The sequence below is a fragment of the Providencia rustigianii DSM 4541 genome (genome assembly GCF_000156395.1).
GTDB classification, from domain to species: Bacteria; Pseudomonadota; Gammaproteobacteria; order Enterobacterales; family Enterobacteriaceae; genus Providencia; species Providencia rustigianii.
This window is the reverse complement of sequence record NZ_GG703819.1, coordinates 821935-879605: the sequence shown is the minus strand read 5'-3', so window position 1 is coordinate 879605 and position 57671 is coordinate 821935. Positions and strand designations below refer to the sequence as shown.

At 40.5% G+C, this 57671-nt stretch carries 44 protein-coding genes, 3 tRNA genes and 2 pseudogenes (1 of these 49 running past the window's edge); 14 read left to right on the top strand and 35 right to left on the bottom strand.

Annotated elements, in window-relative coordinates:
- Positions 1-457: the 5' portion of a phosphotransferase RcsD gene (rcsD, locus tag PROVRUST_RS13940; RefSeq protein WP_006815506.1), read on the bottom strand. 2243 nt of this gene lie to the left of the window's left edge; the window shows 457 of its 2700 coding nt (coding positions 1-457); it begins with the start codon at positions 455-457; the stop codon falls past the left edge of the window.
- 215 nt (positions 458-672) lie between these two features.
- Here rcsD and PROVRUST_RS13935 point away from each other — a divergent pair.
- Positions 673-760, top strand: a tRNA-Ser gene (locus PROVRUST_RS13935).
- 5 nt (positions 761-765) lie between these two features.
- Positions 766-841: transfer RNA gene (locus PROVRUST_RS13930), tRNA-Thr, on the top strand.
- 822 nt (positions 842-1663) lie between these two features.
- On the opposite strand, the gene PROVRUST_RS13925 is transcribed toward PROVRUST_RS13930, so the two are convergent.
- From PROVRUST_RS13925 to PROVRUST_RS13915, 3 genes are all read right to left on the bottom strand, one after another.
- Positions 1664-3172 carry a phosphoethanolamine transferase gene (locus PROVRUST_RS13925; RefSeq protein ID WP_006815505.1) on the bottom strand — a complete coding sequence of 503 codons (1509 nt, stop codon included), beginning with the start codon at positions 3170-3172 and terminating at the stop codon, positions 1664-1666.
- A gap of 448 nt (positions 3173-3620) precedes the next feature.
- On the bottom strand, positions 3621-4931 hold the full coding sequence (gene gltP / locus PROVRUST_RS13920; protein ID WP_006815504.1) for a glutamate/aspartate:proton symporter GltP: 1311 nt from the start codon (positions 4929-4931) through the stop codon (positions 3621-3623).
- Between the two features lie 365 nt (positions 4932-5296).
- A complete protein-coding gene (locus tag PROVRUST_RS13915; protein WP_006815503.1) occupies positions 5297-5959 on the bottom strand; it encodes a GntR family transcriptional regulator in 663 nt (220 codons plus the stop codon).
- 392 nt (positions 5960-6351) lie between these two features.
- Between PROVRUST_RS13915 and PROVRUST_RS13910 the strand changes: the two genes are divergently transcribed.
- The 5 genes from PROVRUST_RS13910 to PROVRUST_RS13890 are packed head-to-tail and all read left to right on the top strand — an operon-like array spanning position 6352 to position 12541.
- Positions 6352-7590 carry an NRAMP family divalent metal transporter gene (locus PROVRUST_RS13910; protein WP_039855343.1) on the top strand — a complete coding sequence of 413 codons (1239 nt, stop codon included), beginning with the start codon at positions 6352-6354 and terminating at the stop codon, positions 7588-7590.
- Positions 7591-7616: 26 nt separating this feature from the next.
- On the top strand, positions 7617-8396 hold the full coding sequence (locus PROVRUST_RS13905) for a LamB/YcsF family protein (RefSeq protein WP_039855341.1): 780 nt from the start codon (positions 7617-7619) through the stop codon (positions 8394-8396).
- Positions 8393-9199, top strand: a complete 807-nt coding sequence (locus PROVRUST_RS13900; RefSeq protein WP_006815500.1) for a putative hydro-lyase — start codon at positions 8393-8395, stop codon at positions 9197-9199. Before PROVRUST_RS13905 ends, PROVRUST_RS13900 begins: the two co-directional genes overlap by 4 nt.
- 8 nt (positions 9200-9207) lie before the next feature.
- Complete coding sequence (locus PROVRUST_RS13895; RefSeq protein ID WP_006815499.1) at positions 9208-10812, top strand: 5-oxoprolinase subunit B/C family protein; 1605 nt, start codon at positions 9208-9210, stop codon at positions 10810-10812.
- Positions 10799-12541: an acetyl/propionyl/methylcrotonyl-CoA carboxylase subunit alpha gene (locus PROVRUST_RS13890; RefSeq protein ID WP_006815498.1), complete on the top strand. Its 1743-nt coding sequence runs from the start codon at positions 10799-10801 to the stop codon at positions 12539-12541. The genes PROVRUST_RS13895 and PROVRUST_RS13890 overlap by 14 nt, the downstream gene beginning before the upstream one ends.
- Before the next feature lie 38 nt (positions 12542-12579).
- Here PROVRUST_RS13890 and PROVRUST_RS13885 read toward each other — a convergent pair whose 3' ends face one another.
- Positions 12580-12849, bottom strand: a complete 270-nt coding sequence (locus PROVRUST_RS13885) for a hypothetical protein (RefSeq protein ID WP_006815497.1) — start codon at positions 12847-12849, stop codon at positions 12580-12582.
- A 414-nt stretch (positions 12850-13263) separates the two neighbouring features.
- On the opposite strand from PROVRUST_RS13885, the gene PROVRUST_RS13880 reads away from it, so the two are divergent.
- Entirely contained in the window at positions 13264-13806 is a 543-nt protein-coding gene (locus PROVRUST_RS13880; RefSeq protein WP_006815496.1) for a DUF924 family protein, read from the top strand.
- A 65-nt stretch (positions 13807-13871) separates the two neighbouring features.
- Here the strand turns inward: PROVRUST_RS13880 and PROVRUST_RS13875 are convergent, their stop codons facing one another.
- The 5 genes and pseudogenes from PROVRUST_RS13875 to PROVRUST_RS13855 form a co-directional block, all read right to left on the bottom strand.
- A complete protein-coding gene (locus PROVRUST_RS13875; protein WP_039855488.1) occupies positions 13872-14471 on the bottom strand; it encodes a TorD/DmsD family molecular chaperone in 600 nt (199 codons plus the stop codon).
- Between the two features lie 94 nt (positions 14472-14565).
- Positions 14566-15342, bottom strand: coding sequence for a dimethyl sulfoxide reductase anchor subunit family protein (locus PROVRUST_RS13870; protein ID WP_006815494.1), 777 nt, complete (start codon positions 15340-15342; stop codon positions 14566-14568).
- A gap of 1 nt (position 15343) precedes the next feature.
- Entirely contained in the window at positions 15344-15961 is a 618-nt protein-coding gene (locus PROVRUST_RS13865; RefSeq protein ID WP_006815493.1) for a DMSO/selenate family reductase complex B subunit, read from the bottom strand.
- Between the two features lie 11 nt (positions 15962-15972).
- Positions 15973-18401, bottom strand: a pseudogene (locus tag PROVRUST_RS13860) (DMSO/selenate family reductase complex A subunit).
- A 308-nt stretch (positions 18402-18709) separates the two neighbouring features.
- Entirely contained in the window at positions 18710-19960 is a 1251-nt protein-coding gene (locus PROVRUST_RS13855) for a mechanosensitive ion channel family protein (protein ID WP_039855338.1), read from the bottom strand.
- A 179-nt stretch (positions 19961-20139) separates the two neighbouring features.
- Between PROVRUST_RS13855 and PROVRUST_RS13850 the strand changes: the two genes are divergently transcribed.
- Positions 20140-20652: an anti-virulence regulator CigR family protein gene (locus PROVRUST_RS13850; protein ID WP_006815489.1), complete on the top strand. Its 513-nt coding sequence runs from the start codon at positions 20140-20142 to the stop codon at positions 20650-20652.
- 321 nt (positions 20653-20973) lie between these two features.
- On the opposite strand, the gene PROVRUST_RS13845 is transcribed toward PROVRUST_RS13850, so the two are convergent.
- The 3 genes and pseudogenes from PROVRUST_RS13845 to PROVRUST_RS13835 form a co-directional block, all read right to left on the bottom strand.
- The gene (locus PROVRUST_RS13845; protein ID WP_006815488.1) at positions 20974-21549 is read right to left on the bottom strand and encodes a cysteine hydrolase family protein; all 576 of its coding nucleotides are present in this window, start codon (positions 21547-21549) and stop codon (positions 20974-20976) included.
- A 93-nt stretch (positions 21550-21642) separates the two neighbouring features.
- A complete protein-coding gene (locus tag PROVRUST_RS13840) occupies positions 21643-23010 on the bottom strand; it encodes a sensor histidine kinase (RefSeq protein ID WP_006815487.1) in 1368 nt (455 codons plus the stop codon).
- A gap of 55 nt (positions 23011-23065) precedes the next feature.
- Positions 23066-23674 (bottom strand): annotated as a pseudogene (locus tag PROVRUST_RS13835) (response regulator); the annotation flags it as partial.
- Positions 23675-23836: 162 nt separating this feature from the next.
- Here PROVRUST_RS13835 and PROVRUST_RS13830 point away from each other — a divergent pair.
- Positions 23837-24076, top strand: a complete 240-nt coding sequence (locus tag PROVRUST_RS13830; RefSeq protein ID WP_006815485.1) for a hypothetical protein — start codon at positions 23837-23839, stop codon at positions 24074-24076.
- Positions 24077-24208: 132 nt separating this feature from the next.
- Here PROVRUST_RS13830 and PROVRUST_RS13825 read toward each other — a convergent pair whose 3' ends face one another.
- The 20 genes from PROVRUST_RS13825 to PROVRUST_RS13730 form a co-directional block, all read right to left on the bottom strand.
- Entirely contained in the window at positions 24209-24469 is a 261-nt protein-coding gene (locus PROVRUST_RS13825) for a DinI-like family protein (protein ID WP_006815484.1), read from the bottom strand.
- Between the two features lie 112 nt (positions 24470-24581).
- The gene (locus tag PROVRUST_RS13820; protein ID WP_039855335.1) at positions 24582-25259 is read right to left on the bottom strand and encodes a DUF1345 domain-containing protein; all 678 of its coding nucleotides are present in this window, start codon (positions 25257-25259) and stop codon (positions 24582-24584) included.
- Between the two features lie 99 nt (positions 25260-25358).
- Positions 25359-26705: a VasL domain-containing protein gene (locus tag PROVRUST_RS13815; RefSeq protein WP_006815482.1), complete on the bottom strand. Its 1347-nt coding sequence runs from the start codon at positions 26703-26705 to the stop codon at positions 25359-25361.
- 167 nt (positions 26706-26872) lie between these two features.
- On the bottom strand, positions 26873-30250 hold the full coding sequence (locus PROVRUST_RS13810) for an ImcF-related family protein (RefSeq protein ID WP_006815481.1): 3378 nt from the start codon (positions 30248-30250) through the stop codon (positions 26873-26875).
- 59 nt (positions 30251-30309) lie between these two features.
- Positions 30310-31446: a hypothetical protein gene (locus PROVRUST_RS13805; RefSeq protein WP_006815480.1), complete on the bottom strand. Its 1137-nt coding sequence runs from the start codon at positions 31444-31446 to the stop codon at positions 30310-30312.
- A gap of 69 nt (positions 31447-31515) precedes the next feature.
- Positions 31516-31782, bottom strand: a complete 267-nt coding sequence (locus PROVRUST_RS13800) for a PAAR domain-containing protein (RefSeq protein ID WP_006815478.1) — start codon at positions 31780-31782, stop codon at positions 31516-31518.
- Between the two features lie 105 nt (positions 31783-31887).
- A complete protein-coding gene (locus PROVRUST_RS13795) occupies positions 31888-32835 on the bottom strand; it encodes a DUF6708 domain-containing protein (protein ID WP_006815477.1) in 948 nt (315 codons plus the stop codon).
- A 2-nt stretch (positions 32836-32837) separates the two neighbouring features.
- Entirely contained in the window at positions 32838-35483 is a 2646-nt protein-coding gene (locus PROVRUST_RS13790) for a T6SS effector BTH_I2691 family protein (RefSeq protein WP_006815476.1), read from the bottom strand.
- Between the two features lie 2 nt (positions 35484-35485).
- Positions 35486-36349: a DUF4123 domain-containing protein gene (locus PROVRUST_RS13785; protein WP_006815475.1), complete on the bottom strand. Its 864-nt coding sequence runs from the start codon at positions 36347-36349 to the stop codon at positions 35486-35488.
- A gap of 9 nt (positions 36350-36358) precedes the next feature.
- A complete protein-coding gene (locus PROVRUST_RS13780) occupies positions 36359-38755 on the bottom strand; it encodes a type VI secretion system Vgr family protein (protein ID WP_006815474.1) in 2397 nt (798 codons plus the stop codon).
- Positions 38752-41415, bottom strand: coding sequence for a type VI secretion system ATPase TssH (gene tssH / locus PROVRUST_RS13775; protein WP_006815473.1), 2664 nt, complete (start codon positions 41413-41415; stop codon positions 38752-38754). Before tssH ends, PROVRUST_RS13780 begins: the two co-directional genes overlap by 4 nt.
- Positions 41416-41631: 216 nt before the next feature.
- Positions 41632-42123 carry an Hcp family type VI secretion system effector gene (locus tag PROVRUST_RS13770; RefSeq protein WP_006815472.1) on the bottom strand — a complete coding sequence of 164 codons (492 nt, stop codon included), beginning with the start codon at positions 42121-42123 and terminating at the stop codon, positions 41632-41634.
- 2 nt (positions 42124-42125) lie between these two features.
- Positions 42126-43865 carry an OmpA family protein gene (locus PROVRUST_RS13765; protein WP_039855333.1) on the bottom strand — a complete coding sequence of 580 codons (1740 nt, stop codon included), beginning with the start codon at positions 43863-43865 and terminating at the stop codon, positions 42126-42128.
- Between the two features lie 2 nt (positions 43866-43867).
- Entirely contained in the window at positions 43868-44524 is a 657-nt protein-coding gene (gene tssL, locus PROVRUST_RS13760; RefSeq protein ID WP_006815470.1) for a type VI secretion system protein TssL, short form, read from the bottom strand.
- Positions 44521-45858: a type VI secretion system baseplate subunit TssK gene (gene tssK, locus PROVRUST_RS13755; RefSeq protein WP_006815469.1), complete on the bottom strand. Its 1338-nt coding sequence runs from the start codon at positions 45856-45858 to the stop codon at positions 44521-44523. The genes tssL and tssK overlap by 4 nt, the downstream gene beginning before the upstream one ends.
- Positions 45859-45880: 22 nt before the next feature.
- On the bottom strand, positions 45881-47425 hold the full coding sequence (gene tssC / locus PROVRUST_RS13750) for a type VI secretion system contractile sheath large subunit (RefSeq protein ID WP_006815468.1): 1545 nt from the start codon (positions 47423-47425) through the stop codon (positions 45881-45883).
- A 19-nt stretch (positions 47426-47444) separates the two neighbouring features.
- A complete protein-coding gene (gene tssB / locus PROVRUST_RS13745) occupies positions 47445-47942 on the bottom strand; it encodes a type VI secretion system contractile sheath small subunit (protein WP_006815467.1) in 498 nt (165 codons plus the stop codon).
- A 677-nt stretch (positions 47943-48619) separates the two neighbouring features.
- Positions 48620-48696: transfer RNA gene (locus PROVRUST_RS13740), tRNA-Pro, on the bottom strand.
- Positions 48697-48791: 95 nt separating this feature from the next.
- Positions 48792-50507, bottom strand: a complete 1716-nt coding sequence (yejM, locus tag PROVRUST_RS13735; protein WP_039855330.1) for an LPS biosynthesis-modulating metalloenzyme YejM — start codon at positions 50505-50507, stop codon at positions 48792-48794.
- A gap of 20 nt (positions 50508-50527) precedes the next feature.
- Complete coding sequence (locus PROVRUST_RS13730) at positions 50528-50755, bottom strand: YejL family protein (protein WP_039855328.1); 228 nt, start codon at positions 50753-50755, stop codon at positions 50528-50530.
- A 238-nt stretch (positions 50756-50993) separates the two neighbouring features.
- On the opposite strand from PROVRUST_RS13730, the gene yejK reads away from it, so the two are divergent.
- On the top strand, positions 50994-51995 hold the full coding sequence (gene yejK, locus PROVRUST_RS13725) for a nucleoid-associated protein YejK (RefSeq protein WP_006815463.1): 1002 nt from the start codon (positions 50994-50996) through the stop codon (positions 51993-51995).
- A 103-nt stretch (positions 51996-52098) separates the two neighbouring features.
- Here the strand turns inward: yejK and rplY are convergent, their stop codons facing one another.
- Together rplY and radD are read right to left on the bottom strand one after the other, a co-directional pair.
- Positions 52099-52380, bottom strand: coding sequence for a 50S ribosomal protein L25 (gene rplY / locus PROVRUST_RS13720; protein WP_006815462.1), 282 nt, complete (start codon positions 52378-52380; stop codon positions 52099-52101).
- A 197-nt stretch (positions 52381-52577) separates the two neighbouring features.
- Positions 52578-54353 (bottom strand): DNA repair helicase RadD, encoded by a 1776-nt coding sequence (gene radD / locus PROVRUST_RS13715; protein WP_006815461.1) that lies wholly within the window; start codon positions 54351-54353, stop codon positions 52578-52580.
- A 222-nt stretch (positions 54354-54575) separates the two neighbouring features.
- Between radD and rsuA the strand changes: the two genes are divergently transcribed.
- The 3 genes from rsuA to PROVRUST_RS13700 all read left to right on the top strand — a co-directional run bounded on the left by rsuA (position 54576) and on the right by PROVRUST_RS13700 (position 57555).
- A complete protein-coding gene (rsuA, locus tag PROVRUST_RS13710; protein WP_006815460.1) occupies positions 54576-55280 on the top strand; it encodes a 16S rRNA pseudouridine(516) synthase RsuA in 705 nt (234 codons plus the stop codon).
- Between the two features lie 25 nt (positions 55281-55305).
- The gene (locus tag PROVRUST_RS13705) at positions 55306-56490 is read left to right on the top strand and encodes a Bcr/CflA family multidrug efflux MFS transporter (protein ID WP_039855326.1); all 1185 of its coding nucleotides are present in this window, start codon (positions 55306-55308) and stop codon (positions 56488-56490) included.
- Between the two features lie 723 nt (positions 56491-57213).
- Entirely contained in the window at positions 57214-57555 is a 342-nt protein-coding gene (locus PROVRUST_RS13700) for a YejG family protein (protein WP_006815457.1), read from the top strand.
- Positions 57556-57671 lie beyond the last annotated feature (116 nt).

Genomic DNA, 57671 nt, shown 5'->3' with positions numbered 1-57671 from the left:
TCGTGACCAGCACTAATGTATTATCTTGACCATTTAAATAATACATGGAGTTAAACTCGTTACGAGCTCCCCACACAATTTCCATATAGTTAGCAAGCTTAGATGCTAACACTTTACTACTCGGCTTATTGATTCCAAAAACCACTGAGTCAATAGTTTGATTGGCGCTACTTAGCCAATACATGTCATTACGGACTTCAGTCACAGTGATGTCGTTCATTGAGTCGGGGGCACTTTTATCATTTGCTAATTTATATATCTGACTGGCTTGATAACGGTAGTCTTCTATTTGATAAGCAAGACGGTTCGCCAGCGTATTGACCGCAGTTTGATGACCTTGCATCCACGCATGATAAAAGTTGTACAAAGATAAGAATAAAGTGGCGACCAGCAGAATAACAAACGCAATAAAGATGCGAGAAAGCGTATTTGATTTTAATAGTGATTGTTTGTACATACAGTCCTTCGCAGTCCCACGGGCAAATTGAATTAATTAGATTAAAAATCATACACCTAGACAGCGGGCAAATACTGATTTCTCCTCGATATTAGCATTTTTTTAGGGAAATAGAGAACAATTGAGTGAAGATTAGTCAAATGAACAAAAAAATGCAATTTTTTTACTTTCAGGGGTAGACAAGCCCCTGCGATTCCTCCATAATCGCGCCCCATGGAGAGATGGCCGAGCGGTCGAAGGCAGCGGTCTTGAAAACCGCCGATGGGTAACCATCCTAGAGTTCGAATCTCTATCTCTCCGCCAAATTAGCCGGCTTAGCTCAGTTGGTAGAGCAACTGACTTGTAATCAGTAGGTCACCAGTTCGACTCCGGTAGCCGGCACCAAATAAGAACCCGTTACATCGAAAGATGCAACGGGTTTTTTCTTTTTACTCATGCTTAGAAAAATAATGAAATTAATCATATCACTACTTTGTTTATCTATTATTACAGGATGCTCATTCACGCCTACATATGAGCCAAATAAGTCTGCATGGCCAAAGACACATAAAGATTCTCGCTCATCTGAACAAAAAAGAGTGGATAGGGAAGCGGTTCATGAGCAACAACGAGCAGTTATGAGAGGGGAAAAACCTGATTACGGGGTGTATGATAGGTACTAATTGTTATTGCAAAGTATATGAGCCAATGAGAATTAGCGTAGTGCAGGATAATAATGGTGCTTTATATAAAATATAAAGCAGAACAGAGATAATTTAATTTAGGATAATTTATCTTTAAAATTTCCTTTATTTGGTTTTTATAGCTCAATATTGAATTTTTAATACTAAAAAATACATTTATCAATCATTAGACAAAAGAATTCTATATCTACTTGTATCGAGTAGATTACGATTACCTATAGTTTATTTTCCTTTATTATTGAAGCCAGTTTTGCAGCATAAAGTATGACATTGAAAATAAAAAGATAACCATTAAATGTTGAATAACTTTGAGAAACAATAGAAAACGTCTGACCTGATTCATTGCAACTAACCTAAATATATGGAATGCAAAAGTTGAGTAATATTGAGATTAGCAGGGAAATAGTATTTTGCTAAAAAAATACATAATATTTTTTTAAATAAACTTATAGCAAGTAAAAATACTTATTTTTAGTCAATAAAAACCAGCAATATACCCCAATGAATAAATTGCTGATTTCTTCTATTGAATATCATCATGATCAAGCTGATCAAAGTTCATTGTATTTTTATCAAAATTAATAACTGTATTTTGATTATCACATTCTTGATTGGAAATCATTTTGCATGAAGTATTGATATGCTTTTCAGATATACCCGTCCACTCAGCAAAGAGATTCAAGAAGCTAAAAGCACTTCGTCGAGCAGAAATAACTTCCTGTTGAGTTGCATCAGAAGAGGTTATAAAGAATGGGATTTCAAAGTTTTGACGCTTTTTATCTCCATGAATGAGGTCTTCTTGGTTATCAATAAATGATAAGCCATGATCGGAAAAATAGAGCATTGACCATGAGGTGTTTTGTTTTACAAGGATTTTTTGTAATTGTGAAAGCAGTAAATCAGTATTCTTTATTGTCTGTACATAGCAAGATAGTTTATCGCTCTTATAAAATTGGTCATAGGCATTAAAACTGCGCTCACAGAATGGGGAATGGCTTCCAATTAAGTGTACAACGATCAATTTATGTTTACCGGGCTGATTAAGAGATTCGATAAATTTAGGGATAACCGGTGCATCTTGGGACATAACATTATCATCTATTAGCTGGCTTCCCCCTACGAAATGGTTTTCAGTGGCACGTTTGGCAATCGAAGCTACTGGGCCATCATGTCTACCAAAAATTCCTTGTCTTGATATCCAGTATGTTTTAAAACCGGCTTTATTTGCTAAGGTTATTAGATTATTAGGCATTTTTGGATACATTGATAACGTATGGGATAACGATAAATTTGTTGATCCTGCTGCAGAGATAAAATTATTAAAAATATAGCCGGGAGCATTATCCATGAATGGTGTATTTTCAAGAGGAAAACCGTAGCTATGCATAAAATCTCTACGTGCACTCTCACCAATAACAACAACATAAATATTGTATTTTGGATTTACTGTTGGAGATACGAAGGTATCGTCCCCTTCAACAGATTTTTTTTCTTGATTTAAATAATCTAAATAGAAAAGACTTTCAGTGAAAAAACGAAACTCGGGGAGCCCTGAGGTTAAAAGTAGCCTCCAGCTTCCACTCGACATAGCTTTGATGGGCGAAATTGCTGTAATAATAATGAAAAATGTTAGAAATGCGTATTGGCTTTTTTTACCTATTTCAAATTTAAGCCGAGAGACAAAGACACCAAAGGCAAATAACAAAATCGATAGGGCATAATATTTTAAATTTATGTTTGTTAAGAAACCTTTCGCTTCTTCACTGTCAGTATAATAAAAAGAGGAAAAAATATTATAATCAGGATAGCCGTACAATAAACCTACGGGTAAGTAAAATGAAGCTATCACTGTGTAGAACAAAATAATAATTCTATAGGTTATCGTAAAGCGACTAATGACAACAAGTAGCCCAGTCATCGCGAGAACATAGAAAATTTTGAAGTGATACCCCATTGCATAATGAATGGCAGTAAAAAATAAAAATAAAATTAACGTATTAAATGATGTTTTGTTCTTGACTAATTTAAGCATATTATTATCTATGATGGAGCTATGGTTGAATTTTAGCCATTTTATAAAGAATCCTCAGACCTCAGACAGAGAATCTTGCCATTAGAGCGTCTAATCTTGCTGTTTTTATCGTACTAAAAATCATCAAACGATAAGAGAAATAGCATAGAGTTTGCAGAGATTTTTTTGCGCTGATGAATGGTAAATGAAAAAAAACAAATAGTAAAAACTATTTTTATTCAATATCTTTTTGATTATCAAAATACACTAAAATTGATATTTTAATGATTACTAATTCATAATCACTTTCTATTTTTAGTATCGAAGTACTTTAATATTGAAGATGATTACTTTAGAAAATTAACTCTTTTAATGAATATAATTTAAAATCACCTTTCTATGATTAAGAAAGGTGATTTTAAGATTTAATGATAGGTAAGCTGTCTATTAATAGTCAAAGGTTAAATATTTATCCTAAACTCTTTTCATATTCACGTGCCTTTGTCACATCATAGTTATGCTCCCATTTAGCGACAACCAATGCGGCTAATGCGTTACCGACAACATTGAGTGCAGTACGAGCCATATCTAGAATACGGTCCACGCCCGCAATAAAGGCTAAACCTTCCAATGGAATCCCAACCGAACCTAACGTGGCGAGAAGAACAACAAAAGATACGCCTGGTACACCAGCTATTCCTTTTGAAGTAATCATTAGGGTAAATACCAGAATAAGTTCTTGGCCAATAGAAAGCTCTATGCCGTATAGTTGAGCTATAAAAATGGCAGCGATACTTTGATAGAGAGTGGAGCCATCAAGGTTAAAGGAATAACCAATTGGGATTACAAAGCTGGTAACTGATTTAGGAGCTCCATACTTTTCCATCTTATCCATGATCCGCGGTAAAACTGTTTCGGAGCTGGCTGTGGAATAGGCTAATAATAATTCATCCTTCAGTATTCTCATCAGTGTGAAAATATTGATTTTACAATAACGCGCGACCAGTCCCAGCACAACAACAGCAAAGAAGATAATTGCACAGTGAACCAAAATAACTAATTTAAGTAGTGGGATTAATGAGCTAAAGCCAAAATTTGCGACAGTAACCGAAATTAATGCGAATACCCCAACAGGCGCATACAGCATAATCATATTTGTCACACGGAACATGGTTTCTGAGAAAGTTTGTAGAACATTCAGCAGAGGTTGTTTTTTTTCTAAAGGTAGAGAAGATAGCCCCAAACCGAATAATACCGCGAAGAAAATAACAGGAAGCATATCGCCACTTGCCATTGCTGCAAATATATTGCTAGGAACCAGAGATAATAGCGTGTTTACAATGCCAGATGGATGACTTGCAACTTCTTGAGTGGTTTTTTCATATTGCGAAATATCAACTTGTGTCAGTTGAGACATATCAATACCGACACCAGGTTCAAAGATATTAGCAAAAGAGATCCCCACAATAATAGCTATTGTCGTTATGATCTCAAAGTAAACAATGGTTTTAAAACCCAATGTTCCCAATTGCTTGGTATTACCCACACCTGCAATCCCGACAATTAATGTTGATATAACAATCGGGACAACAATCATTTTGATTAATTGAATAAAAATTTTACCTGCGGGAGATAAAATATTTAGGATTAGCCAATCTTTATATTCTGCACTTTCATGCAGCAAAGCACCGACAATAACCCCTAAAATGAGAGCGATTAGAATCTGCCATCCTAGGCCAAATTTAAATGTTTTTTTTGGAACGATGTTGTTTAGTGTCATGATTAATTCTCAAATATATTAATAATATTTAACATTGTATTTTTTGTTATGGGCATTTTTATAACTAATATTCGGAAAAACCACAATCATTTATTCGATAAAATGGAGTTATTTACAAAGGTTATTGATAATAAAATGTAAAAAATGTTATTGAATATCGTTGTGTTATTTCATTTTGTTTCTATGTGTAAGTTATTATGTATCAGTGACGATAATAAAATAAGATGTTAATTACTCAGGAGGATGGTTAAATATAATTTATTAAAGAAAGTGAAAATAGACAGGATTTTATATATTAAGAATAAAATATTTATCGAAATAAATGGAAGAATTCAGATAACAGAGAGGATAAATTAGAGTGGGGTTTATAACCGTGATTGGCTTCTTTTGTATGCAGCTAATAATGTACGCTCAGATAAATCAAGATATTCACGTAAGGTATTTGCCGCATCTTGGTTTTTCCCTGCATCTAATAACGCTAAAATAGCTTGGTTTTTATCAATATAAGGAGCGTAAAGAATTTTTGGATCATTTAAATGACCGAAAGCTAACCGTAATTCAGCGGCAATATTATGATATAGCTTAATAAGACGTTCACTGTCAGACAGCTCAACGATAGCAGTATGAAAATTCATATTTGCTGTACCCACACCAATCCAATTTTCTACTTTTTCATGTTCGCGTGCTTCGCTGACGGATTGCTTCATTTTTTGCACTGCGGGATGCAGGGCATAGGCATGGGTTAGTGCATCACATTCAATTAATCGGCGAACTTGGTAAATGTCGATAATCGCGGCCATATCAGGTACTGACACATAAACGCCCTTATTTGGTGCATAAGTCAGTAATCCTTCCTGAGTCAGAACGCGAAAAACCTCCCGCAGGGTATTGCGTGAAATATCTAATTCTTCACTCAACATCGCCTCAGATAAACGCTGTCCTGGTGTTAATTCACCGATCGTAATTTTATGACGAATAGTTTCTGCAATGGTGACTGACAGTGTTTGAGCCATAGGCTGTTTCTTCATAAAGACAAGCTTAATTGAGTGGATGAGAGTGATAGGCAGATATCTTCACATATTCAGTTAATCGCAGCAAGATTCCTTTTATGCACTTATTTTGGGCATGGATCTAAAAATGGAATCAGTCATCGCACAAGTTTGGGTCTGTATTGGAATATTAAATGTTAATAATTGAGGTTACTTGTTAAAAAAGTGATCAAGCTTTGATTTTTTAATCATCAATAACGATTTTCATTGATTGTTTATTCATCATTTCATATTAATTGTTGAACAATCCAATGCAGATCAATAAACAATCTTCACTATTAGTAGAACAATGGCACGAAAATTGCCTCTATAAATCAGCACAACACACATAAATTCATAACTACAAAAACAATTCATAGAGGAGTATGCGTATGGCAGCTCAAGAAAATACGACTACCGCAGAATATGTAAAAAAACGTCGTTCATCCTTAATTGGCGCTATTTTTCTTATGGCGACATCAGCAATTGGACCGGGATTTATCACTCAAACAGCAACCTTTACCGTCACTCTCGGGGCTGCATTTGCTTTTGGTATTTTGGCATCAATCATCATTGACTTCGTAGTACAGCAAAATATTTGGCGCGTCGTGACGTTAACAAAAATGCACTCATCGGATATCGCCAATGCCACTATTCCGGGAAGCGGTTATGTGCTCGCGGTATTAGTCATATTCGGCGGTTTAATATTTAACATCGGTAATATTGCTGGCGCAGGGTTAGGGCTAAATGCGTTAGTTGGTCTGGATCCTAAATGGGGTGGATTACTCAGTGCATTACTTGCCATCTATATTTTCTCATCCCGAAAGGCCAGTACATTTATTGATCGGCTAATTATCGTACTTGGCTTAGTGATGATTGGCTTAACGTTGTTTGTCATGTTTGCATCAAACCCGCCAGTGGGTGAAGCGTTGCGTCAAAGCGTCCTGCCAGATACTGTTGATTTTGCGATGATCACAACGATTGTTGGTGGTACGGTGGGGGGATATATTTGTTATGCGGGTGCCCACCGTTTATTAGATAAAGGTGAAGTGGGTGTTGAAAATATTCAAGCAGTAGCGAGCGCGGCAACTAAAGGGATCGTGGTGGTTGGGATCATGCGCTACGTACTGTTTTTAGCCATTCTCGGTGTCGTTGCAAGTGGCGTAACTATTGATATTTCAGGAAAATCGGCCAACCCTGCATCCCAAGCCTTCCAAGCGGCAGCGGGTAATTATGGTTTACGTATCTTCGGTTTAATTTTATGGGCGGCAGCACTCACCAGTGTGATTGGCGCAGCTTATACCTCAATGAGCTTCTTAAAAGCGTTCAAATCCAGCATTACAGAAAGACAGCGTAACATTTCAACGATCATCTTTATCGCGGTTTCTCTGGCGATTTATCTCTTAATGGGGACGGCACCTGCGGCATTATTAGTCTTTGCGGGTGGTTTTAATGGCCTGATCCTACCGATTGGTTTGAGTATCTTTGTGTATATCGCATGGAAAAGAGCGGACTTGATGTCAGGCTACCATTACCCGCGTTGGTTATTGTGGTCTGGGGTAGTGACTTGCGCTTTAACATGGTACATGGGAGCGATGTCCGTTACGGCAATTTTCAACTACTTAAAATAAAATCGATAAGAGGCGAAGGGATCATAATGAATAAGCAAATCGACCTAAATAGCGATCTTGGGGAAAGTTTTGGGCAGTGGGAGATGGGAAATGATGAAGCGATGCTAAGCATCGTAAGTAGTGCAAACATCGCGTGTGGATTTCATGCCGGTTCTCCCGAAGGCATCATGAAAACCTTAGCTTCTGCCAAAAAAAATGGCGTCACTGTAGGGGCGCATGTGGGATATCCCGATTTAGTAGGCTTTGGTCGTCGCAATATGGATATTGCCTCTGAGGAGCTAATAGCTGATGTGATTTACCAAATTGGTGCCTTGCAAGGTTTGGCCAAAGCGGTGGGAGCGAAAGTCGAATATGTGAAACCTCATGGTGCACTGTATAACACCATCGCTCATGACCAACGCCAAGCAATGGCAGTAATTGATGGAATACTAGCCATTGATGGCGATTTAACCTTGGTAGCATTAGCCGGATCCCCGCTTGTAGGTTGGGCAAAGGGGAGAGGGCTAAATGTCGTCGCGGAAGCTTTTGCTGATAGAGCCTATAACAACGATGGCACACTGGTCTCTAGAAAGCTGACGGGAGCAGTCCTCCATGACCCGGAACTCGTGGCAGAACGTATGCTACAACTGGTGAATGAAGGCGGGGTTATCTCAATTGATGGTCAATTTACACCGATTGATGCCGACTCCATTTGTGTTCATGGAGATAGCCCCGGTGCGCTAGAGATGGCGAAGAAAGTACGTGAAATCTTTGAGCAACAAGGTATTAAGGTCTGTGCATTTACAGGGAAGAGGTGCGGGTCATGAGCCAATTAATGAAAGCCTCTAAATCTGCAATTCAAGCAGCAAAAGCAGCGCGAGACGCCATCCGTCAAGGCTATGATAAGCCGACCGCGGGTATGGCACCGGGAATGACCCAAGCCAATATGATTGCATTACCACGAGATTGGGCTTTTGACTTTTTACTCTATGCCCAACGTAATCCAAAAAGTTGCCCAGTATTGGATGTTTGTGAAGCTGGCAGTTGGCAGACGATATTGGCAGAAGGCGCAGATTTACGTACCGATATTCCACGCTATCGTGTGTGGGAGCACGGGAAATTAGTGAATGAAATCACTGATGCTACCGAAATTTATCAGCAACATCCGGACTTAGTGACATTTTTAATTGGTTGTAGCTTCACGTTCGAAACACCGATGTTAGAAGCTGGGATTGAAATTCGTCACATCATGGATCACTCCAATGTACCGATGTATAAAACCAATCGATTATGCCGTCCAGCAGGACGGTTAGAAGGTGAATTGGTGGTGTCAATGCGACCTATTCCTGCAAATAGAGTGGCTGACGCGGTAAGTATTTCGGGACGTTTTCCTGCGGTACATGGTGCACCGGTACATATTGGTGCTCCGGAGTTGCTGGGTATTCACGATATTATGCGCCCTGATTTTGGGGATGCGGTTCGCATCGAAGAAGGTGAAATTCCCGTATTTTGGGCTTGTGGTGTCACGCCTCAAGCCGCAGTGATGAAATCGGGGGTACCTTTCGCATTGAGCCATGCTCCGGGGTATATGTTTATCACCGATATTCCTGATGCGGCTTATCATGTATAGAGGTGCCTATGCGTTTTTTACCCGTTAATTTAAAAGCTTTTATGGTTGAATTACCCAGTCTTGAACAGACCATGGCACTCACTGATTCTTTGACTAATATGCCGATTAATGGAATTGATGAAATCACGCCAGCGGCACGTACCATTCTTGTGCGTTATAACCCGAACATTATTAATGTTGAGGTACTAATTCAACAAATTTCCCAACGCAATGTTGAAGCCTTGGAATACAAAGCGGGCAAATTAGTGACTATTCCGGTGCATTATAATGGTGAAGATTTAGCGGAAGTGGCGGGATATCTGGGCATTACAGTTGATGAAGTGATCCGGCGCCATACAGAAAATGAATATCAAGTTGCCTTTAGTGGGTTTGCACCAGGATTTGGTTATATGGTATCCAAACAGGCGCAGTTACATGTACCTCGTCGTCAATCTCCTCGTGTACGCATACCAGCGGGTTCAGTCGCACTTGCGGGTGAGTTCAGTAGCGTCTATCCACAAGCTAGCCCCGGTGGATGGCAATTGATCGGCATTACGGATCTCGCCGTTTGGGATATTAATCGCTCAGAGCCCGCTTTACTACAAGCAGGATATCGTGTTCATTTTGTGGATCAGGCCAAAAGTGCCATCAGTTATAGCCTACCAAGTCAGCCAGAAAAAAAACGAGCAGATAACGCACAAACTTATGATTTAACTGTGCTCGCGACAGGGTTACAGGTACTTTTTCAAGATTTAGGGCGTATTGGGCAATCGGCATTAGGTATTTCTGAAGCAGGGGCGATGGATAAATCCGCCTTGTATAGTGCGAATCGTTTGGTCGGTAATCACTCGGATTCTACCGTATTAGAAATCACGTTAGGGGGATTCAAAGCCCGAGCGAATAAAGATTTATTAGTCGCCGTGACGGGAGCCGAATGTTCAATAGAAATCACAACCGATGAAGGAAAGCGCTATTTCGTCGCAAATTATCAATCTGTTCATCTGGCAAAAGGGGATGTCATCCACATTGGGCGACCGACCAAAGGGGTACGTAGCTATTTTGCTGTGCGCGGTGGTTTCCATGTGGCTCCTATCTTGGGAAGTTGCTCATTTGATACTCTCGCTCAAGTGGGTCCAGCTCCTTTAATGGTAGGGCAGTCATTATCAGTCGAAAAAAATAGCTGCACACAGGCTATTTCACTCAATGAAACTCCTGCATTTGATTATCCAACGGCGGATGATGTGGTCGTGCTGGATATTATTTTAGGGCCGAGAACAGATTGGTTTAGTCAACCAGCGCTCGCTCTACTTAAGCAACAAATATGGCAAGTGACTGCGGCATCGAACCGTATCGGATTACGCCTCTCAGGGGAAATTCCCTTAGAGCGTGAAAAATTACAAGAATTACCCAGTGAAGGAACCTGTATTGGTGCAATTCAAGTGCCCGCGAATGGACAACCGGTTCTATTTTTGAATGACCATCCTCTAACAGGTGGCTATCCAGTGATTGGGTCAGTGTGCGAATACCATTTAGATTTAGCGGGACAAATCCCCGTCAATGGCAAAATTCGCTTTAATCCACTGAATGAATTTAATGAATTTGAAGGGAGTCGTGAGGCTTATGAAAACGAATAAAAATAATCCAGTACATAAGGTTCTAATTGCTAACCGTGGTGAAATTGCGGTACGTATTATTCGTGCTTGTCGTGACTATGGTTTTGCTTCTGTCGCGGTGTATGCGGACAGTGATATTGATGCATTGCATGTCACGATGGCTAATGAAGCTTTTGGTCTTGGCGGTAATACTCCAGCACAAAGCTACTTAAATATTGAGAAACTAATCGAGATCGCCAAAAAATCAGGGGCGACAATGGTGCATCCGGGGTACGGTTTTCTTTCAGAACGCTCAGAGTTTGCTCGTGCGGTACAACAAGCCGGCCTGATTTGGATTGGACCTAGCCCTGAAAGTATCGATACCTTAGGTGATAAAGTACAAGCTCGCCACATTGCACTCCAAGTGGGCGCTCCGTTAGTCGTTGGAACTAAAAATCCTGTCAAAGAAGCCAGTGAAGTCGTTGAATTTGCTCACCAGCATGGTCTACCTATCGCGATTAAAGCCGCATTCGGTGGGGGAGGTCGTGGTTTAAAAGTGGCATGGCAGATGCACGAAGTCGAAGAGTTATACCATTCCGCGGTACGCGAGGCGACAGCTGCATTTGGTCGCGGTGAATGTTTTATTGAACAATTTTTGCATAATCCTCGTCATATTGAAGCCCAAGTGATTGCGGATACACACGGTAATGTAGTGGTGGTAGGAACGCGAGATTGTTCTTTACAACGCCGTAATCAAAAGTTAGTCGAAGAGTCACCGGCACCGTTTTTATCTGATGCATTAGAACAGCAAATTATACGCGCATCGACGGATATATGCCGTCAAGCAGGGTATGTTGGCGCAGGAACAGTCGAATTTTTATTGAGCCAAGAAGGAATGTTGTCTTTCTTAGAAGTTAACACTCGCTTACAAGTTGAACATCCTGTCACTGAAGAAACCGCGGGAATTGATCTGGTTATTGAGCAGCTACGAATAGCTGAAGGATTGCCACTCAGTATTTTGGAAACACCAGTACCCAGAGGCCATGCATTTGAGTTTAGAATCAATGCCGAAGATGCAGGCAATGGCTTTTTACCGACACCGGGCACTATTATTCGCTTTGATGCCCCGTCAGGTCCGGGAGTGCGCCTTGATAGTGGTGTCGTTGCGGGAACCACCATTCCGGGTACATTTGATTCGTTGATGGCTAAATTGATTGTGGTCGGGTCAACCCGTGAGCAAGCGATTGTACGAGCACGCAGAGCGCTTGCTGAGTTCAACATTGAAGGGGTGGCGTCTGTATTACCATTTCATCGTGCAGTCATTGATCACCATGATTTCTGTGAACAGTTCAAGGTACACACACGTTGGATTGAGACCGAATTTAATGTGGAAATTCCACCCGCGAAAAAACAGCTTCCTCAAGTCAATCAAGATTTAACACGTACGTTTATAGAAATTGATGGTAAGCGTTGTGAATTGGGATTACCTGCACAATTATTTTCTGGTATGGCAGTCACTCAAAATATCGCTGTTCAAGAGGCACATATTGCCGATAACAGTCCTTATAATGTGAATGCTCCCATTTCTGGAATATTATTCAATTGGTTAGTACCTCAAGGTGATAAAGTGCTTGAAGGCGATGTTATCGGCGTAATGGAAGCGATGAAAATGGAGGTTCAAGTGATAGCCCACCGCTCAGGACAGCTACAATATGCGGCCAATCAAGGGGATTTTATCAGTGCGGATTGTAAGATTGCGGAGATTATTTAGTCTCAAATCATCACGAGGTGGCTATATGCCACCTCATTTTAACGCGCCTCACGTTCAGGCAAATTACGCAGTGGTGGGGCTGGTGCGGGTACGACATTTTTTTCTTCTTTGGCAATTTCATCGCTATCGCGGTAAACCTCGCCACAAAGGAAAAATAGATTAGGGCGCTTAGATTCTAAGTAAGCTTTCCTACTCATACACTGTTCTTGGGTATAAATGGTTTCGGTAACAGGTAATGCATCGCATGAGTCGGAACCACAAGGGCTGACCCATAATGCCCAACCAATAAGTACCATATGTCCTGCCATTTACATTGCCTTCTCAATTAATCACGAATGAAGCCGACCCAAGATGACTCATTAACACCGTTTTTATAGGGTGAAAAGCGTCTTTTATTCGAAAAATATAAGTCAAATTCTAACATCGGATTTATTAAAAGTATGTATTCGGATGATAGATAAATGACATTTCACATTAATTAGCAAGTGGTTACTGATTAATTCACTAATTAGATAATCATAAACAGATTAGTTTTATTTATAGCGGGTTATTGGCGAAAAGAGGGGAATTATTTTTAACAGTCCGATTAATTTAGGCTTGGCTCGCAAAAGAACCAAATAGTTGTCTGTAAATGTGTGTTTTAAGATCCCCATCCTGTCAATCTAAATGATTTTTATCTACGATTAGCGAAATAACGCAATAATAATAGAGATAGGTACATTATGAATGCCATGGAAGAAGTGCTTTCATTTTGGTTCGAGGAATCGACCCCAAAACAATGGTTTGAGAAAAGCGAAAAATTTGACATAACCATCGCTAAGCGTTTTAAAACACTCAGTGAACAAGCATCACAAGGGGAGCTGGCATACTGGCGTTCATCGATTCGAGGGCGTCTGGCTGAAATTATTATTCTTGACCAATTTTCCCGTAACTTATGGCGAAACACGCCACGAGCCTTTGCTCAAGATGGTATGGCGCTAGTTCTTGCCCAAGAGGCTATCAAGCAACCTGATTACAATATGCTGACGCTATCACAGCGCAAATTTATTTTGATGCCATTTATGCACTCAGAATCCAGCTTTATTCACTTACAAGCCGTAGAGTTATTCCGCATGCTAGGGGATGATAATACGTTGGATTATGAAATGCGTCATAAGGCAATTATTGATAAGTTTGGTCGATACCCTCATCGAAATGGCATTTTGAACCGACCGTCAACAGCAGAGGAAGTGGTTTTTTTACAGCAACCTAACTCTTCATTTTAATTGAGACTGACCATAAACATGAGTTTGTAGTTTTGTACTACAAACTCATGTTTTCAGCCTGAACGTTAGCGGAACAGCTCCGCAGGGGTCGGTTGTAATTCCAGTTGCTGCTGCAAGTGGGATAAATACTGTTCAGTAATTTGGGCTATTTGTGGGTAAAAAGGATGTTCAGTTTGACTCTGTTGTACCAATGCTAAATAGCGGTACGCCCAGGGTAATAAATGTTTTTCCAATAGTTCAATAATGGCCGCATTTTCCCCTTGTTCCGCCAATGCGGATATCGCCATGAGCATTAAACCAAATTGGTCTTCTGGCTCACGGATCCCTGTATTGGTGACTAACCCTTGCCCCATAAGAAAATGGCGATAAGCGCTGGTGGAATCTCCCATGACAATATTATCATGGGATAAATACACCGAACCCCAAGGTGGTGCTGGCATAGTACCTTGCCCCTCAAAGAGCACTGAAAAATCATAAAGAAGCGTCTCTGGAGAATACTGAGCGAGTTGATCACAGATTGCCGCTATTTGTTCATTATCATCCCATGTATGTAATGTGGGGATCTGAGGAAGCACAGGTTGTAGGGTTTGAAAAGTTTGGCTTTCAGGGGAGTAATAAAACATTGCCCCTAAAATACGAAAAAGTGTTGTATCGAGAGCTTGCATCATTATACCTATCAGATGAACGTCAGCAGAGTTAAACACAAAGCGCCTGAATTCAGGCGCTTTGGTCATCAATCATAACACGGTATAAAGCACCTTACATGGTGATTTGCCACAGGTTATAGAACGCGATACGACCGGATAATTCAGCTAACAATACCGCGGCTGCACATGTTGCTAACGGGATTTTAGGCGCACGTTGCTTGAGAGCAAAACCGACGAAAGCCGCTAATGCAATCACTAAAACCACGACTTGGAAGCCCCAGAAACCAGTTTGTTCAGCACTCAATGCTGGACCTGTTTCGGATAAAAATGCTTGATATCCTGCACGGCTAGCAAAAATAGCTAAGGTTCCGAGTAGGAAAGCCGCAATACCTAGACCACGAGCACCAATGGCAATAGCCAATGCTCCACCGCCCACAAACATCGTTGCCCACATTTGTAGCGTCGTATATTCCGTATTCCAGTTAGCAATAGTGGCAATATTATAGACTTGCGGTATTGACCAAACAAAAGCTAAGCCCGAAATGACAGTGGCAATGTTAGCCAGCTCGCGCAGAACGGATTGTTTCACAAAATGAGTAAAGAATACCGTTGCAGCAGCACATCCCACAAATACACCACTTAAAAATGCTTCATTACTCATCGGTGAGCGACCGACACCCAGTAGCATATTAAAGAAGCGCAGTGGTTGCCCAACGTGTAGCGCTCCAATACCTAAGCCAATCAGCACAATGATGAAACCGATAATATTCGCAACTCTGAGTTGCTTGTCATCGATGGAACCCATCTTGCGTGCTAAATAAGCGAGTAAGAATAAACCGACAGCGGATTGCCCTAAGACGGTAAAGAAAACCAGTGGTAACTCATGCATATTAGACCTCCGCAGGGTTTTTCAGTTCGCCACTTTTATCACCGGATGGCTTTGCATCTTTGTGTGGCTTGATGACGATATTAGGGTTAGTCAGGCTAGGATCTGGCATTGGTGCAATACCGCATTCTGTGCCGTGTAACTCACGCAGAACTGTAATGTCATCGAAGTCTAAAGCACGTTGTGGGCAAGACTCTACACAAACAGGTTTCATGCCTTTTGCGACACGTTCATAACAACCGTCGCATTTGCTCATCAGCTTTTTCTTTTCATCAAACTGTGGGGCGCCATACGGGCAACGCAATTCACAGTAACGGCAACCGACACAGATAGATTGGTCAACGACCACTAAACCATCTTCAGCACGTTTATGCATCGCACCTGTTGGGCAACCTTCTACACATGTTGGGTTAGAACAGTGATTACAAGAGATAGACAAATAGTAGTTAAAAACATTCTGCTGCCAGATGCCATCTTGTTTTTGCCAACTACCACCACCAAACTCATAAACACGGCGGAATTTTGGGCCTAAATCTAAATCTTTTTCGTCCTTACAACTGACCTGACAAGTTTTACAGCCAGTGCATTTTGTGGAGTCAAAATAAAATCCATACTGTTTCATCAATTAACTCCTTAAGCGCGTTTGACTTCAACAAGGTTAGTATGTTGCGGTGTACCTTTCGCCAGAGGGGAAGGGACATGTGAGGTCAGAGTGTTGATACAACCACCAACATCTAAGCCTTCGCTGTTCAACGCGCGCCATGCACCTTGAGGAACAGCAATCACACCTGGCAATACGCGCTCTGTCACTTTCACTTTAATTTGTAGACGCCCACGATCATTGAAGATTTCAGCAAGGTCGCCATTTTTCAAGCCACGTTGTTGAGCATCAATTGGGTTCAACCAGAATTGATGTGGGATCGCCTCACGTAGCATTGCCACGTTGTAATAAGTGGAGTGAACGTGGCCTTTATCGTGGAAGCCGGTCATTAATAAAGTATGTTTTTGTTGCGCATTTTGCGCCTCAACACCTTCTTTGTTCACACAATATTCAGGAATTGCAGGGATACGCTGACCTTCTGGGAGTTCCCAGTTTTTAACGCGTTCAACCAGTTGTTCAGAATAGATCTCAATTTTTCCTGATGGTGTTTTCAATGGATTAGTCGCAGGGTCATCACGGAAATTTTTCAATGCTACATTTTCTGCGCTATTGAGGAATTTACGGTCAATAATACCCGCGCCATCGGTTTCACTAAATTCAGGCAGATGAGGCATTTTCTCTCGAGTCTTGTTATAGCAGAACTCAATCCATTCAGCGTAAGTGCGACCTTCAGTAAATTGGTCTTTGACACCCATTTTTTCAGCAATTTCAGCTAATACATCATAATTAGGGCGGTTTTCCCATAATGGGTCGATAGCATTTTGCAGACGAACCAGATAGTGATAAGCCCCACTTGCGTAAGAGTTATTGATTAAGTCATTAGTCTCAACGGTAGTCCATCGGGTAACAATAGATCGGCGTATTTTGCTGACGGGGTATCGTGGTTATCCCAAACGAGGATAAATTCACATTTAGATTCATCCGCAAGAATTTCATGGGTTTTATTTAAGTCACCGTGTTGGTTACCAATTACGTTACTGGAGTAGCACCACATAAATTTAATGTCGTTATTCAGCTTATCGACACCCTTAATGCCTCCATTTTCTGCAGTGAGTTCTTTACCGCGAACAATGGCTTCTGACCACATATAGGTTGGGATCAGGGCTTTAACTGGGTTTGGCAAACCAAATCCAGCTACAGGATAAGCAAAGCTGTTACCCCATAAACCAGTATTGGTACCTGAGCGACCGATATTGCCAGACATAATCGGGAGCATCATGATAGAACGGCAAGCTTGCTCACCATTTTCGGTACGTTGTAAGCCCCAGCCTTGTGAGATCCAAGCGTGCTGTGCATTACCAATTTCACGAGCCAACTGAGTGATACGAGCGACGGAAATTCCGGTTAATTTACTTGCCCATTCTGGTGTTTTTGCAATACCGTCAGGACCGTTACCTAAAATGTAATCTTTGTAAGATGCATTACGCGGTGCGGATGCTGGCAGTGTTGATTCATCCCAGCCTACACAATAGTTTTTCAGGAATTCTTCGTCAGTTAAGCCTTCTTGGATCATCACATAACCCAGAGCAGCAACTAATGCAGCATCGGTACCTGGATAGATAGGGATCCATTCGGCACCAAGGGTGGTTACGCTATCGGTACGACGAGGATCAATGATAATAACTTTGGCTTTGCTCTTTTCAAGGGCATTGAGGGTTTCATAGAATTGTCCCCCTCCAGACATACGAGTTTCCGCTAAGTTATGACCAAACATCACAACTAAATCGGAATTTTGAATCTCAGATAAGTAAGATTCTTCAACGCTACCATATACATATGGTGTAATTTCCATTAGCTGAGCATAAGAATATGTTCCATAGTCACCTAAGAATCCACCCGTTAAACTCAGTAGACGTTTACACGCTGCACGACCATGTAAGTTTGCGCCTGTAGAACCTGAACCATATTGGTAGTAAATTGCATCATTACCATATTTATCAATAGTATATTTCAACTTTTCAGCAATGATAGTCGTTGCTTCATCCCAACTGATTTTTTTGAACTTACCTTCACCACGCTTACCAACACGTACCATTGGGTATTTTAAGCGATCGGGATTGTATGTTTTCCAGCGAACCGAACGGCCACGTAGACAAGGGCGAATTTGGTGTTCGCCAAGGGTTGAGTCGTCATACATCGTTTCATTCGAGATACGGCTGATGACGCCATCTTTTACGTGAACTTTAAGTGGACAGCGGCTACCACAGTTAACTAAGCATGCGCTATAACTGATTTTTTCGCTGACTTCATCTGGCATGATGGTTGGTGTTTTTGCTTGAGCAGCAAAAGGCAGAGTGATTGAGCCTGCGACCGCTGCTGCACCAGCGACGGTTGCGGAGGTTTGTATAAACTCCCTCCTGCTCAGTTCTGCGAATTTAGGTGTTATTTTATTTTTATGCATCGACATTGCCTATATGTAAAAAACGTATTAGGTGTATGCCTATATGTTAGAAAAAATAGCCCATTGCTAACATGATATACATCAACAATAACCATGATAAAAGCATGGTAAATGTTTTTATTTATTTAATTTTTAAGGACTTTTTCTGATTAGGAGATAGTTTTAGTTCTGTTTTGGTTATCAATCGTTATATTATTTTATATATAACCATAAAGTGGTATAGGGAGTATAAGAGGGGTTTCCCCCTCTAAAGGTCATGGAACAGCATTAGAATTATTAAGCAGGATTTATAAGTTGCATCTAATTAGCTATTTAACTGTTGAATGGCCTATTAATCGAACATCATTTCCGGTAGGTGACTGATGAACGTGTAAATTGAACTGAGGCAATATAGAGAATATATGATCAAAAATATCCGATTGAATGCGCTCATATTCTAGCCATACGGTAGTATTGGTAAAGGCGTAAATCTCGATTGGAATACCATTGGAATCAGATTCTAGCTGCCTAACCATGATCGTCATTCCTTTATGGATATTAGGATGAGAACGTAAGTAGGCTTCTATATAAGCGCGAAATGTACCAATATTGGTCAAACGTCGCTGATTTAATGGAACCGCTTTATCTTCGGGTAATGAATTATTATATGATTGAATTTCAGAGATTTTTTTATCTATATAAGGTTCAAGCAAGTTTGCTTTCTCTAGATAGGCAATTTCATCTGATTGCAAAAAATGGATACTGTTGGCGTCTATACGCAGGCTTCGTTTGATTCTACGCCCACCAGATTCCGTCATCCCTTTCCAGTTTTTAAAAGAGTCAGAAATTAGAGCGTAGGTTGGGATTGTCGTCACGGTATTGTCCCAATTTCGGACTTTCACCGTAGTCAATCCAATGTCAATCACTGCTCCATCAGCACCATATTTCGGCATTTCTAGCCAATCGCCGATGTTGACCATATTGTTTGCTGATAATTGGATACCAGCAACGAGTCCCATAATTGGGTCTTTAAATACTAACATCATGACCGCAGTCATTGCCCCTAAGCCACTCAGAATGATCAGTGGTGATTTACCAATGAGTAGCGCAATGATCATTATTGAGATCAGTAGGGTGGCGATTAATTTGATACTTTGGAAAATCCCTCTCAAGGGCAGGTGAGCTGTTTTCGCTGCGCGTTGTAGTACTTCCAGTACGATATCTAGGATCGAATAAATGGCAAGCAAACCAAATAACAAGCACCACGCTTGGGAAGCTACATTAAGAACAATTTGTGGCGTCGAGCCTGATTGTAGCCACAGTGTCGATTGAATATTAACCACAACACCTTGAATAATAAAGGCAATACGATTGAATAAATTATGTTGTGTTAGTTGATGCTGCCAGCCGGATCCCAGTTTTTTCCCTCTTTTTTCAAGGGTAGGTAAAAGTATTTTATGTAGAATCAGGTGTAAGACGAGGGCAACAATGAGAATCAACCCAAGAACCATCAGTAGTGAAGCGAGGTTGGCATAGTCTTGATTAAACTGGTGTACCCAGTTGAGCAGTTGCTGCTGCATAGGTTCTCCTTTTTGGTTCAGAACATCCATAAATGACAATCTAGTATAGGGAAATATGTGTCAGATTTGTGAAAAATCATGAATATTTACATAAGATTACGGAAAATGGCGGTTAATCTGATTGATGCTCTATAATTTGAGGAATACTCTCAGACGATCATGATTACGAGGAAATACTGATGAAAAAGCCTACAAGAAATAGGTGCCTACCACTTGTTCTTATTTTGGTATTCATGGGGATATCCCCACTTGCGTTCTCCGATCCGAATGGTAACAACGGGCATGGAAACGGTAACAAACATAATAAAGAATTTAAAGGCAACAACGGCCAAAAGAATAAAGACGATGACCATTATAAAATGAAGCAATGGAATAATGATAATTCGAGTATTCAAGGAACTTTGCGTATTGCTCCAAATATCAGTTTTAGTGTGAGTTTTGGGGAGGTGAGGCCACTAGCTATTGAATATGGTCTTACAGGCTATAAAGGATTGCCGCCGGGTATTGCAAAACAAGTAAGAAGAGGAAAACCATTACCGCCAGGAATTGCGAAAAAAATATTGCCATCGAAATTCATACATCAATTACCAGCCTATGCAGGCTATGAATGGAAAATGAGTGGAAAGGATTTAATTTTGGTTGCAATTGGCACAGCGGTTATTGCTGAAATTATTGAGAATGTTTTTGAATAAAAAAACGGCCTTTAATAAGGCCGTTAGCAAAATTTTGCAAATACTAGAATGAGGTAAATAAAAGTTTGATTGACTATGATTTAACGCAAATTACATAAAACGTTTAGATAACAATTCAACAACTTCTTGCAGGTTAACGAAAAATTCTTTGATGCTGTTCATATTAGCTCCGAATGTTAATGTGTGATCTTGATCACGTAGGAGCATTCTAATTTTTTATTGACCAAAGTCAATAATCGATTAAAAAATATTTTAAACATTAAACTTATTTGTAGCCTAATGAGTGTAAAAAGTTATTTACAACCTTAGGTATATTGCGGACTATTTTGTTTGCATAAATTCTTTAGTTGATGAAATTATTGATAAACTAGTGAGTTCTAACATACTTTGGTCATGTAATTCAGGGGTTGCGGCTGCACAGAGATCTTCTAATACATGACAAAAATAGCCGAGGTCGTGGGCTTGTCTTACACTACTCTGAATTGCCATCACAGAACTCACTCCACCAAAATAGAGATGGGTGATGTCATTATCATGTAGCCATTGATGAAGCTTATTCCCAGCAAAAGCAGAAACACCTTTTTTAATCATCACTCGGTCATGCATATGAACTTCTAGCTCATCAACCCAGCTGCAACCGTGCCCACTTAATTTAAGGGCGCCGACTTGTTTCGCGTGTTGAAATAGGGGGGAGCCAGTGGGAATATCTTGATAGTTATCGCTAAAACCGACTTTGACCCAAATGACGGGAATACCTTGATTACGTGCATAACTCGCTGCTTGGTTTGCTTTTTCTATAATTTTTCGCGAGTTAGTTTGTAGATAGCTACTGTTGGATAATCCATTTTTACCAACAATATCGTTAATAAGATCGATGATAATTAGCGCTTTTGACATTATTGCCCCTTCAATGGCTAAGTAAATAAACGTAAAGTGGCATTGTAGTGGTTATTCGTAGGGAGGGATGTTAACTCAATAGCATTATTCTATTTAAGGTACATCAATGATAAAGCCGATCCCTTTATTATCTAGCCCCTCAGTCACTTTTAATGTTGCCCCAATTTTGGATGCAAGATTTTGTGCAATAGATAATCCTAAACCACTACCCATTTCTAATGTTCCAGGAACACGATAAAAGCGAGAAAATAGATGCTCTCGTTCTTCATCAGGGATCCCGCGACCATTATCTTGAATCGTAATTGTTGCACCAAATGGGCTCAGATTTTTTATCGTCACTTTAATCTTTGCTTTTTCAGGGCAATATTTGATCGCATTTTCAATTAGGCTAGTAAAAACGTTACTTAGCGCCAATTTATCGGTAGTCACGTCAAACGCATCAGGGCTTTGTAACTCGACATCGATATCTTTACTTAATGCATAAGGAATATGTGAAGAAATCAGATGGCTAATTAGCGTCGGCAAATCAATTTTTTCTTTGCGAATGGTGAAGTCTTCAGCTTCTAATCTGGCGAGATCGATTAATTGATGGGATACCGAAGCGGCGCGATTGAGCGTTTCTTTCATGTCATTAATGATTTCAGCTTTTTCTTTTGGATTATCAATATTCATTAACAAATGTAGTTGCGCCGTGACTGCGGCAATAGGGGTTCGTAGTTCATGAGCTGCATCAGCCATAAAACGTTTTTCTCGTTGATTTGCCTCGTCTACGCGGGCCATTAATTTATTAATTGCTGAAATAATCGGGCGAGTTTCTTTATACATATCTTTAGTATCAATCGGGGCTAAATTTCCCGGCTGACGCGAAGAAATAATAGTCGCAATTTTTTTGATTGGACGAATACTGAAATATGCAGTAATTAAAATTGCGATTAACATAATCCCCAGAATAAAGGCTAAAGGGATAGCGGTTCCCTCCGCAGGGTTACCTATCAATTTTCTGCGCTCAAGATAAGACTCTGCGATGACGACTTCTAATTTATGTTTATCGTCCCAAGCGGAAGTAAAATGCCAATCCTTGTATAGATTGGTCAAGTCCTTGACTGATTTTAAGGAGGGGTCGGCAATCTTTTCACTGTTGCGGTATAGCACATGACCTTGCTTATCTCTGACGACCATAAAAGGTTTATAGCTAGTATCCAAGCCATTTTCCATGGCATCGGTATACATTTTTTGCAAGGTAGCGGCTAACGTATCAAAATATTCCTGATTGTCTGAAACGGTTCCGAGAGTTTGCGCTATACCTTGGGTAACAATTTGCTGTTGCTGATTGAAATCATCATCATCAACAATATCGGGAAGATAAAAAAACTGTAGCCAGCCAATTAGAAGCAGCCATAGTAAAATGACAGAGCCAATTTGGATCCCAAAGGTATAAACAAGGAACGATTTAATTTTCACTAGGTTGAGCTTCTTTTTTCAATAAATAGCCGATACCCCGGATAGTAACAATTCAGTCTTTACCAATTTTACGGCGCAAGTTATGAATGTGAACTTCAAGTGAATTACTTTCTACATCATCAAGTCCAAACAAGCGCTGTTCTAAATCGGCTTTACGGACTACATTATCTGAGTTTTTTATTAATTCGAAGAGTAATAAATATTCTTTGCCTGACAGCAACAGTAGCTGGTCATTCAAAGTCACTTGATGATTCAGCGGATTTAATTGCAGATTATCTAATTGCCATATTTCAGAGGAAAACCCAGCCATCCGACGACTAATCGCTTTGACTCGTGAGATGAGTTCAGGCATTTCAAATGGTTTAGTTAAAAAATCATCGGCTCCGGAATCTAAGCTGGCAACTAAATTGTCCATTTTATTGCGGGCAGTCAGAATGATAATCGGTATTGATTCACCGGCTTGGCGCCATGCGATTAATTCATTGTGGCCATCTCCATCTGGTAAACCTAAATCCAGTAGCATGAGATCAAAATTGCGAGTGGTTAATTGCTGTTTTGCATCAGCTAATAGCCTAACCCAACAAGGGTTAAAACCCGCTAATTCAAGTCCTCGACACAACGCTTTTCCAAGTTGAAGATCATCTTCGACCAATAAAATATTCATATTTGTTACCTCTGGTACGGAGTATAAGCAGACAGCTTTATCCCAGCAACCACCATATTTGACATCTTAAGTATCCCTTAAGGTTGGTTTAACTAAATTTTAAGGTACTAAAAATATAAATGACTAATATGCTCTCACGCTCTAAAAGAGAGAGAATTGAAAATGAAGAAAGCATTTATTGAAGTACCATTATTTTTTGTGATTATTTTTATTGCAGTTACTCTTATGGGTACAAATTTGAGTAAGCCACAGATTAAAATTGGTAATTTAACATTTAATGAAATGTCTATTTGTACGGATACCAATAAGTGCAAATTGAATGACCATGTATTAGTATCTAATAATGATGGGGTTAATCTGGTAAAAGAGATTAGATCTTTTTTACGAAAAAAACTCTATTAAGGATAAGTTGGTCGATGAGAGCTAGATTAGATTGGAAGGTTAAAACGTTAATTCGGAATAATAAATATAAAAAATCAGGAAAAAGAATGCGATATCTTTAAGATAAGCCATTCCTTTTCCTCTATTCAGATATTAATTTTCTATGTTTTCTTCGGGGAGCCAGCCGTCATCCATCCAGATTTCTTCGAGAATTTCTTGGATGCGAACCTTATCTTCTGCGATTTTAGTACCAGAAATATTGACCGCTTGTTGGGAACTAAAACCAACACGCGTGACGATATCAGGATATTGAGATTGTAGTTTGCGCAAAATCTCAGACTCTAAAGCCTGTAGAACCTGATTACTTGGTTTCTGTGCTGCATTTTTGTCAAATAATACTTCGATACGTAACATAATAGCCTCTACTAAAGACTGTATTGATATACAGTATTTTTAAATGGATATTGGGTAATTGTCAATATCCATCCAATAATATTTTTACTCTTTCTGCGGAGGTTAAATGAATTTAGAAGAAGCTGGCGGAGATATTAATGCATAATCCGAGGATCGCCATATTAAAAATAAACGAAATAATAGATTGCAGTAATACGGCTCTGCGCATTGGTGTAGAGGCGACCTCCACATCCGCGGTCTGAGAAGCAACAGCAATCGTAAATGAAAAATACAGAAAATCTGAATAGCTTGGCTCACTAATTTTATCGGGAAAATTCAGCCAAGGTTTTTCATTTTCAACATTGCTGTAATAGAGGTGGGCATAATGCATGGTAAACCCCATTGGTAAAAGCAGCCATGAGGAAATGAGTGTCGACGCGGTTAGAATATAAGAGTAAATTTTATCTGCTTTTGGGATATCACTATGACCACCAAGGGCAAAAAATAGAGCCAATAAGCTAACACAGCAACCGGACATCAAGAAGAATATGACCATCCGTGCGCTTTCATCTTCGACTTTGGTGAGTCTACGAATATCTTTGACGTTATGACTAATTATTCGTTGAAATAGAAAGAGCAAATAGGACCAAGCAAACACATTCCAACTAATGATGAGATTGATGATCAAATTTTGGTCATTAAATAACGCAAAAAAGGTAATAAATGCCGCGATTAATGACACTAAAAATCGCGGTCGAGAATGAAATGCATGACGTAACCAGCGTGTGATACGAGCAGCATAACGAAGCATGAGATATTCCTTGAAAATAAACATATATTCTTAATATAAAACGAGTATATCACCGATAGAAATGAAGCTCTAATTATCGGATTTCAAGGAATAAGAGAATCACTTTTCATCTTGTTTCATTAACGCATAGCGATTGAGTAGCTGTTTAAAGTGATTGTCAATACGCTGATATTCAGATTCTGGGACGTTACCTTGAGTTTGCAGCTGTTCTAAGCGGCGTAACTCTTCTTCCAGAGGAATAGCTTGGTTAAAATTTTGTCGAGCATTGAATATAACAGTCTTTAATTCAGAGCCTGTTATATAACTGCGAGGTTTTCCATCTAAGCTATCTAAACGGACACTGAGCTGATTAAGCTGTTCCATCCCTTTTGACCACTGTTGCAGTTTGTCATTCGAAAGCGAATTGATCTGCATTTTCTGACGCCATTTATCATTAAAACTACTGACTTCCTGATGTTCACCATACTGTTTAGTTAAGTAATTCACCATATTGAGCCCGTATTGCTGGGACCAAATTGGGGATACTGACTCTAGCTCGCCAAGATAATTATCAATAAAACTCAGATTTTCCGAAGAAAAACTATTGGGTTGGGATGGATTGGGTTGTAATTGCTGTCCGAGTAAGAGTTCAATATTCGATGTAAACTCAGGAAGTTGAGGGAGCGCTTGTGTTAAGGCGTGATTGCTAATTTTTGGATGGAGTATATAAAGCGTACCGGCACAAATAGCGCCTGTGACGACAATCCCCCATACCAGCCCCACACCAAAACCTTTACGGTAAGAGGGCTTAGGTTGCGGTGGTGTACTGATGGTGGCATTGGCTTTGATTGATATCGGTATAGCGGCAGTATTTGCATGAAACGTTGAGGGTGCGGTTTTAGGGATATGCAAGGGGGTTGATGGGATAAAACCACTGGTTGGGGCATCGGTACTTTCTAGTTGGCGTGATTGCGTTGTCAGCAAGTTTTGTAGTCGATCGAGCTGCGTGAGATGTTTTAATTCCAATGTTTGTAGCTGTTGTCCTATTTGTTCTAATGTTTTCTCAGCTTGATAAAGTGAGGAAAGATCAGCGTAAACAGGGGAATAGCTACGTAATCCCGTGATCAATTGTTGACTCAGAGTGGATAATATTTCAACGCGGGCATGGGTTTGCTGAGGCCATAGCCCTTGCCAGTATCGATTGAGTAAATGTTGGAGCAGAGATAGACCTTCATTTAATCCCACAATTCCTGCCTGATGCTGGCGGATCAGTGTAAACCATGCACAGGTTTGTAAGTCGGCCCCATTTTGATTGAATAATGATAGGCATAGTCCATGGGCACGAGCCCAGTCAATATCAGGGCGTGCTGGATGAAAGCGCTTATTTAACTCTTCTTTTAGTGCAGCAAAGTCCGCATATGTCCGAGGGTCGCCACCAAGTCGTAATGTATTTAAATCTGGATTCATAATTGTCTCAAATCGAAGAAAAGGAGGTGTATTGATGAAATATTAAAGATGATCGAATTGTTTTTTCAGATGGTGCAATAAAATATGCCCATCGGCAAGAGGAGGGCCTGTAAAGCTGGCTGTGCGTAATGCGGTTAATAAAGGCATAGTACGATTTCCTATCGACGCTAATCCAAGAAGATTTTTTCAGGTAGAACAAAATTGCGCAGTTTTAATAGCGCCAGCGGGCCTTGCCCCATTTCTGTACGAAGTTGGTAATTCAGCGAATAACCTTCTTTTGTGTTCCATGTCACGGTATAGCTGCTGGTGCTGCCCGCATAAGGGGCAATATTGGCGGTTTCGAGTAAACGGATCAAGCCCCAGACACCACGATGATCTCCGTACAATTTGGTGCCTGATGAGGTGGTCATCCACGTTAAGGATGCACCAGACGCCACCGTATCGGCTGGCCAAACAAAACGTTGCCATTCCGGGAATTGGTTATCGTAAGTGAGATTTTGTTTATCGATCACCAATATCGTTTGCATGATGTTTTTACTGGTGCCTGGCCGCATTTCAAAATACAGGCGCGCTTCGCCATTAGCAAAAGCGACGTCACCCAATTCCGTGAGCGTATTCAGGGCATTTAAAAACGCAGGATTAAATCGCAGGCTTTGGGCATTCGTTGAATTAGGCACCCAGCGGTTACCTTCTTTGCGTAAAACCCCTTGTAAACGGGTTTCGAGAAAACGTTGAATGCGTCCATTATCGGGTTTGAGATATTGTGCCATCAACGGTAAAGAGATATCACTTTGGGTGTCTTTCAATGGGTAACGCCCCCCGAATGCGCTATTCCATTCATTGACAATGGAATTTTGCCATTCACTATTAATGCCTTGGGCGGTTGGGGTCAAAAGCTGTTGCCACGCTTGAGTCATCGGTTCGACTAACAGGGCCTCACCAAAGCTTTGCCACTCTTGACCAAAGCTAGCCGCAATCAGGCTTCCCATATCTTTTGTTTCTGAAAAATCGACACTTTTTCCTTCCAAAATACTGTGAGCAAGGGCTTGAGACATGGCTTGCGGATCGGGTGCATTCACCACTTGCTGAAGTTTTAAGCGTACCCGAGTTATGCGGGTGAGATAGGCTTGTAGACTGAGGTTATCACTGGTTTGTGTGGTGGCTTGCGGATCTACAAAATTCAGAACAGGGGCGAAGGTCTCTTCAAGGGGACCTGTAAATTCTGCTTTTTGGCTGATCATGGGTTTTTGGTCTTTGTTGAGTAGGTCTTTGGCTGAGTTCATAAAGGAGTCGGTGAGCTTTTCTTGCTGGCGCCCAGTTTTCCCTTGATAAGCTATCGTATTCATTAATGCGATAATAGGGGATTGACGCACATCGCTCATCAAGGATAGCTGGTCAATGGTATCCGATAAACTTTCGGTTTGGCGCCACTGTAAGCTGTTGAGGAAGTTAAGCCAGCTATCGGAGAAATCAGCAAAATAACGGTCAGTTAATTGTTGCTTCAAGGCTTCAGGGGAGATGTCCTCGCTGAGGTCATGCTGGTTATCGCTCAATACCCAATCAATTTCATTACGGCGGGATTCCACCACTTTTTTAATGGCAGGTTGAATAGATTCTTCCCACGCTTTGCGGGTAAAAGTTCCAGAGACAAACTCATCGGTGGTAAATAAAAAGCTGGCATCGGTATCGCCCGTCATGTCATCCAAGGTCATATCTGGGAACTGATGCTGCGCTTGCAGTAACACGTCTTGATACAGTGTGGCACTTTCACTGCGCTGCCCAATTTGTCGGGTTAACAGAGTACGGCTTTGATTAATCAGGTTATTGTTGGTAGTTAATTGCCATTCAGGGTGCTTCGGTAGCTGCTGGGCATAGAACATGAGTAATTCTTTACCGAGGGTTTGCCATTCGCCTTCGTTCATTCCTTGCGGAACGGGGAGGGTCGTGAGCACGCTGTCAGTAAAGAAGGTGGGCTCCATACGCTCTGGCGCGGTCATCATTAAATAGGTTTTTAGGCTTTGATACGCCCCTTGGGTGGCTTGACGACGGTCATCACTGTTAGGGGAAAGCTGGGCATAGGCTTGTAGCTGCTGAGCCAGTTGTTGAGCGATGGAATCACGCAAAGGCGGTAATACCGTTTCTTGGTACAGTGGCCATAAATGGGCTAATAGTGGCTGATTACTGTTTAGCCCAAAATGGAGCCAGAAAGGTACAGAAGTTTGTTCGCGATGATTGAGTAAACCTAGGGTTTGCTGAAAATCATACTGGGCTTTGAGGCGTTCAGTTTCCGGTAATTGGCTGTTAGCGGCGACGCTCGCACTTTGGTAGCTCTCTTCGATGAGCTGGCGATTGGCGAAGTAAGAGACAATCATCCCTGCGCCCCACAAGGTCATGGCGGTGGCGGCACCGTATTGAACGAGGCGTTTTTTGTCAAAGCCTAACGCGGCAGGCTGTAAACCGGATGCCAGTTCAGATTGCACATTCAACCAGCTTTTCCAGCGGGTATCGGGGTGCCAACTATTGGGCAAACGTTGCTGATTTAACGGATTAATCGACGGGCTAAATGTAATGCCAGAGAAAGGCAGGGTACGTAATTGGGTATTGAGTGGTGCTAATGCGGTTGCAAGCTGTTGGCTGCCCCCGTTTTGTAAAAATTGGGCCAGAGCCAGTAGATAGGTGTGTTTCTGTTCGCGCAGTAACGCTTGAGTTCCGTTGATCACGAGCGCGGGGATCAGGCTTAATAAGCTCGGTGATAGCGCCTCGGCGGGCATATTTTGCTCTGTCATGCAGAGGATAGAGGGCGTTTCGACAGCGCTGAGGGATTGTTGGTCACTGACACTCCAAACCCAAACAGGCGCACGCCAACCTAATTCTTGGAAGAGGTTTTGGATGGCACGCCCGGCATTGTGGGCTGTTGCGGTATTGAGGTTAGTGAACGTGACGTTGTTGTCTAAAAGCTGGGACGAAATGCTATTTTCAGTTACCCAAATCACGCCATCGAGCGGACGGCGTCGGCGCAATTGCTTGAGGGTCTCCAGCCGTTCGGCATCCATCGAACTGCCGATATCGCCACCGTAGATGAGTAGGGTGCCATCACACTCTTGCCAGATTTCTTGGGTCAGACTCGGGGCGAGTTTTTCGACGGCGGAATGGGAGCCAAGGAGGAGCTGAATGGAGACTTTGGCATGCCAGAACGTGCCGTATTGGGATTTTAGGATGTTTTGGATTTCTGGTAGTAATACATTATCCGTATCATTATGATTTTTAATGACGTTATTTGTTTTTTCCTTTGTGCCACTATAAGCTTGTTTTCCAATCCAGCGGCTAACAGTAAAAACAACAATAGAAGCTAAACCAATAAAACCAGTTACCCATACGAGGGTATTCAAAGCATTATATTGTTTTTCCGAGTTTGGCTGAATTTCTAATATTTCTGGTGAGAAATAAAGAACTAAGCCAAGGGTTATAGCTATGCAGAATAACACTAATAGAATAACCCATGGTTTTTCTAAACTCTTTAGTGTAGAGAGTAAATAAGATTTCATATCTTGGCTCCAGATACGATGAAAATAAAGTAATTAATGTGTTTCAATGTAATGAAGTATTAAATTCCGATTGGCGGGGTAACTGTCCAAACAAATATTTCATTGTTTTGGCGTGTAATCGCAAGTTGGGCAGCTTCGGTTTTTATTAAACATGAGGTACTAATATAAAGGTTAACCCAAGGTGAGACGTGCTGAGTACAGCCAATAATATTATCAATGCTATATAAAGGGATTTTTCCTCCACTCTCGGTAAATAGAACTTCTTTTCTAGTATCATCCAGATTACTGATTGAAAAAGTGTTAAGGAAAATAGACTTTACTTTAGTTATTTCGACATTCCCCCAAAGGAGGGCATTATTAATGGATTTATTTAAATCCAATGTATTGTCCTTATATTGGGATATAGACTCAGGTCGGTGAATAAAAGCGATATATTTTTTTTGCGTTTTTTTAGGTGATGATAATAAATGAGCCACACTAACCTCTGTGTATTTATCAATAGGTTGCTTAATCTGGTAAAGGTTTATAGTGAGTAAGTATTCAAAATCATCAGCTTTATCTAACCAGTTATCTATAATACTAATTGGGATATATTTTTTATAATTAATGCTGAATGGTCTTTCGAGTAATTGAGAAATTTCTTGATTAATTTGTTTAGTATCATTTTCACTTAGAATGATACTTTCACCAATCGAAACTAAAATATTTAATGATACATTGTCAGATAGATATTTGATTGCGGTTAGCATTGATGGCTCACTAACTAACGCTTTAATTCTATTGATAACTCTTTCTACATCTGATGCGTTGCTATCAATGAACTGAGCACAATAACTTGCTTTACCGTTGACTAGGTTAGGAGGCAAAAGAGATATTTTACTAGTAATTATTTGTGTTGATAAATCTTTGCAGTTTGTTATGTGAGGAAGAATCATGGCTTGTGCTAAAAGTGTAACTCTTCTTTGGCCTATCGATATTCTTTTATCTTTGTCTATTTGTCTTTGCGTATCCCATCCATCAGCAGCCCATTTATTAAAAAGAAAAAATATATATCTAACAGAATATAAACCTAGCCAAATTATGATGGTGAAAATGAGTAAATTAAACTCTGGTATTTTTTCTATTAACAACTGGGAAACTAAAAATCCATGTGAAATATAAATGACTAATGATAGTAAAACAAAAAAATGCCCCATCGTTTAATTGATGGAAAATCTTGACGTTTTGCTTTTGGCGGTAGTGATAATAAATCAACAGGCATCAGTTTAGAGGCTCGCTTTGGCATTCGGAAGAGAGGAAATCAATGTGCAGCCACAGCTACACTTATGTCCATCAAATGCAACAGGTAAGCCATTATCTAAAAATGTTGGATGTCCTTGGGAAATCACTACATTATTATGCCCTTTTTTAGGACATGATACGGGATCACCTAAGCGGGCGACACCAATACCGTTAAAAACCATTGATGAAGAACCTGATAATACTTGTCCACCACTTGTATTTTTATCACCAATACGAATAATACCTTTCATGATAAAAGTCCTTTACATTTAGTATGGGAAGCTGATAGGTACGGCTTTAAAGAAAACATACGTTAAAATGGAATTAAATAATAAATGTAATTCCATTCATAATAATTAAAAAAAGGTTTTCCAAAGATTTTTGGGGTTCATCGATGCATTAAGAATATATGGGTCATCCTTTTCTATCGGGCATTGAGCTTGGATAGACTCAGGCCAGATAGGACGACGGCTGGTTAAAATTGCGATATAGCGAGGTAACGCAAATAAAAAGGCTAACGGTACTGTAATAGGAAACAGGATCACAGGTGTACCATTATGTTGTGTCATGGAGTAGAAGAAGGTAAATCCAAAACTCTCTTTTTTATTTGCTATTGGTAAACAAAAAGGAATGCGTTCTTTCATACCTTGTGGACCTTCTTCCATATAACGACGCACAAATTCCCAATGGGCTTTCAGTTCTTCAAGATTGCTATGTGATGAAGGTAGACAAAAGGTATCGATAATCGTGATGCCATCATCCGCCAATACATGCCCACTAATATAATAATCCTTGCCGATTTCTTTGCGATGATTTAGTCCTGTCGTGAAAAACACGTTTTGCCATGGGGTAGTAAAGATAGAGCCATCAATACGTGTAGCGTGTACCAACTGGTTTTTACGATCAAACCGAATAGGGTAATGAGTCCATGCGAGCCATTCTTTTTTTAATAAGAATAGCATCCAAAGACCCATTGGACTTGCAATCAAGGTTATCGCTAGCATGAATAAAATATGGTCAATTGCATATTGTGACTGAATGATTGTACTAAAAATTAATCCGAATGGTGTACCCAAAAAAAATAAACAACCGAAGAAAGCAACAAGTGATAATAATCCCTTGGAAGAATAAAATTTATCTACCATTTCCAAGTAATTAGAATTTATCGTAATAACTTTTAAATCCGGCATGAGTTGTTTCGTATCGATATTGATTCGTGTTTTTTGCTCTAATTTTCCTGTAAATTCACTTTCATTTAATGGTCTATTGATTTTAAATTGTGGAAATAATCCGTAATAATCCATATTTATTGTCCTATTGCGCGTTTAAACTGTTCCATTTCCATCCACATAGAGGGATAAATTTCGGGCCACTTGTCTACAGGGATATGTTTGGGGACTCGTCGCCACCAGCATTTCTCTAACCATTTTTGAATATTGTCCTGTCCTTCATACGCGATAAAAATAGCGGTTCCTAATGCGATGAGTACGGCAATCACGGTGCCAAAAACGGGTATTGTTGAAACAAGTGCAGCAAGAATAAGCCATATACCACTTGCTCCAGAAAGAAAATAAGCAAAAGCGAGGCCATAATTTTTTTTACCAACTTCATCAAACAGATGAAAAATATCAAACGCAATAGCTACTATCCCTGCCCCTACACCTACACGCACTCCAAATGTTTTAAGGGTGTTATATGCCGTGATATTCTTGAAGCTTCGTAATAGCACAAATCGTTGAACACTTTCATCCAATACACCGATAGTGCCACTGATGATACCAGCAACGCCTGACAAGAAACGGCTATGTGCTTCAAATTGATCTTCAGAAAGCGTTTTCTTGTCACTTAAATCGGCGGAATGGAACAAGGCTAAGCTTTGTAAAATTACTGATAACCCACCAGCGCTGACAACCATAGCGGATTTTCCTGTCCCAGAGGTCATACTGGTGCGATATTGGGCGTAATTTATTGCTTCGGTTTCACTGAATAGTCGTAAGAGTTTAGTTAAAGCCCTCTCTTGTTGTTTCGGGGGAAGCTGTTTTACTCGGTCAAGCTCTCTAGTATCAATATCAACCCAATAATCCAAGATTTTATTTTTGTTCATCGGTAAACCTGAAACCCGTAAACGCTTCAACTCTTCGTGGACAAGCCGATTAATTTCAGATTCGTTTAATGCGTTGTTGTTATCACTTAATCGAATCAAGGCGTCTGACACTTTTTTAGCAAAATGGCCAAATTTTGCCTTTTTATGAATTCGTACAATTTCTTTATTTTGAAATGCAGCTATTGCGACAGCAAAAGCATAAACTTTAGGGGAGCTGATGGTGCTATCAAATGCTTTCATTGTGCTGGTGGCTAGCCGACCTAAATAGATTGCTATGACTGATTGCGATGCTAAACTCTGAGGCTCTATCACTTTTGCAAAAGCATCGGCTAGCCCAGACCAAGGCAATGTAATTTTGCTGACGGAAATATTTTTGTCGATGGTAGACCATGGTAACTCAAGCACTTCAATTGATTGCTGTGCTGTTGCTTCATTAATTTTCTCCGCTAAAACTGCTTGATTAAGTACTAAAGCTCTTCCCAGAATATTACTAGGATCAGACAAGCTATTTAATAGTGACTGATGGAAAAAATCCATGCTGCCTTTTTTGTCCGACATATTCGTGATGCAGTAGCTAACAATGGCTGTGTAAGCAATGCCGCTTAACAAATCATTAGGGTCAAAGTATTGTTGAAAATAGTGTTGTAGTGTTGAAGATTGAAACCAATCCAAATAGAGTTTTGTTCGGGGGCTGACAACTCGCTGATTATATTCGGTTAATATTTTTTGGAATTTAAGTCTAAAATCATCAACGGCATCAGCATAATAATACTGCTGATATTTTGCCCAGTTGGCATCGGCAGCTGCTGACATGTGTTGATCGCGAACTGGAGTATATATTGTTTCAACAGCGGGTTTGTTTCTGACATGAAGGTACTCAAAAACCCCTCCTCTAGCGCGCTTATCATTAAACTCTGTTTCTGCGGTATAAGCTCTTTCAAAGTCTGTTCTCATACCCGCCTTCAAGCCAGATATAGCTCCATAGAGTGCTACCTTTCGCTCAATATCTGGTCGGTTATAGACATTTCTATCTAGTTCATACTGAATTAATGTCGGGAGGTCTTTTAAAATTCCCGTTGGATCTTGAAGTACAAAGACAGCACCACGAGGATCCAATTGGTCATCTGGGCTCTGAACGACAGTTTCAATTTTATTCCCCGAGGCTGTTGGTATAAATATCTGTGTTTGAATTCGATAAGAATAGGTGATAAATCCATCAAGCGCTCGGGATAATAGTGAGGTAGACCAGCCACGCATTTGACTTTTTTGGGCATGTTGGTGGTATTCCGCAATCGTATTCTCAAGTTGTGCTAATGGCAAGGTTTGCTCAGTATTTTGGCTATTTAGCCATGCATCCATATCAAAGGGCTGCATATACTGCTCTCGGTGGCTTTTATCTTTGAATTGTTTTCGAATGGATTCTGTCCATTTCACTTCCGACCATGCAAACCAAAATAAACCATTTTTCATGCCACTAGGCATTATCGGCAGGGTAATTAAAGAGGCTTTTGCCAGCTCCTCAGGATTATTTACACAAGGTTTAGTTTCACCAGATATAACATCGTCAGGTGCTTCACCACTTTCGGGAATCGGGTAATAAAACCCACCGTCAGTAATATAATAATTAATCCATGAGTTACCTAATTCATCCCAAATATTTAAGTAGCCAGAGCGCAATAACCGCAAGGTATACGCAGTTTCCCCTTGGGCTTCAACGGGGACATGAATACTTTTAGGCATAACAGGGAGAATGTCATGCTGAGACATAATAGCAGGGCGAGCTAATAAAATGGGAAATCCACGTCGAATGCAAAAACTGCAACCTTGCGACTCATTTTTATCTTTCATATCTAGATTCCTTTAGACGTTATTAACGTGGGAGCATTGGCTTTTATTTCTTGCCAGCGCTTTTCATTCCAATTGGAGGTTGTACGATGGTAATATTCAGGATTATGAGCAGCAACTTTTAATACGGCTTGAACATCATGATGTAACCAAAAAGCACATTGTTGCTTGATGCCTTGCTGTACAAAAATATTTATATCTTTATTTATAACCAAGCCACAATTGGATGCGATCAATAGCAATTCATCAATGTGTCGGCTAAGTCTAATTTTTTCGTCTAAGTTTTTTGTAATAGGTACTTGCTCTAACACTTGGTTAATTAAACCAATCCTATTAATTTGTTCTAACGGCAAATTAATAGGGTCATTTTTGATATAGGGTACTTTTTCTTGAAAATTTAACGTATACCATTGTTTATCAATAAAAAATGTCCAAGATGGAATCACTTGCATTTTTAAGTAAGTTTGCAACTGCCAAGGGGTCAGCATCCAAGATAATTGAATTAAAACTCTGGGGTCGTAGTAGCGAAAAAGATAGTTTTGTTGTTTTTCATCATTAATTAAAAGAAGGCTAGCTAGCTCATTGCGCAATGATTCTGCTGATAAAGGGCTACTGAGTAATAAGTTGATGTTAGGTGTCGAAAGCCCTTGATATTGTTCTGTTATTCTAGTGGTGAACATATCCCAGTCTGAAGTGGGTAATTCATGTAGTGATATCAGTGCTGGATATAAATGTGATTGGGGTGCCAAGTGTGCTGAGACAATATCTAATGAGGGATAGTCATCAAGCAATGAACGAGCAAATGCTTTATCAATTAATGCAAATTGGTGCTCACCGAAATTTTTATGTTGGGGTAGATAGTGTATCATACAATATCCTTAGCGTAGAGGTACAATACCTGAACCCTGTTGAGCAGCTTCTGAAACCATGGATTCACAAGCAGTAAATTGTGGATACGGTATGTTCAACGTTGCAGCATCCATATATTGAAGATTTGAACTTTTTACATTGAAGTCTCCACTAGTTCCGTGCTCTATCTGTGAACCTTCAATGGTGATATATGAGCTACCAGATTGCAGTGTGATTTTTTTCTTCGCACTGATGATAATTTCATCGTCGGTACTCGTAATATTCAGTCCTTTTTGTGCAATGATGTCGACTTCACCTGTTTGGGCTTGAATTTCTATCTTGCCTGCCGCACTCACTAACTTCATGCCTAACTCATGAGCGAATAACACCATCTTTTTCTTGGCAAATAAAACCATGCGCTTTAATGATGAAATTTCTGTATTGCCTGCTGCTGTATAGATTTGATTGCCATTACTGCTGTGCTGAATGTGCTTTGGTGTGGAAGTTGCTATACCGCCAGGTGCGCCGACAAGAATGACCGGCTCTTGTAGTTGTTCAATATTTTGTTGTAGAAATACTTCTTGCGTTTGGTTGTCTAAAGAGTCGATATTTGCCTGTTCTAATATTGAGGACAAAGATTCAGCCGTAGATAATGCATCAGAAAGTTGGCGTTTAATTTCATCTATATTGAGTTGTTGCTCGTTCGCTTTTTCTTGCTCTTGAGTACTTATTAACAACCCTTTACCCGCACGAATCGCGCCCCAGCTATCGGTGCGTAGCTCAAAACCGTCACCACGTTGTTCGCGTTCGGCGTTGACTAAATGCCCCAAGTTTAACTGGGTTTTTCCGCCATACTCAGTGCTGAGCTTAATATGCTCTTGCCCGCGTTTATCCTCCATGCGCAGCTTGTTATTTGCAGGTGTGCGGATCACATTGCGGGTGTTATTTTTATCTGTAACATGGTCGGGGTGGCGGGAATCATGCAGTGCGTGGGCGATATACGGGCGGTCAGGGTCACCTTCATGGAAGGCAATGGCAACTTCAGTCCCTTGAATTAGCGGAAAATGCATCCCGTAAGTATCGCCGGCGTAAGGTTTTGCCAAACGTACTGGCATACTTTCGTAACCCTTAGTTTTATCATCACGATCTGCATCGAATTTAACCCAATAAAAACCATGCTCATCTTGATGAGCATAAATATCCTGGTCTTTTACGCTGGTGACGCGTGCCATTAATGTTCCGGCAATGACAGGGCGTGATTTGAGTGCAGGACGCCAGCACAGTGATTCAGTGTAAGGCACGGCATCGAAACGGACAGTTAGTGCTTTATCTCGGCTGGCGGTAAAGCGTAGGCGAGTAATTAAAATCGGTGATTTGAATACGCTGGGTAACGTCGAACTGAGCGGATTGTCTTGAATGCTTAGCACTAATAATGGGGTCAGGTCTGCTGCGCTACTTTCCCCGCGCAGTAAAGTCTGACGAGCTAAAAAGCGCTCGTGGTCGAGTCTTGCCCAGAAGTTAGCCGTTTCCGTTTCTGGGTGAATTTTATCCCCACGGGTTAGGTGGCGGCCTTTATAGTGGTAAACATCCCCGTAGTTGGTTTTCTCTCCATCACCGCGGGTCATGTCTGCAACGGCGGAAATCAAAGTATCTTCCGCTAGTCGGTGGTTATAGTCTTTGGCAAAAACACTGCTTTCAACCACTTGATGACGCAAAGATAATCCCCAAACACTGTCGGCATGGTTATCGCTCAGCCCAGATGGGCTATTTAATGGCAGGGTTTTGTCATACACATAGCCGCGCTGGCTATCCGTAAAATGGAGGACTTCAGTTTGGGTTTCATCTTGCAAACCAAAGCGATAGAAAATACCCACTTCACTGAGTAAGCGCTCAATAAATTGGCGGTCACTTTCATTAATCTGGTTAATTTGCTCGCGTTTTGGGTACGCTTTGTCGAGATGAAATTCGAACTCCCAGCCTTTGAAATTATGCTCACGCAGAATCTGTTCAACCACATCAGGAATGGATTGGTTAATAAAAAAACGGTGGGTACGAATTTGATGGCGTAGTAGCGCAAAAAAAGGCTCGATAACTAACTGGTAGCGAGCTTCATCCGCAGAGCCAGAGAGGCGACGGAAATCCGTCACTACGCCATGAACGCGCTTGGCAACGCTAGGTTGAGTGGCGAGTCCCATTACGTTATTTATCGGCGCAGAAAAGGTCAGGCTGGCATTGCGGCGCAGTAATTGTTGAGCAGAAAGATCTTGGGCGGAACAGGTAAACGTAATTTGGTAGCGATAGGTATCGCTAGCGGCTTCACGTCCCGTAAAATGTTCAACATCCAGTAAATCTGAGCAGCCTTGCACTTCTAAGCGATAGCGGTTTTGACCTTGGAGTAGGTTTTTGGCTGTATCGAGTAGGCTCATGGATTTATCTCCTCAATATCACTGAAACTCAGAGTGATCCCTTCCTCTTCGCTATACCCTAAATTTAGGCTTTGCGCTTGCTGGTGGTTAGCTTGGCGCATGAGTAATTGCTGGCTCAGTACCGGTAAAATTTGTTGATTGAGCAGGCTATCTATATTTCGGGCGCCGGTGTCTGGTAACAAACAGGCGCTCACGAGCGTGTCATACAGTGCTTCTTCTACAATGCCTTCAAGCTTGTAGTGGGTGTAGAGACGCTTAATTACGCTGCCCAGTTTCATTTCAACAATTTGGCGCAGTGCGACAGGGCCTAATGGGCGATAAATCAAGGTTTGGAACCGAGCGAGTAAGGCGGGTTGGAAATGATCCCGTAGGGTTGGTCGCAATATTTCTTGAAGTTCACTATCTGTAGATTCAGGGAATTCTTCCAACTGCTGCATTAATAAATCACTGCCTAAATTCGCCGTCATTAAGATTACGGTATTACGGAAATCGATTTCACGACCTTCGCCGTCACGCATAAATCCGCGGTCGAAAACCTGATAAAACAGGTTGAGCACATCGCGGTGGGCTTTTTCTACTTCATCGAGTAATACGACACTGTATGGGCGTTTACGAACGGCTTCCGTTAAAATCCCGCCTTGACCATAACCCACATAACCTGGAGGGGAGCCTTTTAATTGGCTAACGGTGTGGGCTTCTTGATACTCAGACATGTTAATAGTGATCAAAGATTTTTCGCCACCAAACAGGACATCTGCTAAGGCTAAGGCAGTTTCAGTTTTACCGATTCCGCTTGGACCGACGAGCAAAAATACCCCTTGAGGACCATTTTCAGATGCTAAGCCTGTACGAGCGGCGCGTAGACGTTGTCCTAGTGCCAATAACGCACTTTCTTGCCCGACAACTCGTTTTTCCAAAGAACCTTCCAGCTCAAGCAGTTCGGTTTGTTCGTCTTTTAATAAGCTGGATAGGGGGACTCCAGTCCAGTCGGCAATCACAGTGGCTACGGTTCGTACATCCACATCTGGTGTAATCAGTGGTTCCCCGAGCTGAACTTGCTCTAATTGAGCTTGAATTTCACTCACATCTTGGGCTTGTCGACGCTGTTCCATTAACTGATTAATCAAACTTTTTTCTTGCTCAAAACGGTGTTCTAATTCAGTCAGTTTCAGCATGATTTGAGCATCTTGAGTCACTAATTCACTGAGTAACGATTGATTGCTCATGTTACCAATCGCTATATCAGCAAGAATGGCTTGTTGTTCAAGTTTTAAAGCGACACGTTTGGCTTTTAAACGCGTTATTTCATCTGGAAGAGTGTCGAGACTCATACGGATACGTGCACTGGCGGTGTCGAGCAGGTCAACGGCTTTATCTGGGAGTTGTCGACCTGTTAAGTAACGTCGGGATAAAGTCACCGCAGCTTTTACTGCATCATCAGTAATATGGACGCCATGATATTTGGCGTAGCGGGGTTTTAGTCCTCGTAGCATTAAACTGGCTTTTTCGTCATCAGGCTCATCCACTTTAACCACTTGGAAACGGCGTTCTAAGGCCGCATCACGCTCAAAATATTGTTTATATTCAGACCATGTAGTTGCCGCAATAGTACGTAATTCACCACGGGCAAGCGCTGGCTTCAGTAGGTTAGCAGCATCAGCCCCACCGGCTTGGTTACCTGCGCCGATAATAGTATGGGCTTCATCAATAAACAGTAAAATTGGGGTTGGTGATTGTTGCACGGCTTCAATAACGTTTTTGAGACGCTGTTCAAATTCACCTTTTACCCCAGCTCCCGCTTGCAGTAAGCCTAAATCTAACGTGCGCAATGATGTAGTTTGTAAACTAGTAGGAACATTACCTTCAATAATTCGCAGCGCTAAGCCTTCTACCAATGCAGTTTTACCTACACCGGGTTCACCAACTAAGATGGGGTTATTTTTACGGCGCCGAGAAAGAATATCTACCATCTGGCGAATCTCATCATCACGCCCAAAAACAGGGTCAATTGCCCCTTCGCGCGCTTTTTCGGTGACATCGATCGTAAATTTATTGAGTACAGCAAGTAAGGCATCGTTCAATGTATTGCCAATTAAATTTGGTGCATTGGATTCATCTACTGGTTTGGCATCAAGAGGAGCTTCATTCGGTAGGGATTGATTATGCGCGGCTAATTGCTGAATTTCAGGTCGTTCATCTGATTGAGCATCTAGCATGGGTCTTAAGCGTTGTAACTGTGTGAGACTTAATGTCATTAATGGCCATAGCGCATCATTTGGGACAAGGGAGGGCTGTTTTACCATTGCCGCAAGAATGTGTACGCTGCGAATGTGTTCGATATCCTCATCAAGTGAAGCTATGACCCATGCATTTTGGATTAAATTAAGTAACTGTTTGGATAAGGTAGGGCGGGTATGGATTGAGCGTGGAAGGTTATCTATCTCAGTTAGTAAGTTTTGCCAAAGCGCTGAAATATCCCATTCATAACGGCGTGCTAACACTGTGATATCACTTTCACCGAGTTCAAGGAGTTTGAGAAGCCAATGTTCGATCGTGACCTCAGCATGAGCGCGTGTTTGGCACAAGGAAGCCGCTGCCTCAAGTGCATTTGCACAAAAAGGATTTAAGCGACGTAATAACATAACTGAAGGATTTTCCATGTTCTTTCCCTAGATAATCTTGTGAGTTTCAATGTGTTTAGGCACGCTACCGCCCCTAACCATTAACCGAGGTTCATAAGGTTGATGTTCGTGATAGGTGATACGCCGAGAATGGCGCAGTATTCTGTGTTTAATGACAAAGTCGATTTTGTGCGAGTCAGGTTTGCACAATATGTGCAATAAAAAAGCAGGCGCTAAAACGCCTGCTGGGATTAATTATGCGGTAGCGCGTTCATTCCAAGAGTCAGAATGAATGATGTTGCCGTCTTTGTATGTCCACGTGATTTTTTCGTAGCGCAGCTCAATCTCTTCGAGATGGTTGTGCTTCTCTTTGCTTGGGTCTTTGATATCGTGCATTTTTGGTGCTACTTTCACGACTTTGACATTTTCAAGTTTAGTATTGAAATACTCGACTTCTTGTCCTGCATCATCAATGCGGTACCATTTGAACTCAGCTTCTTTCAAGGTTTGACCAGTGGTCACGGCCTTGTAAAGATAAGGACTTGAAGCATCAATTTCTTTTACGAAAATGAATGGAGTATGGATGCGAGTACCCGTTAATTTCCCGGTATTGTTATCTGTTGGGATATAAAGGTTATGGTCTTGAGCGACAACTTCAATGCTACCTTCACGGTCTTGTACATTGACAGAACCTTTGATTTCAGCACCGCCATCATCTTTCAGCCATAAATAAACAGGGATTGCCATAGTTACTTCTCCTTTTGTGGGGAATGTGTGCCACCATCCATCGATGGCACGGTTTTGATGTCCAATAATTGGCAAGCTTCGGCTTGCGGTATTAGACGAATTTCTACACGTCGATTTTGAGCTCGACCTTCGGATGTTTCATTGCTAGCCACTGGGTTGTTTTGCCCGTAGCCTTGCACTGCAAAGCAGGTTGGTGAAATATCGCTGGTTTGTATCATCCAATCACGAACAGATTCAGCGCGTTTTAATGATAGTTTTTGGTTCAGTTCTGGGTTGCCGGTACTGTCGGTATAGCCAGAGACCACAATCAACCAGCCTGATTTGGCTTTGATATTCAGTAAGGCATCTACCAGCACTTTGGTTGCATCTGTTTTCAGCGTATATTGGCCCACATCAAATAGAGATAAGCTGTCGAGGGTCACCATTTCTGGTGCTAAAACAGGAGCATTAGGGATTATTTTAGGTTGTGTAGGTGCCCAGCTACCGAGCAGAGTATGTAAGTAAGGAAGTAGACGCTCTCCTTGGTAGAGAGCTAATGAATAGGCTGTTGGAATCCCTTCACGCTCCCAACGGGATAGCTGAGCTGCATCTTCCTGTAATTGCTGGTATGCAGTGAGTTTTGGCGCCAGAGGGTTATCCGAGAGCTGTAAAAATCGTTTTGTATCTTCGCCAATATGGCGAATAAGTTGCTGGTTATGATGATAGCTCCCTACTAACGCACCAATGAGAAAAATACCAAAGAGCAGACCTACAGCACCAACAGTTCGTTCTGTACGACTCAGGCTAATGTCGTGTTTTAAGCGACGTAGCATCACATCAGGTAATGGCAATAAATCAGTTACTTGAGTTGAGAGGGCTAAAGGTAACGATGTTTTTTCTTGAATAAATTGTTGCCATAAATTGTTTGGTTGACTGGAAATATCGATCCACTGAATTGCCCATGCAGAAGGGATCAATTTTGGAGCTCCAGCTTGAGGCATTGTCAGCTGAGGGATGAGGATTTGGTTTAACCAGCTTTGCAGAAGATCAAACCAGAGTGAAAGTTGAAGACTCTGCTCAGTATGCCCAATTTGTGCGGGTAACCATGAGGAGTAGGGCGCTGACATCGTGCCCTCTTGCTCCACTTGAAATTCACTTTGATGACTGAGTAATGTCATCCATGGTGTATGCTCATAGTCGACCCGAAAAGTTGAATCTAGTTGATGAGGAGTGGAAATATAAACAGTTACCCAAAATGGCAGTTTAGTGCCTGTCTTCTGGCGACTTTCGCCAATAGCACGTCGCCAATTAAGTAATTCTTGAGTAAATGTTTCTTGCTGGGTTAGTTGTTCAGGTATCACCGTGTAAAGTAAAGATATTTGTCCTAATAAGGATGGTGCATACTCGATTAAAACAGTCACCAACTTAGCTAATTCAGTTGGTGCAGAAACATAAATATACCAGCCTTGGCTAGTTTCACGATGTAATTGATTATCAAGAAATAATGCCTGTGATTGCCCGCAAACTAAAATTACGGGTCCCTGATAATTATCTGTAGGAAATGCACCTGTATAGTCGTGTTCAGTGGAGACATTTTGGCGTCGCTGTTTATAGTGCCAAAATAATATTCCACTGGTGAGAGCTAAAACTAAGACTGAAATAAAAATGGTGACAGTCTGTCCCAGAGACCAAAATCCCCAGAGTAGCCACAGGAAAAGACCCGTCGCAAAAAGCGTCAGACACTGTTTGATTGGGTTTTGCATGACTATCCTTGTGTCATCCATTGTTGAAGCAAATGTTCTAAGGACGCTGAAAAGCCCCACCACATACCAGCGAGTAATAGAATTCCGCTAATCCAGCCTAGCCAATAAAGTCGGCGACGGCTAAAGCGTAGTTTAGGTTTTACCACAAGAGGTAATTCGGATGAGATTAAGTAATCAGGCAGTTGAACGTTGAGCTGAGCCATAACTTGCTCACGTTCTGGGGCATCTTTACGGCGAAATTTACCGACAAATCCAAGAGTGAGAACACGATGAAAGCACAGCAAAACATCAGGATTAGGAGCTGTTTCATTTAAGATGCTACGTAATCTATCCCATAGTTTGTCGCCAGCTTCTAATGTATTGAAATAACGAGCTTGGAGAGGGGATTGAATCCAAGTGTTATATCCTTCATCCCGTGTTTGGCGGTTCATGATACTTTCATCAATTAGTGCACATTGCGCATATTGCATATGTTCAACAGCGGATTCAGCATACCCATGCTCTAGCAATTTTTGACGTGTTTCATCCACAAGTTGGCAAACACGACGGTAAAATCCATCACCATTAGTGATGGATATTCCTTGATTGATCTGACAAACCATCAACCATGTTTGTGCAAAAATCATGTCGATAGTATGGTGTGAGGTTGGATTATTCATGAGCGAAGTACCGCGAATAGCTCTAATTGAATGTCGCCTAATGTGCTAGGGACGTAAAACGCACACTGCCCTGAAGACAACATGGCCTGACCTGCCGGCGTTTCAATATCCAACGCAAAATATTGATTTTCTAATCGGAGAGGAACTGCGGTTGGGACATGGCTGAGAGCTTTCAATGGAATGCCATTTAATGCCACATTTACGACGTCTGCAACATCATCACTGCTACCCGCTTTACACAGTAAAGGGAATTGAGTGATCAGCAAGTGAGCTGGTAAAGATGAACGTACAGATAAATAAAAATCAGCTTCTTCACGTAATCGACCATCATGGAGATGACCTTTCCAGAAAGGTCCCTCTTTTATGAGATCGATGCTAATGACTCGAGATGGTAAGCTCGCTTCTAGCAATGTATTTAAGAGCGTAAATAATGGAGGAAAAACCTGCTCTGGGTGACCATGTTTATATAACGGAATATCGTCAAGTTGATGGTCAAGGGAAAAAGTTAATAGGCTTCCAGCTAGACGGGCTAATTCCCTATACAATAATTCAGGATGTCGGCTTAGTGATGCACTAAGCTCATTTAAAACAGGTTCAGCGCTATTGAGGGAATTTAATAACCAAAATAGTGAAACGTCCGCGACAACAAAATCTGCCATTTTTTCATTACTTTCACGGCGTAATGCCATTAACCGGCGACGTTTAGCGACTAGACGATGCATGAATTCAGAGAGCAGGGTGACCAACTCAAGACTACCACTACAAGCTAAGAGCGGAGGAATGAAATGTGTGTCAAATACCCATGCACCTTGTGTATTCCGTATTAGCCTTGCAACAGGGCAAGTCATGAATGCGGCATTTTCATCGTGCGCTAAACGTAGGGTTACCATATGACGTAACACTGCGATGTCCGTCTGCTCATGGCCCAGCAAATCTTGGACCTTTATCCATTCTTGATTAAATCGACGTGGACGATCGGTGCCTGTTTCAGGAATCAGATTACCGCCATTTGCTAACATCAATGGTAATGCTAAAACGATATCTAAAGTTTGTCGTTCAGCATATTCATTTAAAGAAAAAACGGGAGGAAGTGCATCTGCGAGAGTGGTATCAATAAGAGTCCCATCCGGAAAGCGGACGATCATATTTTGTGCACTGAGGCGAGAAAGTGCAAGAGCACTTTCATCAAATTCAGTACTAATAACACCCCATGGAGAAGCAATTTCCATACGGGAAATGACCTCTGCAACATGGCTATCCCAGCGAGCTTGTTGCTGAAATTGTTGAGGGGCTAAAAAGGCCCCGTCAGTCCATAATGGACGGTAGATTTTCATCCTGAATGACCTTTAATTTCCGTTATGCTTTTGCTTTAGGCATTTGTGAAACTAGTGATAAATCAACATCCATACCTTCTACTTGGAAGTGTGGTACCGCATACAATTTCACTCGGAAGAAACCTGGGTTATCTTCGATATCCTCAACGACAACTTTTGCATCACGCAGTGGGTGAGAAGCTTGTAAATCATCACCTGGATCTGTCATTTCAGTCACTAAACCTCGAACCCAATTATTGAGTTCTAATTCAAGCAATCGACGATCTTTAGTGGTACCGATGTTTTCACGTTGAATAAGCTTCAAATAATGAGCAATTCGTGACAATAAGAAAATGTAAGGTAAGCGCGCGTTGATACGACTGTTAGCGGTTGCATCAGCAGTTTCATATAAGGCTGGCTTTTGTGCCGAGTTAGCAGAGAAGAAGCAAGAGTAATCACGGTTTTTATAGTAGGACAGAGGAATAAAACCAAGATTGGCAAACTCAAATTCACGAGTTTCAGGGATCATAACTTCTGATGGGATTTTTACTTGGCTACCAGTACCTAAGTCAAAGAGATGAATAGGTAAATCTTTAACAGCACCGCCAGCTTGAGGTCCACGAATTTGTACGCACCAGCCATTATTGATAAAGCTTTTTACCATATTGGCAGCAAAAGCAAATGTCGCATTAGTCCACAAATATTTTTCATGGTCAGGTCCTTTAACCTCTTCAACATAATTGAAGCTACGTACTGGGACAGTATCTGGACCGTAAGGTAGACGCCCTAAAACACGGGGCATGGTGAGCCCAATATAGCGAGCATCATCAGAATCACGGAATGATTTCCATTTAATGTATTCAGCTCTATCAAAATAGTTGCCAATATCCTTGATTGCAGCAACTTCTTCCATAGTTTCTTTTCCAAAGAACTTTGGACCTACAGAACCGATAAATGGCATGTGAGCGGATGCGGAGACTTTTGAGATACTGCGCAGTAATGCAATGTCTTGCGGGCTGCGGTCAAACTCATAGTTTGAGATCATTGCTGCAATAGGTTCACCACCAGGGGTATCATATTCAGCGATGTAGGTGTGCTGGTACAGACCACTTTGAATCACTTCTGGGCTATCTTCGAAATCTTGACGTAAATCGTCTTTAGCAATATCAAGAAGCTCAATTTTCACATTTTGACGGAAGTCCGTACGATCAACTAGGAATTTTAGACCACGCCATGTGGACTCAACTTTTTGGAAATCATGATGATGCATAACTTCATCAAGTTGTTGGCTGATTTGTTTATCTAGTTCAGCGATGTGGTGATCCAACAGGTTACGGTCTAAACGTTCAACTTTTTGGCCAGATGATTTTAAACGGTTAAGAAATACTTGCACAGCAACAGTCACTCGTTCATCCGCAGTGGCATCAGCAAGTGCAGCGTTATCTTGAAAAGCATTAATATCAGTTATTGTTGAGACCGGAGTTAAATTGATTTTTTCAAATAATGAAGCGTAAACACCGTGGTTAGATGCGTCATCGAGCACTGCAGTTGCGCTTTGGGTAGATTCAGTTTTTACAGACATCAGCATAATCCTTTATTAATCCAAATTAATCTTTTTTTGGTGCTAGCTGTGCTAGTTCTTCACGTAACTCATCACTAAGCGCAGGATCTTTGAGGATACTTTCGAGTTCGCGGCGAAATGTAGCGTTATCGAGTAGATTTGATTTGAGGTCACGTAGTAAATTACGCATTGCTAACATTGCTCGTAATTGAGGAATTTGGCGGGCAACTTGCTCAGGTTCGAAATCTTTCATATTTTTGAACGATAATTTAATACTTTCTTCGCTGTTATCACCTGCAAGCGTATTTTTAACTGTTACATTTATTGTTGGAGTGAACTCACTCAACACACTGTTAAAGTTATTTTTATTGATGTTAATCTTTTCTCGTTCTGACAGCGCTCGGCTGTCCTGCCCATTACTGTAATCTCCTACTGCAAGTAATTTCAGAGGTAATTCGACTTTTTTCTGTGCACCACCAGTGTGTAAGTCTAATTTTATGTTGACGCGTGCTTTTGGCACTTCATTCTGGAAGCTATCTGACATTTTCTAGTCCTTTAAAAATAGCCTTACTCGCGAATAGTTCGATCTATTGCGAAATAATCTATCTGTTTGAATTTAAATTTAACTTAGTTTGATCTTTTCCATTTATATAACTTTAATTAAATTAAATCAACAATTCTTATGTTTTATGATGATTTACACGTAATGAGTTTAAGTATATTTACAGTAACTTAAAGGTTGAATTTTAATAAATCCTTTTATTTCAATTGATTATTATTTTTTGTAAAAGAATTGATGAAAGGCTATTTATTTATTTTTAGGTATATTCTTAAGAAAAATAGAATATATAAACATACCTACACATATGGAGTGTAAGTTGGTTTTAATAGAACTATATGGATATAAAATCAATTATTTGAATAATGTTCAATATTAATGGTTAAATTAATAATTAATTTTGGAGTTTAAATCTATTTGAGTTTTTATTTTTTCATGGATGTGGTCAGGCATATTAAAATAGCATTTTTCACTATTTGTGATTTATTTCGCTATTTGGAAACGTAGATGAAGTAGAAACCTTATTGGTCTAATTAGTAAAGCCTACGTTATCTATCAGTTTAAGTTGGAAGGTGATATTTAAGACATAAAAAAACCAACCTATTTGAAGAGTCCAATTTTATGGGAGCACTTCATTTTGGGTTGGTTTTTTTATAGGAATTTGGTCGGCATGAGAGGATTTGAACCTCCGACCCCGGACACCCCATGACCGTGCGCTACCAAGCTGCGCTACATGCCGATTGCACTATCATGTGACTTGCACAGGCAAAATATACTACTCAAATCATCCGCAAAATCAAGATGGAAATAAGATGAATGGTTAAAATTAAAACATTAATTTTCATTAAAACGTTTGAGTTCAGTAAATATTTTCAACAGTTCAGCTAAGTTTGGCTTTTCGTTTTCGTTTACAGCACCTTGCTGGTCATAAATGTTAAATTGACCATTACGATCCATGTACATAGTGGAGTGATTGGTGGTAATAACAACATCATTATTATCGCCTGTAATTACCCAAGGATAGGTGCGTTGGGGGCTAAATAGGTCTTCACCTTGGCTATAATCATCTGGTTGGTTGTTGACATGCAACATACGTTGCATGATGGTTGTCATAATATCCTGATGGCTAGTGAGCTTGTCAATCTGCTGGGATGGTGTATTTGGCCAGTAGATAAACAGGGGTACTTGCATATTATCGCGATTGAAATGCTTTTTATTTACCCAGTCAGTATCTTGTGATCCATCATTATTATAATTTGCAGTGATCACAATAATGGTGTTGTTAAGTTTATTCTGAAGCTTTAGCTTTTCAATCACTTGATTAATTTGATTGTCTGTTTCATGGCTTCCCGGAGTACCTTTAATATTCAAGAATGAGAACCAAGGTGAGCCTTGTTTAACATTATCTAGCCATAAATTCCATTGGGCGATAGTTTGATTATCATTATCCGCTGCTTTTGCTGGCATGGAGTAATCAGACAATATTGCTTGACGGAATAATGGTGAACTAAACCCATCGGTTGAGAATAGTCCAAATTGATAGCCTTGATGCTGTAATGCTTCAATCAAAACTGAAGGGTGCCGGCCATTAAGAATATTATCAAGATAGGTTGATGATATTCCGTAGAACAGACCAAATAGGGACGTATCATTGCGTAGTCCCGTAGTATAGTGATTAGTAAATTGTGAACTAATATCTTTGAATTCTTGTAATGAACGCATTTGTTTTTGTTGGCGCTCATTGCCTAAATCATCGACAACGACCAACAGTAAGTTATAGCCAGTACCTTGATCTTGATAGCTTAATGGCTTCAACGGATATTGTAGTTTCAAGGCTGTAGGGCTACCTTGCTGGAATACTCGATTTTGATGCTCAGTTAAATCCAGAAGTCCATACCTGTCGAGTAATTTTCGAGCAGTCATTGGTTGTGATAAGGGATAATTATATCGCTGCATGGTAATAGGGCGATAAAAATTGGCATCAGCCCATGCATACATTAAGTGAGACATAACAAACGTCGCAATAAAAATTCCTGCAAGTGGCTTGCCAAAAGTTTGCCTACTTAAGCTACGTAATTTTTGCCAACTCCATGTAGCAAACAACATCTCAACGAGGAAAATGATAGGAATACTGATAAACATCAGCTGCCATTCACGTGCCATTTCCCCTTTAGCGGGATTGATAACGAGATCCCAAACTTGAGGAGTAAGATGAAGACCAAATTGGCTAAAAACGCGAATATCAAAAAGTAATAGCGTGATCCCAGCAGTGGCGAGTGCAACACAGATGACCCTAAGTAATCGCTGAGACATAACAATAAAGGTCAGTGGGAAGATGATAAGCAAATAAGTAGCAAAGACTACGAAGCTAAAATGACCTAACCAACTGACAAAAGCATAAACGCGACCAGCGAGCGTATCTGGCCAGTCAAAAATAAACAGATAGCTGCTACTTAGCAGGAGGCAAAGTAGTATGTTGAATAGTGCAAACCAGTGTCCCCAGCCAATCATGTTGGAGACTTTATCACGGTAGCGCTGATGGGTGACCATGCTGTTTATTTATCGACCAATTAGTGTGATTTATCTTCTTTAACAGACGAAATTAATGCATTAGCAAAAGACTCTGCAATCATTTTACGCTGCGCCGGAGCGACAGATGTATTGAGCAGATTAGTAACCATGTTGCCTAACACCATTAATGATAGATCTACTGGAGTATGGTTTTTTTCTAACACACTTACAAGGTCAGACAGTAAACCTTCAACTTTTTCATCACTATAGCGAGATGATTGTGGCATAAATTGTGACATCCTAAATTAATGAAAGCTCCATATAATAGCCCATTGTGGGTGACTTTTCTTCATTCTTTAAACAAATTTTCGTTTAATTGATAATAATGCTTATTTAGATCATCGAAGTGGATAATAGTTCGCCATAAAAGTGATAAAAAAGAGGCGAGTGATAGTTTAGGTTGCAGCAGAATAATTTCAGTGTTTGAATACGCGACATTATTTCTGCGAGTTAAAGGAGCCAACAATGAGTCTGGATATTACCCAGATAGCTTTACATCAGTTGATTAAACGAGATGAACAGACCTTAGAAGTCATGTTACGTGATTCGTTATTAACGACAGATAACGTTGTGCAAGACATGATGGCAGAATTACATCGTGTGTATAGTGCGAAGAGTAAAGCATTTGGTGAGTTTAATGAAGATAGTGAACTTGCGGAGGCCTTATCTTTATTACGCAAGGGCGAAGAAGAGTTTTTAGGTTTTAGTCGTGCAATGACGGTGCGATTAAAAGATGAGTTGGCAAAATATCCCTTTGCAGAAGGTGGTATCGTTCTATTTTGCCAATACCGTTATTTAGCGGTGGAATACCTTTTGATCGCGGTACTCAATAGTTGCGATAGCATGTTTGTGACTGAGTCGCTGGACTTAGATACTACTCATTATCTAGATATCCCTCATGCAGATATTGTTGCACGTATTGATTTAACTGAATGGGAAACTAATCCAGAGTCTAAGCGCTATTTAACTTTTCTTAAAGGACGAGTTGGACGTAAAATTTCTGATTTCTTTATGGATTTTTTATCCGCATCTGAAGGATTAAATGCGAAAGTACAGAATAAGGGACTTGTTCAGGCATTAGATGATTTTTGTGATAGTGCTCAGATGGATAAAAATACTCGCCAAGCTTATAGACAGCAAGTACATAGCTACTGTACTGAGCAGCTTCAATCTGGTGAAGAAATAGAGTTAAGTGAATTATCAAAAGAGTTACCGACACTGGAGGATCAAAGTTTTGAGGACTTTACTCGTCAGAATGATTATCAACTCGAAGAAAGCTTTCCCGCAGATAGAGGAACGCTAAAGCAACTCACTAAATTTTCAGGTAGTGGTGGTGGAATAACGATTAATTTTGATGCGATGTTGATGGGGGAGCGTATTTTTTGGGATCCTGTCACCGATACATTAACGATTAGAGGAACACCACCTAATTTACGTGATCAATTACAACGTCGTGGTAATAAATAAGCGTTGACGACTAGAATAGTGTCCTAGAAATAAATAACGCCGCAATTGCGGCGTTATTTACTCGGCGTCCCGAAAAACTCTAAAGCTCGGCTATGGGCTTTAATTAAGCGCGCAGGAAGTCAATGTGCGTCACTTTTGGCTTAAATGGGTGACGTTGAACAGCCTGAACTTTTACTTTAGTTTCTTTACCATCGATAACCAAGTTCAGAATATCGTAAAATCCTGCTTTGCTTTCTTGGTTGATAATTTCATCGTGGTTCAGAGTAACAGAGATAGCTTCTTGGTTGCCACCGTAAACGACAGCTGGCAGTTGGTTAGCTCTGCGCAGGCGGCGGCTCGCACCCTTACCCTGCTCTTTACGTTCAATTGCATTGATAGTTAACATTACAATTTCTCTATAAAAGAAAAAATAAAATCCTGCTACAGGCGACCCAGCAGCAGGTTCGATATTTGGCCCTGTAAAATTATTTCGCTAGGCGAGATATACGAAGGCGGGCGCAGTTTAACGAAAAAATGCCCAACGGGCAATCATTAAGATCACTATCCGCCAAGTAGAAAGTTAATTTATATTAAAATTAGTTGTCAGGCTAGTGGGGTTGAAGTTCTAAATCGACCTTGATAATCAAAGATTTTTTCACGAATCTCCCAGTAATTCTCTTTTTTCCGTGCCACAATAAATTGTGGGTAACGTAATAATGATCGCTGCAAGATAATATCATTGGCATTATTCCAGTTAAATGGAATTCCGGGAGCGCGATGATGTTCACGTAAGAATCGGTACTCAAAAGCCCGTTTCTGGGCTGGAGTCGACAGACGAAAGCGTTCGGAGATGGAGGTACCATCTTCATCGTAATAATTGATTTTTAGCCATTCACCCTTAGCATCGCTGCCTGGCATTAGCTCCATGCCTCCACAACGTAAAATTAACGCATCTTTGAGTTTTAATGCGGCTTTGAGCATGTCATCAGGATCACTAAGAACTTCTTGGCATTTATGGCAGCGTCGGGCTGCTATATCATTCTCAGATCCACAGTGTGGGCATTGTTTGAATCGAAAACGAAATTCGCATTGCTGTTTTTTGCCTTGCTCATCTTCCTCCCAACCTTGGCAGCGACGTCCATAGTGCTCGACAATTTGACCATCTGAGGTACATTTCCCCCAAAATATATTGGCAAATTGACATAAAGGACAGAAGACTTGTACTGGCACACTGCTTGAATTAGGTTTAGTCGTACCGACTTCAGGGCGATAAAGGTCATGGGGGTTACCCGCATAATCTAAGATTAAGCATTGTGTTTTTCCTTTATCTAATCGTAAACCTCGACCTACAATTTGTTGGTATAAACTGACAGATTCAGTTGGGCGTAATATGGCAATTAAATCCACGTGAGGGGCATCAAAGCCAGTTGTCAAAACGGAGACATTAACTAAGTAGTGTAATTTTTTATCTTTGAATTGATTAATAATATTGGCGCGATCACTTGCAGGGGTTTCTGCTGTAACTAAAGCTGCGCAATTCTTTGGTAAATAACTTAGAATTTCTTTGGCATGTTCAACGGTGGCAGCAAAAATCATACAACCCTGTAATGGAGCAGCATACTCTACGATTTGAGCAACAATTTTAGGGGTTATACGCTGTTGTTTTTTAATGGATAAATTAAGCTCTTGTTCGTTAAAAATACCTGACTGGTTAATCGATATCTGACTGAAGTCATATTGCAAAACAGGCATATCAAGTCTTTCTGGTGGAACGAGATACTTATTTTTAATCATATAGTGCAGTGGTAACTCATAAATACAGTCTCGAAAAAAACACTTTTCATCACCGCGGATCATGCCATGATAATGATATTGATAAATCCAACCATGACCCAAACGATAAGGTGTTGCGGTTAATCCCAGAATACGCAATGTGGGGTTATGATTTTGTAAGGCTTGAATGATTTGCTGGTATTGGCTTTTATCATTTAAGCTAATTCGATGGCATTCATCGATAATAACTAATGAAAATTTATCATTAAAATCAGTAAGATTACGAGCAACAGATTGAACGCTACCAAATACAACTTTACTTTGCGACTCTTTGCGATTGAGTCCTGCAGCAAAAATATCAGCATTTAAACCATAAGTGAGGTATTTTGCATGGTTTTGTTCTACTAATTCTTTGACATGAGCTAAAACTAAGACTCTTCCTCGAGCGAGTCGAGCCAACTCGGCGATCACCAAACTTTTTCCAGCTCCTGTAGGCAGCACAATGACTGCTGGCTCAGTATGTCGGCGAAAATAGTGAATTGTTGCATCAACCGCTTCTTGCTGATAAGGACGCAGAGTAAAACTAGGTGATAAAGTTACAGGCATATTATTCAGTTTTTTTAAAAAAGGCGGATGATTAATGTTAGATTTTAGTTAGCGCCATGGCTAGGTCTAAATTTTCGAGTTAATTTTGCTTTGCTATCACTTGTTACGTCTTGTTGATATAATTGATTATGTGATAATAATCACAGTAATCTTTCGTTCTATATTATGGCAGCACGGTGCTATTGTACCTCTCGCTGACATTCCATCAAGTTAAGAGAATCTATGCGATTGGATAAATTTTTGTCCCAGCAATTAGGGATAAGCCGGAATTTGGTAGCACGTGAGCTTCGTGCTGGTAATATCACGGTTGACGATAAAGTAGTAAAATCAGGTTCCATGCAAATTAGTGCTGATAATGAAGTATCTTATGACGGTAATGTGCTCATACAGATAACTGGCCCTCGTTATTTTATGCTGCATAAGCCTGAAGGGTATGTATGTTCAACTGACGACCCAACGCACCCCACAATTCTTTATTTTATTGATGAGCCAGTCACTCAAAAATTGCATGCAGCTGGCCGTTTAGATATAGACACCACGGGATTGGTATTACTTACTGATGACGGACAATGGTCTCATCGTATTACCTCTCCTAAACATCATTGCGAAAAGACTTACCGAGTTCAGTTAAGTGAAGATATTACGGATGATGTTATTCAAAAGTTTGAGATCGGTGTCATGCTAAATGGTGAAAAAAGCCCCACTAAGCCAGCTCAATTGGAAATTATCTCTCCTCGTGAAGTGTTATTAACTATCAGTGAGGGTCGTTATCACCAAGTGAAACGAATGTTTGCAGCAGTAGGCAACCATGTTTGTGGTCTGCATCGTGAGCGAGTCGGAGAAATCAGGCTAGACGAACAGTTAGAACCGGGAGAATATCGACCTCTAACTGAAGATGAAATTAACAGTATCACTGTTCCCCGTTAATAGTGAGATAGCAGGAGTTTAAAGCGTGCAGCAACAGCGTTCATCCTATTTGGGGCTGATTTTAATATTAGGTTTGCTATCAATGCTAATGCCATTAGCTATTGATATGTATTTGCCTAGTTTTCCGGCAATGACAGGATACTTTAATGTAGATGAAGGGCATATTCAAATGACCCTAAATAGCTACATTTTTGGTTTTGCAATTGGTCAGTTATTTTATGGACCGATGGCGGATAGCTTGGGACGTAAACCAGTTATATTAGGTGGAGTGATTGTTTTTGCATTTGCTTCAGCGGCTTGTGCGGTTGCTGAGTCCATCGATGTTTTTATTTGGTTACGATTCTTACATGGTTTTGCTGCCGCTGCCGCAAGTGTGGTGATCAACGCATTGATGAGGGATATGTTTACCCGTGATGAGTTTTCTCGCAGCATGTCTTTCGTTGTACTGGTGATGACCATTGCACCATTACTCGCCCCTATCTTGGGTGGGGAAATGATGCGTTGGTTTTCATGGCACGCCATTTTTTGGAGTATTGCGATTGCAGCTGTAATTGCAGTAGTTTTGGTGAGTTGCTTTATTCGTGAAACATTGCCTGCAGAGAAAAGGCAAACTTTCCATATAGGAACCACACTTAGACAGTTTGCCACCTTATTTCGTGCTCGACAGGTATTATTCTACATTTTAGCTAGTTCATTTTCTTTTGCGGGAATGTTTTCGTTCTTAAATGCAGGATCATTTGTCTATATTGATTTGAACGGCGTTTCACCTCAACATTTTGGCTATTACTTTGGTATCAACATCATTTTCTTATTTATTATGACGACAATTAATAGCCGTTTCGTTCGCCAATTTGGTGCAGAGCGAATGCTGTATTTTGGTATTATTATCCAATTTGTCATGGGAATATGGTTATTAACGACGACAGCCTTAAATATGGATTTTTGGACTTTGGTGATCGGTGTTGCGATTTATGTTAGTGGGATTGCTATGATCACATCCAATTCAATGGCCGTCATTTTAGATAATTATCCACACATTGCGGGCACGGTTTCATCTCTTGCTGGCACTATCCGTTTCTCTATAGGGGCATTGATTGGTACTTTACTCTCCATGATCCCTGCAAAGAGTGCTTGGCCTATGGTTGGTTCGATGGTGGGCTGTGTTGCTCTATCCATGCTATTTGTTCTTTTAGCGAAAAGAGCCAAGTAGGTTCACTATGTATCAGTTTCAAGGATGAAGCTGAACAACTCCATTAATTTCCCGCCAGTATTTTTATCATCTTGATTTATATCTCTAATATATTATTCACTATAGCTATATGTTAACCTGTTCAATAGATCGAAAAAAACGATTAGTAACGATATGTAATTATTCTATTTATCTAAAAATGATCTACATCAAGTCATTAAATAAGAATAGTTGTTAAATTTATGTATTATGATTGGCGGATGATTACTATCATTAAAAATGATAATACTGGAGAGGGTCCCCTCAAAAAACACATAATTATTAATATATCTTAGTGATTATGTAAAAATAAACGGTTTAATTATGGATTGTGTTGGGTTTGTAATTAAAAAATGTTTAATTTTTTGTTTTTTTGTTGGTAAAATCTTCATGCAATGATGTGTGTCACAAAAATTTAACGACATGCTACTTTTTTAGTGTTATATTTAAGTTCTTGAATTTAACAATTGTGTTACTTTTTGTATTTGTTAAAAGTTCGGTTTGAACGAGGATTTCTTTAAGACATATGCATCTCTATTCACTCTTTAATTGAGAGTGGGGTACAAAGAAGAGAGACATTGTCTCTTGGGGAGTTTCAGTATCTAAAAGAATCGATACTCATTTAGTGAAATGTAAGTTAAGTCGCCAAAATGGTGAGCTCTGCTTACTTGTCAAAATGACGGCGTGTTTTAATAGGAAATTTTTGTGGAAAAATTAGGTCTTTCGGTAGTCCACAGGTTGCCGCAAAGTTACCGCTGGTTATCCGGAAAAATAGGGACTGATGTTGAAGTTGTTCCCATGAATGATGCCAATAGCGATAAACTTGTAGGACTAAAATTATTAAGTCATGATTGTGAGACAGACTGTATAGCAATGAAACAGTTGTCTGAGTCATTGTCTGAAATGCAAATAGACAACGCTATACTAGAATGGCAGAAAGAAATGTGTCTATTTATTCGTGCTAGCGATGAACTTACTGCAATGTGCCGATTGAAGGCATCTGGTGTTGCCATTGCAGAATTAGCCTCAGGTTTCTATTGCGCTTAACGGTAGTGTATTCCTGACAGGGGCTAGTAGAAGAACAGAATCTGCCATGACATAATTTAGCTATCGCTGTGCGAGTATGATGAAATGGTGTTAACAATAAAAAAAGCTCGTTCGTA

Coding starts and splice junctions, on each gene's coding strand:
- PROVRUST_RS13925 (WP_006815505.1), bottom strand. CDS start 3,172: ATGCTTAAATTAGTCAAGAACAAAACATCATTTAATACGTTAATTTTA.
- gltP (WP_006815504.1), bottom strand. CDS start 4,931: ATGACACTAAACAACATCGTTCCAAAAAAAACATTTAAATTTGGCCTA.
- PROVRUST_RS13915 (WP_006815503.1), bottom strand. CDS start 5,959: ATGAAGAAACAGCCTATGGCTCAAACACTGTCAGTCACCATTGCAGAA.
- PROVRUST_RS13910 (WP_039855343.1), top strand. CDS start 6,352: ATGGCAGCTCAAGAAAATACGACTACCGCAGAATATGTAAAAAAACGT.
- PROVRUST_RS13905 (WP_039855341.1), top strand. CDS start 7,617: ATGAATAAGCAAATCGACCTAAATAGCGATCTTGGGGAAAGTTTTGGG.
- PROVRUST_RS13900 (WP_006815500.1), top strand. CDS start 8,393: ATGAGCCAATTAATGAAAGCCTCTAAATCTGCAATTCAAGCAGCAAAA.
- PROVRUST_RS13895 (WP_006815499.1), top strand. CDS start 9,208: ATGCGTTTTTTACCCGTTAATTTAAAAGCTTTTATGGTTGAATTACCC.
- PROVRUST_RS13890 (WP_006815498.1), top strand. CDS start 10,799: ATGAAAACGAATAAAAATAATCCAGTACATAAGGTTCTAATTGCTAAC.
- PROVRUST_RS13885 (WP_006815497.1), bottom strand. CDS start 12,849: ATGGCAGGACATATGGTACTTATTGGTTGGGCATTATGGGTCAGCCCT.
- PROVRUST_RS13880 (WP_006815496.1), top strand. CDS start 13,264: ATGAATGCCATGGAAGAAGTGCTTTCATTTTGGTTCGAGGAATCGACC.
- PROVRUST_RS13875 (WP_039855488.1), bottom strand. CDS start 14,471: ATGCAAGCTCTCGATACAACACTTTTTCGTATTTTAGGGGCAATGTTT.
- PROVRUST_RS13870 (WP_006815494.1), bottom strand. CDS start 15,342: ATGCATGAGTTACCACTGGTTTTCTTTACCGTCTTAGGGCAATCCGCT.
- PROVRUST_RS13865 (WP_006815493.1), bottom strand. CDS start 15,961: ATGAAACAGTATGGATTTTATTTTGACTCCACAAAATGCACTGGCTGT.
- PROVRUST_RS13855 (WP_039855338.1), bottom strand. CDS start 19,960: ATGCAGCAGCAACTGCTCAACTGGGTACACCAGTTTAATCAAGACTAT.
- PROVRUST_RS13850 (WP_006815489.1), top strand. CDS start 20,140: ATGAAAAAGCCTACAAGAAATAGGTGCCTACCACTTGTTCTTATTTTG.
- PROVRUST_RS13845 (WP_006815488.1), bottom strand. CDS start 21,549: ATGTCAAAAGCGCTAATTATCATCGATCTTATTAACGATATTGTTGGT.
- PROVRUST_RS13830 (WP_006815485.1), top strand. CDS start 23,837: ATGAAGAAAGCATTTATTGAAGTACCATTATTTTTTGTGATTATTTTT.
- PROVRUST_RS13825 (WP_006815484.1), bottom strand. CDS start 24,469: ATGTTACGTATCGAAGTATTATTTGACAAAAATGCAGCACAGAAACCA.
- PROVRUST_RS13820 (WP_039855335.1), bottom strand. CDS start 25,259: ATGCTTCGTTATGCTGCTCGTATCACACGCTGGTTACGTCATGCATTT.
- PROVRUST_RS13815 (WP_006815482.1), bottom strand. CDS start 26,705: ATGAATCCAGATTTAAATACATTACGACTTGGTGGCGACCCTCGGACA.
- PROVRUST_RS13810 (WP_006815481.1), bottom strand. CDS start 30,250: ATGAAATCTTATTTACTCTCTACACTAAAGAGTTTAGAAAAACCATGG.
- PROVRUST_RS13805 (WP_006815480.1), bottom strand. CDS start 31,446: ATGGGGCATTTTTTTGTTTTACTATCATTAGTCATTTATATTTCACAT.
- PROVRUST_RS13800 (WP_006815478.1), bottom strand. CDS start 31,782: ATGAAAGGTATTATTCGTATTGGTGATAAAAATACAAGTGGTGGACAA.
- PROVRUST_RS13795 (WP_006815477.1), bottom strand. CDS start 32,835: ATGGATTATTACGGATTATTTCCACAATTTAAAATCAATAGACCATTA.
- PROVRUST_RS13790 (WP_006815476.1), bottom strand. CDS start 35,483: ATGAAAGATAAAAATGAGTCGCAAGGTTGCAGTTTTTGCATTCGACGT.
- PROVRUST_RS13785 (WP_006815475.1), bottom strand. CDS start 36,349: ATGATACACTATCTACCCCAACATAAAAATTTCGGTGAGCACCAATTT.
- PROVRUST_RS13780 (WP_006815474.1), bottom strand. CDS start 38,755: ATGAGCCTACTCGATACAGCCAAAAACCTACTCCAAGGTCAAAACCGC.
- tssH (WP_006815473.1), bottom strand. CDS start 41,415: ATGGAAAATCCTTCAGTTATGTTATTACGTCGCTTAAATCCTTTTTGT.
- PROVRUST_RS13770 (WP_006815472.1), bottom strand. CDS start 42,123: ATGGCAATCCCTGTTTATTTATGGCTGAAAGATGATGGCGGTGCTGAA.
- PROVRUST_RS13765 (WP_039855333.1), bottom strand. CDS start 43,865: ATGCAAAACCCAATCAAACAGTGTCTGACGCTTTTTGCGACGGGTCTT.
- tssL (WP_006815470.1), bottom strand. CDS start 44,524: ATGAATAATCCAACCTCACACCATACTATCGACATGATTTTTGCACAA.
- tssK (WP_006815469.1), bottom strand. CDS start 45,858: ATGAAAATCTACCGTCCATTATGGACTGACGGGGCCTTTTTAGCCCCT.
- tssC (WP_006815468.1), bottom strand. CDS start 47,425: ATGCTGATGTCTGTAAAAACTGAATCTACCCAAAGCGCAACTGCAGTG.
- tssB (WP_006815467.1), bottom strand. CDS start 47,942: ATGTCAGATAGCTTCCAGAATGAAGTGCCAAAAGCACGCGTCAACATA.
- yejM (WP_039855330.1), bottom strand. CDS start 50,507: ATGGTCACCCATCAGCGCTACCGTGATAAAGTCTCCAACATGATTGGC.
- PROVRUST_RS13730 (WP_039855328.1), bottom strand. CDS start 50,755: ATGCCACAATCATCTCGCTATAGTGATGAAAAAGTTGAAGGTTTACTG.
- yejK (WP_006815463.1), top strand. CDS start 50,994: ATGAGTCTGGATATTACCCAGATAGCTTTACATCAGTTGATTAAACGA.
- rplY (WP_006815462.1), bottom strand. CDS start 52,380: ATGTTAACTATCAATGCAATTGAACGTAAAGAGCAGGGTAAGGGTGCG.
- radD (WP_006815461.1), bottom strand. CDS start 54,353: ATGCCTGTAACTTTATCACCTAGTTTTACTCTGCGTCCTTATCAGCAA.
- rsuA (WP_006815460.1), top strand. CDS start 54,576: ATGCGATTGGATAAATTTTTGTCCCAGCAATTAGGGATAAGCCGGAAT.